The 46578-nt window shown below is 71.2% G+C and carries 44 protein-coding genes and 2 pseudogenes (1 of these 46 running past the window's edge); 17 read left to right on the forward strand and 29 right to left on the reverse strand.

The features are described 5' to 3' along the window. The 3 genes in view from AMY39116_RS0315470 to AMY39116_RS0315480 are tightly spaced (at most 23 nt apart) and all read right to left on the reverse strand, a layout consistent with a single transcriptional unit that may run on beyond the window. On the reverse strand, positions 1–97 hold the start of the coding sequence (locus AMY39116_RS0315470; protein WP_020418542.1) for a hypothetical protein. The gene continues 377 nt to the left of window position 1, outside the view; only the first 97 of its 474 coding nucleotides appear in the window; it begins with the start codon at positions 95–97; the stop codon falls past the left edge of the window. Positions 98–120: 23 nt separating this feature from the next. Then, positions 121–417, reverse strand: coding sequence for a hypothetical protein (locus tag AMY39116_RS0315475; protein ID WP_020418543.1), 297 nt, complete (start codon positions 415–417; stop codon positions 121–123). After that, a complete protein-coding gene (locus AMY39116_RS0315480) occupies positions 417–716 on the reverse strand; it encodes a hypothetical protein (protein ID WP_020418544.1) in 300 nt (99 codons plus the stop codon). Before AMY39116_RS0315480 ends, AMY39116_RS0315475 begins: the two co-directional genes overlap by 1 nt. 407 nt (positions 717–1123) lie before the next feature. Between AMY39116_RS0315480 and AMY39116_RS0315485 the strand changes: the two genes are divergently transcribed. Both AMY39116_RS0315485 and AMY39116_RS47460 read left to right on the forward strand, forming a co-directional pair. Further along, positions 1124–1471, forward strand: a complete 348-nt coding sequence (locus AMY39116_RS0315485; protein WP_020418545.1) for a GntR family transcriptional regulator — start codon at positions 1124–1126, stop codon at positions 1469–1471. A 103-nt stretch (positions 1472–1574) separates the two neighbouring features. Next, on the forward strand, positions 1575–2990 hold the full coding sequence (locus AMY39116_RS47460) for a hypothetical protein (RefSeq protein WP_020418546.1): 1416 nt from the start codon (positions 1575–1577) through the stop codon (positions 2988–2990). Here the strand turns inward: AMY39116_RS47460 and AMY39116_RS0315495 are convergent. From AMY39116_RS0315495 to AMY39116_RS0315500, 4 genes are all read right to left on the reverse strand, one after another. Further along, on the reverse strand, positions 2950–3846 hold the full coding sequence (locus tag AMY39116_RS0315495) for a phosphotransferase family protein (protein WP_020418547.1): 897 nt from the start codon (positions 3844–3846) through the stop codon (positions 2950–2952). The two genes, AMY39116_RS47460 and AMY39116_RS0315495, sit on opposite strands and share 41 nt — an antisense overlap. Before the next feature lie 142 nt (positions 3847–3988). Next, a complete protein-coding gene (locus AMY39116_RS46125) occupies positions 3989–5653 on the reverse strand; it encodes a hypothetical protein (protein ID WP_235716136.1) in 1665 nt (554 codons plus the stop codon). After that, positions 5650–6177: a HEPN domain-containing protein gene (locus AMY39116_RS46130; protein WP_157358561.1), complete on the reverse strand. Its 528-nt coding sequence runs from the start codon at positions 6175–6177 to the stop codon at positions 5650–5652. The genes AMY39116_RS46125 and AMY39116_RS46130 overlap by 4 nt, the downstream gene beginning before the upstream one ends. Before the next feature lie 425 nt (positions 6178–6602). Next, a complete protein-coding gene (locus AMY39116_RS0315500; protein ID WP_020418548.1) occupies positions 6603–7466 on the reverse strand; it encodes a LysR family transcriptional regulator in 864 nt (287 codons plus the stop codon). 142 nt (positions 7467–7608) lie between these two features. On the opposite strand from AMY39116_RS0315500, the gene AMY39116_RS0315505 reads away from it, so the two are divergent. Then, on the forward strand, positions 7609–8466 hold the full coding sequence (locus tag AMY39116_RS0315505; protein ID WP_020418549.1) for an NAD-dependent epimerase/dehydratase family protein: 858 nt from the start codon (positions 7609–7611) through the stop codon (positions 8464–8466). A gap of 210 nt (positions 8467–8676) precedes the next feature. Next, a complete protein-coding gene (locus AMY39116_RS0315510) occupies positions 8677–8883 on the forward strand; it encodes an RNA-binding S4 domain-containing protein (protein ID WP_020418550.1) in 207 nt (68 codons plus the stop codon). A gap of 82 nt (positions 8884–8965) precedes the next feature. On the opposite strand, the gene AMY39116_RS0315515 is transcribed toward AMY39116_RS0315510, so the two are convergent. The 3 genes from AMY39116_RS0315515 to AMY39116_RS0315530 all read right to left on the reverse strand — a co-directional run bounded on the left by AMY39116_RS0315515 (position 8966) and on the right by AMY39116_RS0315530 (position 12060). Then, a complete protein-coding gene (locus tag AMY39116_RS0315515) occupies positions 8966–9910 on the reverse strand; it encodes an NADP-dependent oxidoreductase (RefSeq protein ID WP_027935947.1) in 945 nt (314 codons plus the stop codon). Between the two features lie 318 nt (positions 9911–10228). After that, positions 10229–10864 (reverse strand): response regulator transcription factor, encoded by a 636-nt coding sequence (locus AMY39116_RS0315525; protein WP_027935948.1) that lies wholly within the window; start codon positions 10862–10864, stop codon positions 10229–10231. Beyond that, on the reverse strand, positions 10855–12060 hold the full coding sequence (locus AMY39116_RS0315530; RefSeq protein WP_020418554.1) for a sensor histidine kinase: 1206 nt from the start codon (positions 12058–12060) through the stop codon (positions 10855–10857). The genes AMY39116_RS0315525 and AMY39116_RS0315530 overlap by 10 nt, the downstream gene beginning before the upstream one ends. 151 nt (positions 12061–12211) lie before the next feature. Between AMY39116_RS0315530 and AMY39116_RS0315535 the strand changes: the two genes are divergently transcribed. After that, a complete protein-coding gene (locus AMY39116_RS0315535) occupies positions 12212–12955 on the forward strand; it encodes an ABC transporter ATP-binding protein (RefSeq protein WP_020418555.1) in 744 nt (247 codons plus the stop codon). Further along, the gene (locus tag AMY39116_RS0315540) at positions 12955–15408 is read left to right on the forward strand and encodes an FtsX-like permease family protein (protein WP_020418556.1); all 2454 of its coding nucleotides are present in this window, start codon (positions 12955–12957) and stop codon (positions 15406–15408) included. The genes AMY39116_RS0315535 and AMY39116_RS0315540 overlap by 1 nt, the downstream gene beginning before the upstream one ends. Before the next feature lie 47 nt (positions 15409–15455). Here the strand turns inward: AMY39116_RS0315540 and AMY39116_RS0315545 are convergent. Together AMY39116_RS0315545 and AMY39116_RS0315550 are read right to left on the reverse strand one after the other, a co-directional pair. Further along, positions 15456–15737, reverse strand: a pseudogene (locus AMY39116_RS0315545) (fatty acid--CoA ligase); the annotation flags it as partial. Between the two features lie 123 nt (positions 15738–15860). Then, positions 15861–17438 carry an MFS transporter gene (locus AMY39116_RS0315550; protein WP_020418558.1) on the reverse strand — a complete coding sequence of 526 codons (1578 nt, stop codon included), beginning with the start codon at positions 17436–17438 and terminating at the stop codon, positions 15861–15863. Between the two features lie 80 nt (positions 17439–17518). Between AMY39116_RS0315550 and AMY39116_RS0315555 the strand changes: the two genes are divergently transcribed. Together AMY39116_RS0315555 and AMY39116_RS0315560 are read left to right on the forward strand one after the other, a co-directional pair. Further along, positions 17519–18100: a helix-turn-helix transcriptional regulator gene (locus tag AMY39116_RS0315555; RefSeq protein WP_020418559.1), complete on the forward strand. Its 582-nt coding sequence runs from the start codon at positions 17519–17521 to the stop codon at positions 18098–18100. A gap of 112 nt (positions 18101–18212) precedes the next feature. Next, positions 18213–19082, forward strand: coding sequence for a trans-aconitate 2-methyltransferase (locus tag AMY39116_RS0315560; RefSeq protein ID WP_020418560.1), 870 nt, complete (start codon positions 18213–18215; stop codon positions 19080–19082). A 6-nt stretch (positions 19083–19088) separates the two neighbouring features. On the opposite strand, the gene AMY39116_RS0315565 is transcribed toward AMY39116_RS0315560, so the two are convergent. Together AMY39116_RS0315565 and AMY39116_RS0315570 are read right to left on the reverse strand one after the other, a co-directional pair. After that, entirely contained in the window at positions 19089–20162 is a 1074-nt protein-coding gene (locus tag AMY39116_RS0315565; RefSeq protein ID WP_020418561.1) for an epoxide hydrolase family protein, read from the reverse strand. Positions 20163–20204: 42 nt separating this feature from the next. Further along, complete coding sequence (locus tag AMY39116_RS0315570) at positions 20205–21341, reverse strand: epoxide hydrolase family protein (protein ID WP_020418562.1); 1137 nt, start codon at positions 21339–21341, stop codon at positions 20205–20207. An 89-nt stretch (positions 21342–21430) separates the two neighbouring features. On the opposite strand from AMY39116_RS0315570, the gene AMY39116_RS0315575 reads away from it, so the two are divergent. Next, on the forward strand, positions 21431–21952 hold the full coding sequence (locus AMY39116_RS0315575) for a CGNR zinc finger domain-containing protein (RefSeq protein WP_235716137.1): 522 nt from the start codon (positions 21431–21433) through the stop codon (positions 21950–21952). A gap of 38 nt (positions 21953–21990) precedes the next feature. On the opposite strand, the gene AMY39116_RS0315580 is transcribed toward AMY39116_RS0315575, so the two are convergent. Further along, on the reverse strand, positions 21991–22557 hold the full coding sequence (locus AMY39116_RS0315580; RefSeq protein ID WP_020418564.1) for a TetR/AcrR family transcriptional regulator: 567 nt from the start codon (positions 22555–22557) through the stop codon (positions 21991–21993). Positions 22558–22758: 201 nt separating this feature from the next. Beyond that, positions 22759–23361, reverse strand: a complete 603-nt coding sequence (locus AMY39116_RS0315585) for a TetR family transcriptional regulator (protein WP_020418565.1) — start codon at positions 23359–23361, stop codon at positions 22759–22761. Between the two features lie 105 nt (positions 23362–23466). Here AMY39116_RS0315585 and AMY39116_RS0315590 point away from each other — a divergent pair, with 105 nt between their 5' ends. Continuing rightward, the gene (locus tag AMY39116_RS0315590) at positions 23467–24516 is read left to right on the forward strand and encodes an NAD(P)-dependent alcohol dehydrogenase (RefSeq protein ID WP_027935950.1); all 1050 of its coding nucleotides are present in this window, start codon (positions 23467–23469) and stop codon (positions 24514–24516) included. A 40-nt stretch (positions 24517–24556) separates the two neighbouring features. Here AMY39116_RS0315590 and AMY39116_RS0315595 read toward each other — a convergent pair whose 3' ends face one another. Both AMY39116_RS0315595 and AMY39116_RS0315600 read right to left on the reverse strand, forming a co-directional pair. After that, positions 24557–24787 (reverse strand): hypothetical protein, encoded by a 231-nt coding sequence (locus tag AMY39116_RS0315595; protein ID WP_027935951.1) that lies wholly within the window; start codon positions 24785–24787, stop codon positions 24557–24559. 25 nt (positions 24788–24812) lie between these two features. Further along, positions 24813–25244, reverse strand: coding sequence for a helix-turn-helix domain-containing protein (locus AMY39116_RS0315600; RefSeq protein WP_020418568.1), 432 nt, complete (start codon positions 25242–25244; stop codon positions 24813–24815). 72 nt (positions 25245–25316) lie between these two features. Between AMY39116_RS0315600 and AMY39116_RS42895 the strand changes: the two genes are divergently transcribed. Beyond that, positions 25317–26507, forward strand: coding sequence for an MFS transporter (locus tag AMY39116_RS42895; protein WP_020418569.1), 1191 nt, complete (start codon positions 25317–25319; stop codon positions 26505–26507). A 393-nt stretch (positions 26508–26900) separates the two neighbouring features. Here AMY39116_RS42895 and AMY39116_RS0315610 read toward each other — a convergent pair whose 3' ends face one another. The 8 genes from AMY39116_RS0315610 to AMY39116_RS0315645 all read right to left on the reverse strand — a co-directional run bounded on the left by AMY39116_RS0315610 (position 26901) and on the right by AMY39116_RS0315645 (position 35294). Next, positions 26901–27194, reverse strand: a complete 294-nt coding sequence (locus tag AMY39116_RS0315610) for a hypothetical protein (RefSeq protein WP_235716138.1) — start codon at positions 27192–27194, stop codon at positions 26901–26903. A gap of 71 nt (positions 27195–27265) precedes the next feature. After that, positions 27266–27637 carry a VOC family protein gene (locus AMY39116_RS0315615; protein ID WP_020418571.1) on the reverse strand — a complete coding sequence of 124 codons (372 nt, stop codon included), beginning with the start codon at positions 27635–27637 and terminating at the stop codon, positions 27266–27268. Continuing rightward, positions 27634–28332, reverse strand: coding sequence for an ArsR family transcriptional regulator (locus AMY39116_RS47970; protein ID WP_020418572.1), 699 nt, complete (start codon positions 28330–28332; stop codon positions 27634–27636). The genes AMY39116_RS0315615 and AMY39116_RS47970 overlap by 4 nt, the downstream gene beginning before the upstream one ends. 32 nt (positions 28333–28364) lie before the next feature. Continuing rightward, complete coding sequence (locus AMY39116_RS0315625; RefSeq protein ID WP_020418573.1) at positions 28365–29252, reverse strand: alpha/beta fold hydrolase; 888 nt, start codon at positions 29250–29252, stop codon at positions 28365–28367. Next, positions 29245–30429, reverse strand: a complete 1185-nt coding sequence (locus AMY39116_RS0315630; protein WP_020418574.1) for a hypothetical protein — start codon at positions 30427–30429, stop codon at positions 29245–29247. Before AMY39116_RS0315630 ends, AMY39116_RS0315625 begins: the two co-directional genes overlap by 8 nt. Beyond that, the gene (locus AMY39116_RS0315635; protein WP_039791543.1) at positions 30429–31772 is read right to left on the reverse strand and encodes a Dyp-type peroxidase; all 1344 of its coding nucleotides are present in this window, start codon (positions 31770–31772) and stop codon (positions 30429–30431) included. The genes AMY39116_RS0315630 and AMY39116_RS0315635 overlap by 1 nt, the downstream gene beginning before the upstream one ends. 10 nt (positions 31773–31782) lie before the next feature. Then, positions 31783–33477, reverse strand: a complete 1695-nt coding sequence (locus tag AMY39116_RS0315640) for a hypothetical protein (RefSeq protein ID WP_020418576.1) — start codon at positions 33475–33477, stop codon at positions 31783–31785. Next, positions 33474–35294 carry a peroxidase family protein gene (locus tag AMY39116_RS0315645; RefSeq protein WP_027935953.1) on the reverse strand — a complete coding sequence of 607 codons (1821 nt, stop codon included), beginning with the start codon at positions 35292–35294 and terminating at the stop codon, positions 33474–33476. Before AMY39116_RS0315645 ends, AMY39116_RS0315640 begins: the two co-directional genes overlap by 4 nt. Before the next feature lie 256 nt (positions 35295–35550). Here AMY39116_RS0315645 and AMY39116_RS0315650 point away from each other — a divergent pair, with 256 nt between their 5' ends. Continuing rightward, a complete protein-coding gene (locus AMY39116_RS0315650; protein ID WP_235716139.1) occupies positions 35551–36804 on the forward strand; it encodes a cytochrome P450 in 1254 nt (417 codons plus the stop codon). 122 nt (positions 36805–36926) lie between these two features. On the opposite strand, the gene AMY39116_RS0315655 is transcribed toward AMY39116_RS0315650, so the two are convergent. Then, on the reverse strand, positions 36927–38477 hold the full coding sequence (locus tag AMY39116_RS0315655; protein WP_020418579.1) for a DUF2235 domain-containing protein: 1551 nt from the start codon (positions 38475–38477) through the stop codon (positions 36927–36929). 155 nt (positions 38478–38632) lie between these two features. Between AMY39116_RS0315655 and AMY39116_RS0315660 the strand changes: the two genes are divergently transcribed. Further along, positions 38633–40159: an Nramp family divalent metal transporter gene (locus tag AMY39116_RS0315660; protein ID WP_020418580.1), complete on the forward strand. Its 1527-nt coding sequence runs from the start codon at positions 38633–38635 to the stop codon at positions 40157–40159. Here the strand turns inward: AMY39116_RS0315660 and AMY39116_RS0315665 are convergent. After that, positions 40156–41322 carry a metallophosphoesterase gene (locus AMY39116_RS0315665; protein ID WP_020418581.1) on the reverse strand — a complete coding sequence of 389 codons (1167 nt, stop codon included), beginning with the start codon at positions 41320–41322 and terminating at the stop codon, positions 40156–40158. The genes AMY39116_RS0315660 and AMY39116_RS0315665 overlap by 4 nt on opposite strands. Before the next feature lie 104 nt (positions 41323–41426). On the opposite strand from AMY39116_RS0315665, the gene AMY39116_RS0315670 reads away from it, so the two are divergent. Genes AMY39116_RS0315670 through AMY39116_RS0315685 form a run of 4 tightly spaced genes read left to right on the forward strand, consistent with a single transcriptional unit; the run spans position 41427 to position 45703 of the window. Then, positions 41427–42842 (forward strand): ABC transporter substrate-binding protein, encoded by a 1416-nt coding sequence (locus tag AMY39116_RS0315670; RefSeq protein ID WP_020418582.1) that lies wholly within the window; start codon positions 41427–41429, stop codon positions 42840–42842. A 5-nt stretch (positions 42843–42847) separates the two neighbouring features. Continuing rightward, positions 42848–43885, forward strand: coding sequence for an ABC transporter ATP-binding protein (locus AMY39116_RS0315675; RefSeq protein WP_020418583.1), 1038 nt, complete (start codon positions 42848–42850; stop codon positions 43883–43885). 1 nt (position 43886) lies between these two features. Continuing rightward, positions 43887–44825: a carbohydrate ABC transporter permease gene (locus tag AMY39116_RS0315680; protein ID WP_020418584.1), complete on the forward strand. Its 939-nt coding sequence runs from the start codon at positions 43887–43889 to the stop codon at positions 44823–44825. After that, complete coding sequence (locus AMY39116_RS0315685; protein ID WP_020418585.1) at positions 44822–45703, forward strand: carbohydrate ABC transporter permease; 882 nt, start codon at positions 44822–44824, stop codon at positions 45701–45703. Before AMY39116_RS0315680 ends, AMY39116_RS0315685 begins: the two co-directional genes overlap by 4 nt. Here the strand turns inward: AMY39116_RS0315685 and AMY39116_RS0315690 are convergent. Beyond that, positions 45704–46578, reverse strand: a pseudogene (locus AMY39116_RS0315690) (hypothetical protein); the annotation flags it as partial.

Below are 46578 nucleotides of genomic sequence, written 5' to 3' on the forward strand. Positions count from 1 at the left end.
GACCCTTCTTGGAGGCGTCCTCGCTGGACTGCACGATCTGGTCGCAGTAGGGGTGCACGTCGGAGAACACCGCCTGCAACGCACCGAACAGCGCCAACGCCCGAACCGAACGATGCCGCATCAGGCCGCCTCCCCCGTGATCCCATCGAGCCGGACCGGCAGCGACCGCAGCGCTCGCTGCGCCGCCCGCCGCGTCGTGCGCCGGGCGCGGACCTGGTCGGTCAGCTCCCGCGACAGGCGGAAGGTCTCGACCTGCTCGGCCGCGGCCCAGCCGCGCTCGGCTTCCTCGATCAGGGCGTCAATCTCGGCGATCTCCGCCGCCATCTGGTCCTCCCTCGCCACTGAGGCGATGTCGTCGTCGAACAGCGGGAACAGCGCCTCGCTGGCCCTGCGGTCGGTGATCAGCACGGTCTTCATCAGGCAGCCCGCCCTTCGGTCGCGGTCCATTGCGCGTCGGCTCGCAGCTGCGCCCGCTGCCACCGCTGATAGGCCAGCCCGGCGCGCTCCACGGCCGCACCATGCGCGACCTGCGCCTCCCGCAGCGCGGCCCGGTAGTCCGCGCGCGCCGGCTGCTCCGCGACGAGCTGCCGCATCGACGCGACCCGCGCGGCCAGGCGGACCATCTCCCGACGCGCGGCCAGATACCCCTCAGCCGCCCGCTCCTCCGACAGTCGAAGCGCCACCAAAACGGGACGCTCAATCACAATCGAATCCATATCAACTCTCTTCGTCGAAACGGACATTGGAAAATGGGTAGTGGTGCGACTCAATCGAGTCGCACCACTCGACCCATGTAGCTCTGACCAGCCGCGTTGTCTGATTCAGAGGACGAAAATTCGCATTTTGCCCAGTTGCTTGCATCAGGGCGACGGACTAGGCGGGTCGCTTACGGCTTAGCTACCTGTCCGCCCCTAGCTTTTCTCCGAGCCAGGCCGGGTACATGAAGTTTTCAAACGACAAATGCAGTGGGTTTGCGCGACCACCGCCCCGGGTCGCGGTCCGAGCCCTTCGAACTTCGGGTTCCAGCGACTAAGGTTGACCATAGTCAGCTTTGGTCAGTCTGTCGCTACTCCGTTCGTGTGTAACCTTGGTCAGGACTGGTCAGACAGCTAGACTCGCCGCCATGGGGAACAAAACCGCAGGCCTGGCACCCTTCGAGCGCGTCGCCGCTGCGATTCGCGAGGCAATCTCACGCGAGCAGTTGAAGCCCGGCGATCGCCTGCCGAGCAACCGCGAGCTGGCGCAGCAGCACGACGTCTCGTTGCCGACCCTCCAGCGAGCCGTTGCCCTACTGCAGGACGAAGGTTGGCTGGTTTCCCGCGCCTCGGTAGGCGTGTACGTCGCCGACGAGCCGCCGACCGAGATGCCGATCATCTCCCTCGCTGACGTACGCCACGCGCTGACCGATCTCAGGCGTGCGGTGGCTGCACTGGAAGCGCGTCTCGACCGCCTCGAAGCGGCCGATCAGTGAGTCGGTGTTGTGTGCCATGCCTCTATGAAAGCGGCGATTGACCAGCGGAAACAGGGCACACTAGGGGGCACACTCGCACACTGGGGGAACAGTCGGAGGTGAGATGGGGGGCAACGAGCAGCTTGCTGCTCTGATGCGCGAGGCCGGCTTCTTGAAGGACGACGGATCTGTCGGACTGAAGGTCTTCGCACGTGCGGTGGGAGAACAGGCAGGACGGACCTACACGCACACGTACGTCCGGCGCTGGTTGGACGGCATGGTCCCCCGCGATGAGCAGACACGAAGGGCGATCACTGCGGCTCTCGCCAAACGGCTTGGTCGGCCCATAGAGCCGCATGAAGTGGGCTTCGGCGGGAGTCGGACGGTCTCCCCCGACCTCGGACTGGCATACCCGGACACGGCGTCGGACGGCGTGAGCGTACTGACCGGGCTCTGGCAAGGGGATCTCGATGGTCTGACCGCTCTCCTGACCGCACCGGCGAACGTTGCGGCCTGGAATGACGCATCGCTCTCGTGGCTGGTCTCCACCCGGCGCGACCTGACCAGCGGCACTGGGAAGCGTCGCGTCGGACCCGCCGACATTACCGGCATCCAGAGCACCATCGAGCTGTTCGATCGCCTCGACGGCCAGCATGGCGGTGGGCACGCGCGACGGGCACTCGTGGAGTTCCTGCGCACCGACCTCGCAGCGGTGCTGCAAGGCACGTACACCGACGAGATCGGCCGTGGCCTCTTCCGAGCTGCCGCCCAGGCAACTCTGCTCGGCGCATGGATGTCCTACGACGCCGGCCTGCACGGGCTCGCCCAGCGGTACTTCATCCAGGCACTTCGACTCGCCGAGTCGACCGAAGATCGCCTGCTCGGTGCGAGCATCTTGGATGCGATGAGCCACCAAGCCACGTTCCTCGGGAACTACCGCGAGGCGGCCAACCTGGCGCGAGCAGCACGGATGGGGACCGAAACCGCGGGGTCGGCGCTGGCGCTCGCGCACTTCTACGCGATGGAGGCACGGGCCCTCGCCCGTCTCGGCGATGCGGCCGGCTGCGACCACGCGATGTCCGCCGCCGTCCGGGAATTCGAGCGTAGTAAGCCTGAGGACGACCCGGCCGACTGGTTCTCGTACTTCAACGAATCCGAGCTGGCTGCCGAGCTGGGCCACTGCAACCGCGACCTCAGACGGGCCGTCAACGCGTCCACCTACGCCTCGCAGTCACTCGGACCGACGCCGAGCGGTTACGTGCGTAGCGACTTCTTCGCCACGATGGTCCTTGCCGACGCCTACCTCGACCAGGGCGAAGCCGAGCAGGCTTGCGAGGTGGCTCTCAACGCTCTCCAGCTCGGCGAGCAACTCAAGTCCGCTCGATGCGGGGCCTACGTCAACGAGTTCCGGCAACGCCTCGCCAAGGTCGGAAAGAGCCCGGTGGTCGCCGGCTTCCTGGAGCGGGCAGCGACCACCAGGCTGTGGACTCCGAACGACGCTAGAAAGGTGCCCAGTCGCGACGGTCTCCCCCGGTCCTGATCGCCGCCACGCGCTTACGCACCTCGTCGGCAGCCTTCGGGTCGGAAGCCGCCTTGCGCGCGAGCCACAACGTCATTGCGACCTCTCGATAGTCCGCAAGAACGGGATAACCGGGCCACCTCATGATGTCGAACCCGTAGACCTCGACGAAATCGCGATACTCCTGCTCGGTGTGCCAGCCGAAACGCTCGTAGAACAGCGCCGTCTGCACCAGGTCCCACTCCCGCGGCCCGACGCTGAAGCTGTCGAGATCGATGAGCAGCGGGTTTCCATCGCGATCGAGGATGACGTTGCCGACGTTTGCGTCGCCGTGGATCACACCAGCCGGGAGGACGAAGTCCAAGGCTTCATAGCGGGTGCGGAGGTCTGTCACCCGTTCATGAAGGAAGGCGGCGTCCGAGTAGTCGACCTGCGCCAGCACGGACAGCCGCTGATCCAGTTCGTGGAAGGGGCGCTTTTCAGGCAAGTCGAGTGAACGGGGCGCCTCAAGCTGGTGCAGCATGTGCAGCAACTCGGCAACCTGCACAAGCGGCGCATACTCCTCGCGCTCCGAAGCGGACTCCCAGAAGGTCGCCACCCAGCCTTCGCAGTCGATCGGCTGTTCGATGTTGAGCGCTCTAGTCGCGGGGTACCGCTCAGCCTCCAACCACCGGGCAACCGCCACCTGCCTGTGGGCGCTCTCCATCTCGTCGCGGCCTGGACTGAGCCGCACGATCACCGGCCTGGTCAGCCTGAAAACGGCATTTGAACCGAGGCGGATCAATTCAGCCCCATCTGGGTCTAACCCCGCGCGCTCGCACACCAACAGCAAGGACTGCCGTGCGCTCTCCTCGCTGAAAGCCGATGCCTTCGCCAACTAGCTACCCCTCGGCGTCATTGATCGAGAATCTGGCACTGCTCGGACCACCTCTGCCACCAACTAGTAAAGGTTAGCAACTCCCACAAGATTACCGGTCAATTGCGTATGTTGCCCACAAGATGCAAACCGTCTAGGCCAACTAATCAACCTCTGCGGGAAGAATGCCTAGATCCAACGTGGGAGCATTTCTCAGAATTGAGATCACCTGCAATGGACTGTCGCCAATCTTCCGCTTCTCCGAACTGCGAGTCTTATGCGAAACGATCCTGCCACCCACGAAGTCAAGCACCTGGATCTTTTGCTTTAGGCGCGCACCGGAAAATTGACTCAAATCAAGCATGAACGCTTCGTAGCGTTGACCCGCCGTATGGGAGTCCGACACACTTGCGTCGATCAGATGGATGAGCCTCACATCCAGAAGATCCGTCAAGGTATTGTAACGTCGCGGATCATCCTCCTTGCTTCGATGACTAACAAGGAAGTATGTGTAGCTAGTTTCGTCCAGACAGAATTTCCTTAGCCGACGCAGCGCTTCAAGAGTTCGGGTTGCGATGTCCACATTCGATGCCATATCTTCTTCAAGCTCTTGGATCTTTGCCTGAGTAGCATCGCCAGCGGCTTGATTAACGTCCTGAGCGCCCACCAGCTTGGCGTTTGGGCGGACCTGCGCCTTCTTTATGGCATTGCTCGCAAGCACGAGATAATCCCGAGGCACAGCACCAGATGCCAGCACCAGGCGGTCCAGAGCTTTTGCATGGAAGAGCCGCGCCAAGGAACTCACGCCCACTTTCCGGGAGTACTGATGAAGAATACTCTCAAGAAATTCCTTAGCACGCTTCGGCTCTTGAAGCGTCACGTCTAGATCAATAATATCCGCATCATGGATATTCTGCAGACCCAACGGAGGAGACGCTTGAAACCATCGCGTCAAGTGGCGGATAGATGCAATTTTAAGCCACGTACGAGTGTCCCGCACGCAGCCATGGAGCATATCCAGAAATAGCGGCTGATCCTGCCTGGCTAAGTAGTAGAAGTCGTCAACAAAGACATACACGTCGAGGGCGTTTTGTTCCTGAAACCTCGAAAGTAACTTCTGCACGCGCGGGATCAGCCGGACCACACGCTCATACTCACTTCCCGACTGCGCGATGAGGTCAGTAACCTCTTCATACAGCGATGACGCTTGCAAAGACACTACGGAATCAGCTCGGCGTTGCTGCTGGGCAGAGACCACCACCGCCAGAATCTCATCCAAAACATGCAGGAACGCGCGATGAGCCGATTCGTTCCTCAACGTTTGCATATTTGCCCAGCACGTCAATGCCCCCGCGTCTGACACGACTCGCTTAGTTTCGACCAATAGCGCGCTTTTGCCAGCGCCCCGTCGACCAAAGATGAGGTGGTGTCGCCCCGCTGTCACAGCGGAAAGATTCGCCCTAGCATCTCGCACATACGCCAGACTTGGCTGCGCTTCGGAAACGCGCGATCTCGCACTGATGAGCCGAGTCAATTCAGTAGCACGGTTATCTTGCACGCCATCAGAGAGTGGACGAAGTCTTGCTTCCACCTGCTCCTGACTTGCTCTCCGAACGACAATGAAGGCATTACCAACCGCCGCTGAGATCGCCTGATCGAGAGAATTTCCAATCTCAGCCGCGCTCGCAATCTGCGACTCGTCAACATAGACAATGTAGTTGGTCTCGTCAGGATAGGCTCGTACCTGAACATCAACGACGTCAACATCACGTTCGCCAAACTGGTCCCGGATGTAACGCGGCACGTCGGCAGGTTGCAAAGAAGTCATACTCCCGAGCACCCTTTCTGTCGTAAATACTGCCGGGCAGTTTTGGCAAGTACTGGCGCTTTAGCTGCCAGCGTCTTAGCCGCATCCTTCCATCTCAGATTGTCCAATGGATACGGATCATAGTCGGCATCGTTTCGATAAGCTCTGGCATCTTTTAGATCATTCAGCCATAGGCCGTGGCCGGGGAAGTCGTTGGGCAAATTTGACGGAAGTTTTGAGTGTTCCTGATGATCATCGCCCTTATGCGCGAAATACACGACCGCGCGAACTGAGTGATACATCGCGTAGTAATAGCGACTAATCGCGCTTCGGTACTCCGCAGGTCTAGCCCTCATAAGCTTACTCCCAGTAACAATGAACCTGTCCGCCAGAGACAGCCGGTCGGCGCATACTTGCTCGCGGAGTTCATCGAACGTCTGGGATGTCAAGCCTGTCAGATGGAGGCCTTCCTCGAACAAGCCTAAGGTCTTCTTCCCGGCCTTACTCACGCGCAGTAGCGCTTCTTCGCGTGGCGTGAGCTGCACGCTAGCCCCCGGACGTAGTTCGACTTGGCGACGACCTGTAGATCATAGGGCTACGAGCCTGCACCTCCCGTCACCACTGTCCGTAATGGCCCCCGTACGGCCAACAGCGGACTGCGCCGCCGACAGGCCCAGGTGCGGGACGTCCATCAAACCCGGCCCGCACCTTCTGCAGTCGTCCACCCCCGATGCGCCCCCTCCTCGCGCCACCCACACCTGAAACACCAGGTCAGCGACATTTGTAGGGATCCGTTCAAAACCCGTCCAGTGTGAGTTCGAATCTCACCGGGGGCACTTCGCTTGACATGGGGCGATCGGCCCCTCACCTGGGAGACGCCGTGCGGTGCCGATCGCGTCTTCTCCGGCTTACTCCGGGCCGACCCTGCCCCCTGTTCGCCCCCGGAAGCCGACCGGAGTGCTTGCCGAGACTAGGGCACCAGGCTTGCCGCGGCGGCGAGGAAAGCGTCGATCAGCGGCGACCGGCGCGTCGCGAGCCAAGCCAGGCACACCTGGTTCGGCCCGATGTCCTCGACCGGGATGCCGATGACGTCCGGGCGGGTGTAGAACGTCGCCGTCGACAACGGGATGACGCTGATCCCCGCTCCGGCGGCGACGAGTTCCAGCTTCTCTTCGACACTGTTGATGCGAGGCACTTCGGGGCGGTCCGGCTTGCGCAGTTCGAGGGCGATGTCCCGCCACTCCGGGACGGCGTCGGGGTCCTGCAACAGGTGCTCGTCGGCGAGTTCGGTGACCGACACGGACTCCTTGCCGGCCAGCCGGTGCCCGGCTGGCACCATCACGACGCGGGGTTCGGTGAACAGCGGCCGCACGGTCAGCCCGCGCTGGTCGATCGGCAGTCTGACGATGCTCACGTCCACGCGGCCGTCGTGGACGACCTCCACCTGATCGTGCCAGCTGGTGCGCAGCAGCCGGACGCTAACGTCCGGCCGCCGCCGGGCCAGTACCTGCACCGCCGGGGTGACCACGATGCCCGGCATGAACCCGACGGTGAGCACCGGTTTCGCCTCGGCCGCGGCCGAGACCCTCCGGTGCACGGCTTCGGCCGTCGCCAGCAGGCCCCGGGCATCGGCCAGAAGCTGTTCGCCCGCCGCGGTGAGGACCGTGCTCCGGCGGTCGCGGACGAACAGCGGCGTCTTCAGCTCGTCTTCGAGGGCGCGGATCTGGCGCGACAACGCCGGCTGGGCGATGTGCAGCCGCGCGGCGGCCCGCCCGAAGTGCAGCTCCTCGGCCACCGCGACGAAATATCGCAGCTTCCGCAAGTCGAAGTCCACGCTGAGGCACCTCCCGCTCCCGCCCATCATCGCAGGTCTGTGATGCCGTCACGGCATCACAGCGCGCGGAACAGGTCTTGGACGCACCCCGGGTGCCCGGGTCACCGTGGAGGAGGAACGGAACACGAGTGATGGGACAGTGATGAAGATCTTCCTCACGGGCGGCTCGGGCTACATCGGCCGCGCGACGATCGGCGAGCTGGTTCGGCAAGGGCACACCGTCGAGGCGCTCGCGCGCAGCGAGCGTGCCGAGGCGGCCGTGGTCGCCGCCGGGGCGAGCGCGGTCCGCGGTGGCCTGACCGACCTCGACGTGCTCAACCAGGCAGCGGCGCGGGCGGAAGCGGTGATCCACCTCGCTCAGGCCACCAGCGGCGAGGAGGACCTGGCGGCGGCCACCGCGATGCAGGACGGCGTCGGGGGCGGCACCTACGTGCACACCGGCGGCAGCTGGGTCTACGGCGACACCGACGGGGTCCAGGACGAAACCGCACCGTGGAACCCACCGGCCATCGTGGCCTGGCGGCAGGCCGTCGAGAACGCGGTGCTGGCCCGGGCCGCCGACGGCGGACGGCCGGTCATCGTCCAGCCCGGCCTGCTCTACGGGGGCGACAACCGCCTGATCGACATCTTCTTCGTCCAGCCGGGGAAGGAAAGCGGCGCGATCCCCTACATCGGCGACGGCGGCAACCACTGGGCCCTGATCCACCTCGACGACCTCGCCCGGCTGTACGTGGCGGCGTTGCCGGCTCCGGCGGGCTCGGTGTACCTCGGCGTGGGCGGCGTCAACCCGACGGCCAAAGAGGTCGCCGAGGCCTGCGCTCGCGGCGCCGGGCTCGACGGGAAGACCGTCTCCCTGTCCCTGGACGAGGCCCGCGAGCGGATGGGCCCGATCGCCGACGCGTTCGCCCTCGACCAGCAGCTCACCTCGGCCAAGGCGCAGCGTGAGCTGGGCTGGACGCCCGCGCACACCGATCCGCTGTCCGAGTTCGCCGCGGAATGAGCCGGGAATGGACCGCGAAGCGGTGCTGTAGTCCGAAGTGGAGCGTGCACGCGAGTCACGGCCGCTGCTGGTGATGCTGCACGGCTGGAGCTACGACGAGACGCACCTGTACCGGCGCCTCGATGGTCTCCAGCCACGGCAGCATCGTTGTGAGCGTGAGGATGCACGGTGCACCGAGCTGGGCCGGCGGGCGTGCGGGACAATGGTGGTATGCGCGAGATCGCCACCAGTGATGGGTCCATCCGGCTCGGTCAGTTCCTCAAGCTCGCCAACGTGGTCGAGTCCGGGTCCGACGCCCGTTCGCTCCTGGAGGACGGGCAGGTCCAGGTCAACGGCGAGGTCGAGGAGCGCCGGGGACGGCAGCTGCAGCGTGGCGACGTCGTGACCGTCGGCGGCGACGAACTGCGCGTGGGATAGGCGAGCCCCGGAAGGATCCGGGCTCGGACAAGGCGGCGTAGTGCCGTCGTCCGCTCGCGTGGTGATCGGGACTGGGAGGGCGTCAGGAGGCGGGAGGTAGGACGACGACCTTGCCGCGCACCGCGCCCTCGGCGGCTCGCGCGTGCAGCGCAGGCAGCTCGGCCAGAGGCACCCGCTCCGCGACGTCGACGCGCAGGTCGCCGCGGTCGATCAGCGTCACCAGCGACGCCAGTTGTTCCGCGTCGCTGCGGACGAAGAGGTCGATGCCGCGCACGCCGCGTTCCTCGTCGCCCGGCGCGGGCATCCACACGGTCGTGTTGACCAGGACGCCACCCGGCCGGACCAGGGTGACCAGCGCGGCGAGCGCGGCCGGGTCGACCGGGGCGAGGTTCAGCACGACGTCCACCGGCTCGGTCACCGCGTCGATCACGTTCGTCGTGGTGTGATCGATGACCTCGTCCGCACCGGCAGCCTTGGCCGCCGCGCTGCTGCGCCCGCCGGCGATCGCGACGACATGCGCCCCGGCGCCTTTGGCCAGCTGCACGGCGTAACCGCCGACCGCTCCCCCGGCGCCGTTGATCAGCACGCGCTGCCCGGCCACCAGCTCGCCGTGGTCGAACAGCGCCTGCCGGGCGGTCAGCCCCACCACCGGCAGCGCCGCGGCGTCAGCCAGCGGGACGCTCTTCGGCGCCGGCGTCAGGACCCCGGCCGGGGCGAGCGCGTACTCCGCGGCCGCGCCCGGCTCGTCCATCGGCAGGAAACCGATCACCTGATCGCCGACCGCGAAGCCGTCGACGCCCTCGCCCAGCGCGTCGACCGTGCCCGCGACGTCGAGGCCGGGTGTGTGCGGCAGCCGCACCGGGATGGGCCCCTGCATGAAACCACCGCGGATGTTGCCGTCGACGGAGTTGAACGACGTCGCCGCCACCCGGACCCGGACCTGCCCGGCCGCGGGAACCGGCAGGTCCACGTCCTCGTAACGCAGGACGCCGGGGTCGCCGTACTCGTGGAAACGCACTGCCCTCATCGGGGTTCTCCCTTTCGATCTTCTTGCTTCGACTTCGAAGCAACTGGAAGCGACGGTACCCCCGCTTCGAATTCGAAGCAAGTGACATGGCTCACCGGGAGCCGGCGGTCACGGGATCAGCGGCAGTTTCCCGGTCGCCGCGCGACTCGAGGGCCGCGTGCGCCCGCGCCGCCTCGGCGAGCGGGTCGCGGCTGCCGATCCGCGCGATCAACTCTCCTTTGTGGACCATCGCGAGCCGTCGCGGTGCGACTGGTGAAGCGCTGGCAGGAGTGCGTGCGTGCCGGCTTGCTGTCGTGAGCCGCACGACCGCTGGTGCGCTCAGGCGTTGACGTATGCCAGCACCGCCAGCACCCGGCGGTGTCCGCTGTCGCTCGTGGGCAGGCCCAGCTTGCGGAAGATGTTGCCGATGTGCTTGGTCACCGCGCGCTCGGTGACCACCAGCTCGCCGGCGATCGTCACGTTGTCCAGACCTTGTGCCATGAGGTGCAGCACCTGCCGCTCCCGCGCGGTGAGGCTCTGCAGCGGGTCGCGTTTGTTCATCAGCTGCGACACGACCTCGGGGTCGAGCGCGGTGCCCCCGGCCGCGACGCGTTCGAGCGCGTCCAGGAATTCCTCGACCCGCCCGACGCGGTCCTTCAGCAGGTAGCCGGTGCCGGCCGCGCCCGTCTCCAGCAGCTCCTTCGCGTAGGCCTGCTCGACGTACTGGGACAGCACCAGCACCGGCAGCCCGGGCAGGTGCTCGCGAGCCTCGATCGCCGCGCGCAACCCCTCGTCGCGGAAACCCGGGGGCAGCCGGACGTCGAGCACCGCGATGTCCGGGCGGTGTTCCAGCAGGACCGGCAGGATCTCCGGACCACTGGCCACGACACCGACGATCTCGTGGCCCGCGCTCTTGACCAGCAGCGAGATCCCCTCGCGCAGGAGGGCGTTGTCCTCGGCGAGCACTATCCGCATGGCAGCAGCACCTCGATCGTCGTTCCCGCGTTCGCCGGGCTGTCGATCCGCGCGGTTCCGTCGAGCGCCGCGACCCGGCGCCGGATGCCGGACAGCCCGCTCCCGGCGCCGGCGTCGGCGCCGCCCTGGCCGTCGTCGCGCACCGTCACGCGCAGGCTCCGCCCGTCGCCGTCGAGGACGACCTCGGCGTGCTGGGCCGTGCTGTGCTTGGTGACGTTGGTCAGCGACTCGGCGACGACGAAGTACGCCGCCGCCTCGACCGCCGCCGGTGGCCGCGGCAGGTCGCCGGGGACGCGGACGGTCACCGGGATGCGCTGGCTGCCCGCCAGCGCGTGCACGGCGCCGGCGAGGCCGCGGTCGGCGAGGATCGGCGGGTAGATGCCGCGGATGATGCTGCGCAGGTTGCCCAGTGACTCCTCGATGCCCTGCTGGGCGTCCCGCACCAGCGCGGCCGCGGGGGTGTCCGGCTCGGCCGCCAGTGCGCGCGCGGCGAGCCCGAGCCGCACCGAGACCGCGACCAGCTGCGCCTGGATCCCGTCGTGTAGGTCGCGCTCGATGCGGCGGAGCTCCGCGCCGTGCGATTCCAGCGCTTCGGCCCGCGTCTCGGTGAGCCGCTGGACCTGCCGTGCCAGCAACTCCACCTCGTCCGGCCCGAGCAGCGACCGCGCGAGCAGCAGCTGGCCGCGCGCGATCAGGGGCACCAGCCACACCACCGCGGCGGCGTAGAGCGCGGCCTGCAGCAGCGGCAGGGTGAGCGCCTCCGGCCACGTCCGGATGTCGACGAACAGCCCGGTGAAGGTGTCCGGCGGGAACAGCCACCAGTACAGCGGGATGGTCGCGCTCGTCACGATCGCCGGCCACAGTGCGATGCCGAGCAAACCGAGGAACGTGCCGGCGAACCCGTGCACCACCATCCACAGTAGAGCGCGCCAGGTCGCCGGGTCCCGCACCGCGCGCAACCGGCCGCCGCTCTCGGCATGGACCTCCTCCGGCAGCGGGAACCCGAGGTGCCGCCCGGCGCGCTCGCGCTCCAGCCCGGTCAGGACGCGCACCGGCTTCAGCACCGCCGGCGCGAACGGCAACAGCAGCACCAGCAACGGCAGGACGAGCACGCCGGCCAGCGCGGGCAGCGCCGTTTGCAGCCCGGACGCGAGCACCGCCGTGGCGCCGGCGCTGCGCTTGATCGCTGTCCTCATCGCCGCTCCCCCGGTCCTGCCGCGACTCTACTGAAACCCCCCGGCGGGGTGTACCTGGCTACACCCCCGGTCCGGGTGCTCAGGCCAGTGTGCCGCGCCCGTCCCGCTCCTAGCGTCGGAGGCACCGGACAACAGGGGAAGGACGACAGCGATGACAGTCGCGAACGGCCTGGAGTACGCGGTGCGGATGGAATCGGTGGTCAAGACCTACGGCAAGGGGGCTGCCGCGGTCCACGCGCTCGACGGCGTCACGCTCGGACTGCGGCGCGGGAGCTTCACCGCGATCATGGGCCCGTCCGGCTCGGGCAAGAGCACGTTCCTGCACTGCGCCGCCGGGCTCGACCGGCCGACCTCGGGCCGCATCACGCTCGGCGACGTCGAGCTGACCGGACGCCGCGAGTCCGAGCTGACCGCGTTGCGGCGCGAGCGGATCGGGTTCGTGTTCCAGTCCTACAACCTGCTGGACACGCTGACGGTCGAGCAGAACATCGTGCTCCCGCTGCGCCTGGGCAACCAGCGCTTCGACCCGGCGTTCCTCGCCGAGGTCGTCCGGTCGGTCGAACTCGACGTGCCGCTGGACCGCCGCCCGAGCAAGCTGTCCGGCGGGCAGCAGCAGCGCGTCGCGATCGCCCGCGCGCTGGTCACCCGGCCCGAGGTGGTGCTGCTGGACGAGCCGACGGGCGCACTGGACACCCGGACCGCGCGGCAGGTGCTCGGCACGCTGCGGCAGGCGGTGGACCGCTGGGGCCAGACGGCGCTGATGGTGACGCACGACCCGGTCGCGGCCTCCTACGCGGACACGGTGGTGTTCCTGACCGACGGCCGGATCGCCGGCGAGCTGACCGGCGCGTCGCCGGACCGCATCGCCGAGCGGATGACCCACTTCGGGGAGTGATGAGCGTGTTCTTCCTGGCCCAGCGGACGATCCGGGCCCGCACATCGGCGTTCGCCGCGGCATTCGTCGCGGTGTTCGCCGGGTCCGCCCTGATCACCGCGAGCGGTGTCCTGCTCGAATCCGGGCTGCGGGGCGGGCTTCCGCCACAGCGCTACGCCGCCGCCGCGGTGGTCGTCACCGCGCCGCAGTCGGTGTCCGTGCCCGGCGACGTCGACCAGTGGTTCCCAGAACGCGCCCCGCTGCCCGTCGCGCGGGCCGCCGACATCAGCCGGGTGCCCGGGGTCACCGCGGTCGTGCCCGACGTGAGCGCGACGGCCGTGGTGCGCGGTTCGGGCCCGGTCGTCGTGCACGGGTGGTCCTCGACGAGGCTCGGCGCTGTCGCGCTCACCGAAGGCCGGGAGCCGCGGCGTGCCGACGAAGTGGTGCTCGCCGGGGCGCATCCCGGCGACGTGGTCGACCTGGCGGTGGGCGGGAGCGCTTCCCCCTACCGCGTGGTCGGCGCCGTCGCCCCGGGGCAACAGTCGGCGTACCTCACCGACGAACGCGCCCGCGAGGTCGCCGGCCACCCGGACGCGGTGGACGCCGTCGCCGTCCTGGCCGGACCCGGCGTCGACGCGGCCGGTCTCGCCGAGCGGATCGGCCGGGCCGTTCCCGGGGCCGCGACGGCCACCGGCGCCGACCGGGCCGGTGCCGAGTTCGCCGGCGACGGTGCCGCGCGGTCGTTCCTGACACTGGTCGCGGGCTCGTTCGGCGGCACGATGCTGGTGGTCATCCTGCTGGTCGTGGCCAGCACCGTCGGCCTGGCCAACCAGCAGCGCCGCCGCGAGTTCGCCCTCCTGCGGGCCGTCGCGGCCGGGCCGAAGCACATCTACCGGCTGATCGGCATCGAGACCGGGCTGGTGGCGACGGTGGCGGCGGTGCTCGGCGCGCTCCCCGGCGCCGGCCTGAGCCTGCTGCTGCACGGGGTGTTCGTCCGCCTCGGCTCGATCCCCGCGGGGTTCGGGTTCGTGATCGGCCCGCTGCCCGTGCTCGCCGCGGTCGCGGGCTCCGTGGTGGCCGCGGTGGCGGCCGGCCTGATCACTGCCCGCCGCGCGGCGCGGATCAGCCCGGTGGGCGCGCTCGGCGAGGCCGCTGTGGAACCGCCGCGGCTCGGCCGTGGCCGGCTGCTGACGGGCTGGGTGCTCGCGATCGCGGGGACCGTCGCCGGGATCGGGTTCCCGCTGGCGATGGGCGGCGCCGCGGGCACGGCGGGCGCGGCCGGATCGGCGCTGTTGCTGGTCACCGCCGTGGCGCTGCTCGGGCCGCGGCTGCTCGCCGCGACCGCGTCGGTGCTGGGCAGGCTCGGGCTCAGCCGGACGGCGTCCGGGTTCCTCGCCGAGGCCGGCACCCGGGCCCGGTCCCGCCGGTTCGGCGCGGCGACCACACCGCTGATCATGGGGGTGGCGCTGGCCGCGGTCCAGATCTTCACGCTGACGACGACCGCCGCGGCGGCGCAGCGGCAGGCCGAGACCGGTCTGCTCGCCGACCAGGTGCTCGTGGGCGACGGCGGCATCTCCCCCGCCGTGGCCGACGCGGTCCGGCGGGCGCCGGGCGTGACCGCGGCGGTGTCCGTGGTGCGGACGCGGGTCCTGGTGACCTCCACGATGTTCGGCGAGCCCACGACCGAGGCCTACGCCGCACAGGGCGTCACGCCGGATGGCCTCGACCGGGTCCTGGACCTCGACGTCCGCCGGGGCGACCTGGCCGGCCTCACCGGTGACGCCGTCGCGGTCAGCGAGAACGCGGCCGGGACGTTCGGGGTGGACCTGGGCGGGACGGTCACCATGCGCCTCGGCGACGGCACCCCGCACAGCGCCCGCGTCGTCGCGATCTACGGCAACGGCCTGGGCTTCGGCGACCTGACGCTGCCGCACGCCGCCGTCGCCGGGCACACCACGACCGGGCTGGACGACGAAATCCTGGTCGCGGGGACGGCGGCCGCGGCGCTCCCGGCGTACCCGGAGGTGCGCGTGGCCGACCGGCAGGCGTTCCTGGCGGCGCGGGACGACGCCGCGAGCGCGGAGTCCACGGTGAACCTCGTGCTCAACCTCGTGCTGATCGCGTTCATCGCGATCGCGGTGGTGAACGTCCTCGTCCTGGCCACCGCGGCCCGGGTGCGCGAGTTCGCGTTGCTGCGGCTGGCCGGGGCGAAACCCCGCCAGGTCCGGGCGATGACGCGGGGCGAGGCGGCCGTCGTCGTCGTGGCCGCGATCGTGCTCGGGTCGCTCGCCGCGCTGCCACCGCTGGTCGGCATCAGCCTGAGCCTGACCGGGACGGCGCTGCCGACCGTGCCCCCGCTCGCCTACGGCGGGATCCTCGCCGCCGCTGCCCTCGTCGGCTGGGGCGCCATCGCGGTGCCGACCCGGTTCGCCCTCCGCCCGCCCGCCGTCACGGCCATGCGCGTCGGCGAATGACCATCCCCGCTCCGGAAAGGACAGTCTTGGCGACGCTGGATCGCGGGTCAGCGCAGGGCCCGCAGGCGCTTCTTGTCGACCTTGCCGACAGCGGTCTTCGGCACCTCGTCGAGGAAAACCCAGTGCTCGTCCCACTTCGCGTCGGGCACGCCGATGACGGCGGCCTCGGCGACGGCCGGGTGGGCCATGACGGCGTTCTCCAGGTCGACCGAGGAGATCCATTCCCCACCGGACTTGATGACGTCCTTGGACCGGTCCACGAGCGTGGGAAAGCCGTCGGGAGAGATCGTGCCGATGTCCCCGGTGCGCAGCCAGCCGTCGTGGAACCGGGGCACGCTCGCCCGCCCGGTTCGAACACGACGGCGGCGAGTGGCGGATCGCCGACCGGTAGCGACCGGCGGTCCGAGCCCCCACCGCGACCCGCAGGCAGCGGGCCGCGGTGGAAGCCGCTGTCACAGGGGTGATCCCGCCCGGCTCGACGCGGTGGTGTCCACCGCGGGGCGGCCCCGGTTCTTCGGGCCCCGCACGGCGACATAGAGCGCCAGCACCGCCATGACGGCCGCGCCCGCCCACATCGCGTGCTGCCATCCGGCCACAAAGGACTCCCGGGCGGCGTGGACGATCTGCGCCGCGTGCGAGCCGGCGCTGCGCGAGACCTCGATCGCGTTGGCGACGCCCTCCCTGGCGACGTCCGCCGCCTCCCGTGGCACCCCGGACAGCATGCCGTCGATCGAGCCGCGGTAGCCGGCGGACAGCAGCGCGCCCAGCAGCGCGACCCCCAGCGCGGTGCCGAACTCGCGGGTGATGTCGTTGAGGGCGGAGGCGACACCCTGCTTGTCCCGCGGCAACGAGCCGGTGATGGCCTCGGTGGACGGCGTCATCGCCAGTCCCATGCCGATGCCCATGGCGACCAGCCCCGGCAGGATCGACAGGTAGCCGCCCGCCACCGAGACGAACAGGCCCATGGACACCAGTCCCACGCCGGCCAGCGCGACGCCGGTGGTCATCGTCGCGCGGGAGCCGATGCGCTCGGCCAGCCGGGCCGCGAGCCCGGAAGCCAGCATCATCGACATCGCCATGGGCATCAGCGCCGCCGTCGACACCAGTCCGGACCACCCGAGCACGGCCTGGAAGAACGGGAACAGCACCACGCCGATGCCCGCCTGGACACCGAAGACCACGAGCAACGTGAGCGAACCGCCCATCAGGCCGCGTTCGGCGAACATCCGCACGTCCAGCAGCGAAGCGTCGCGGCGGCGCAGTTCCCAGGCCACGAAGCCGATGCCGGCGACGATGCCGGCCGCGAGGCCGACCACCGTCTCGGGGGCGGTCCAGCCGCGCACGGGTCCTTCTTGCAGCACGAAGATGAAGCCGACGACGGCGACGGCAGACAGCAGCGCGCCGACGGTGTCGAAGGGGTGCGCCGAGCGCTCACGCGAGTTGGGCACCGACTTCACGGTCGTCACGAGCGCCACGGCGATCAGCGCGACCGGGAGCGCGAACAGCCAGCGCCAGTCGGCGACGTCGACCAGCAGCGCGGACAGGAACATGCCGAGGACGCCGCCGCCGCCCGCGACGGCCGTCCACACGCCGATGGCCTTGCCGCGCCGTTCCTCGGGGAAGGTGGAGGTGATGACGGCCAGCGTGATCGGCATGATCATCGCGGCGCCGGCGCCGCTGACCACGCGGGCGGCGATCATGACCTCCGCGGTCGGGGCCAGTGCCGCCACCACGTTCGCGATGCCGAACAACAAGAGCCCGGCGGTCAGCACGGGCTTGCGGCCCACGCGGTCGCCGATCGCGCCGAACGGCAGCAGCAGCGCGGCCAGGGCCAGGGTGTAGATGTTGATGATCCACAGGACCGTGCCCAGCGACGCTCCGAACTCGACGGCCAGGTGGGTCTGCGCGACGCCGAGGCCCGAAACCGAGGCGACGACCGCCATCAACGAGGTGGACACGGAGATGAGGATGGTGCGCAGCCGGCGCGCGTCCGGTGTGGCAGCCCCCGGTGTGGGCTGGTTGGTGCTCATGGGTTCCTCTCGGCAGGCATGGGAGTGCACGACGCCGCGAGGGTAAGCACGATTTGCCGCACTGGCATATCATCTTGCCTATGAAGCAAGAAGAAGATTCGCTGGACAGCCTCGTGCGCAAACGGATCCGGGCACTGCGCGTCGCCCAAGGCCTGTCGCTGGAGGAACTGGCCGCACGAGTCCACCTGGGACAGTCCTCGCTGAGCCGCATCGAGAACGGCCAGCGCCGCCTGGCACTGGACCAGCTTGTCGCACTGGCCCGCGCCTTGGACACCACCCTCGACCAGCTGGTCGAGAACGCCGTGGACGACGTGGTCATCAGCCCGGTCAACCACCACGGCGCGCACGGGCTGAGCTGGCCGATGAAGGGCGACCCCGGCATGACCGTGATGCGCAGGCGGTTCACCGACCCGCCGCCGGACAACCCGGCCAAGATGCGCGCCCACCCCGGCCGGGAATGGTTCGTCGTGCTGTCCGGCACCGCCACGTTGTTGCTGGGAGACCGGACCTTCCGCGTCGACACCAACCGCGCCGCCGAGTTCCCGACCATGACACCGCACGCCATCGGCGCTCACGGCCGTCCGTGCGAGGTCATGTTCATCTACGACCGCGACGCCCGCCGCGGGCATCGCGAAAACGAGGCCGACGACAACGGCTCATGACGGCACGACCGGCATACGCGGCATTTTGCGCCCGGGGCACCGCGGGAGCCCACTTCCTTGCGCAATCGGCAAAGGACCGAGCAGCAGAGCAAAACGCTCTTATCGTGGCAGCATGACACGCGCGCATGCCCAGCACCAGAGCCACGATCACCACGGTCACGATCACCACGACGCGGACAGCGCGCAGGCGGAGATCCTCGAACTGGACGCCGAAGCCCTCGCCGAGCACACCACCGGCATCATCAGGTGGCTGCCCCTGCACGGCAGCCCGCGTCAGATCGTCGACCTCGCCGCGGGCACCGGAGCGGGCACGTTCGCCCTTCTCGACCAGTTCCCCGAAGCGCACGTCACGGCGGTGGACACCTCGCCCGGCCACTTGCGGCGGCTCAGCGAAAAGGCGTGCGCCCGCGGGGTGGACGGGCACGTGCGCACGGTGCTCGCCGACCTCGACGAGGCCACCTGGCCCGACCTCGGCACCCCCGACCTCGTGTGGGCCTCGGGCTCCGTGCACCACCTGGCTGATCCCGGCCGCGCCCTGCGCGCCGTCCACGACCTGCTCGCGCCCGGCGGCCTGTTCGTCGTGGTCGAAATGGCGGGCCTGCCCCGCTTCCTGCCCACGACCGCGCCCGCCGACCGGCCCGGGCTGGAAGACCGCGTCCACGCCGCGGGCGACCGGCTCCACGCCCGGCACCTCCCCCACCGCGGCGCGGACTGGGGGCCGATGCTCGCCGCCGCCGGGTTCGTGGTGGAGGGCGAGCTCCAAGTCGACGTGAACGTCGAGGGCGCGGGCAACCCGGTGGTCGGCCGGTACGCCCTCCATGCGCTGCAACGTGTTCGGGGCGCGGTCGCGGCCGAGCTCGACCGCGAGGACCTCGCCGCACTCGACCGGCTGCTCGACGTCGACGGCCCGCACAGCCTGCTGCGCCGCGACGACCTGGCGGTCCGCACCAAGCGTTCCGTCTGGGCCGCGCGCCGCGCCTGAGGACGCTCAGGCGAGGGACGCGGCGGCGCGGACCCCGGCGACGTACTGCTCCGGGCATTCCCATGCACCGAAGTGCCCGCCGCGGGGCTCCTCGACCCACGACCGGACGTCGAAGAACCGGGCCGCGAACTCCCGTGGCGCGTTGACGAGGTCCTTGGGGAAGATCGTGAACGCCGTGGGCGCGACGATCGGTCCCGGCCTGGGTCCGGCCTCCGCGTACGGGGTGAACGAGGTGCCGATCGAGCCGGTGACCCAGTACGCCGTGATCCAGGTCAGCAGCTCGTCGCGGGTGAACACCGTGGTGACGTCGCCCCCGCAGTCGGTCCACGTGCGCAGTTTCTCCAGCAGCCACGCGGCGAGCCCGGCCGGCGAGTCGCCGAGCCCCACCGCGAGGGTGTGCGGCTTGGTCGCCTGCTCCCGCATGTAGCCGCCCTCCTGGCGTTGCCAGCGGTGCCCGGACCGCACGTAGGCCTGCTCGGCGGGCGAGAGGTCCGCCGGTGGATCGACCAGGAACCGGTACTGCGACACATCGGTCAGGTGGAGCGCGGCGACTCGGTCGGGGTACGCCGAGGCGAGCACCTCGGCGACATCGCAACCGACGTCGCCCGCGGACACGACGTAACGGTCGTAGCCCAGCTCGGCGAGGGCGGCGGCCACCGTTTCGGCCATCGCCGCGGCCGACATGCCCCCGCGTGCCACCGGGGCGGCGAACGGGAAACCCGGCAACGCCGGGACGACCACGTTCAGATCCGCCAGGAGCGGCAGGACCTTCTCGAACCGCAGGACCGAGTCCGGCCAGCCGTGCAGCAGGACGACCGGAACGCCGCGAGTCGCCGCGCGCTGGTGGATCAGCCGGAGCCCGCCTGCCAGTGTCCACGGCAGTGCGCGGATCCGTTCTTCGTGCACCCGCCAGTCGTAGTGATCGGCCCAGTGGGTGACGAGTTCGGCCAGGAAGTCGCCGTCGACGCCACGCTCCCACCCGAATCCCGGGGGCAGCGGCACCCGGCGGTAGGCCCGCAGCCGGGCACGCAGATCCTGCAGCACCGGCCCCGGCACGGCTTCCGGGGCGACCTCAGGCATGGAGTTCTCCGTTCTGCGACGGTCCCGTGTGGACGGATGTGCTCACCGCAGTGAGCCGAAGAAGGCCGTGATGTCGTCGGCCAGCAGATCCGGTTCCTCGTAGGCGGCGAAGTGACCGCCGCGGGGCATCTCGGTGTAGCGGGCGACGCGGTAGACGCGTTCCACCCAGCTGCGAGGCTGCCGTCCGCCGATGTCGGCGGGGAACAACGCCAGCGCGGTCGGCACCTCGACCCGTTCGACGGGCGGGACCAGCTGGTGGTGGCGTTCGTAGTAGGGGCGGAACGAGGTCGAGATCGTGTTGGTGAACCAGTACAGCGAGGCCTGTGTGAGGAGGAAGTCGTCGCTGAACCGGTTGGTCACGACGCCGTCGCAGTCGCTCCAGGCCCGGTACTTCTCCAGGATCCAGGCGAGCAGCCCGGACGGGGAGTCCGACAGCCCCTGGGCGAGGGTCAGCGGCCGGGTCTGCTGCTGGTGCGAGTACCCGCGCTCGGCGACGTCCCACGCGTGCTCGGCCGCCAGGTAGGCCCGTTCCTCCTCGCTCAGCCCGGTCGCGTCGTAGCCCGCGGGGTTCGCGGCGTCCTGCAGGTGGAGTCCGAACAGCGCGTCCGGATGCGCCTGCGCCAGCCGGCTCACGTCCCCGGCGCCGATGTCGGACCCGTGCGCGCCGTAGCGGTCGAAACCCAGCTCCTCGGTCATCAGCCGATGCCACAGGTCGTGCGTGTGCGTGCTCGACTCGAGCGCCGGGCGTTGCGGAGCAAGCCCGAACCCCGGCAGGGACGGGACGACGACGGTGAAAGCGGTCCGCGGGTCGCGCTCGAACCGCGACGGGGCCGACAGCCGCTCCGCCAGGCCGACGAGTTCGAGGAACGAGCTGGGCCAGCCGTTGGCCAGCAGGATCGCCCGTGCTCCGCCGCTCTCGGCGCCGAAGTACAGGTAGTGCACGACCGTGCCGCCGATCTCGGCGAACCGGTGCGGCAGGTCGTTGATCGCGGCTTCGTGCTTGCGCCAGTCGTAGGCCGAGGCCCAGTAGCCGGCCAGGCGGCGGAGCTCATCGCCGTCCGTGCCCGCCGCCCAGGGTTCGGCCGGCCACGGTCGCGCCCACCGGGTGCGGCGCAGCCGTTCTCGCAGGTCCTCCAGGTCGGCGTCGGGAACATCGAGTACCGCGTGCGTGCCGGCCATCGCGCTCTCCTCTCGTCTTCGACACCGGTAAAAGCTAACAGCGGTGTCGCACGCGAGCAACACCACTGTCGTGAGATGATGGTGTCGTGGTGTCGCTGCAGGTGATCGAAGACTTCCTCAACACCGTGGACGAGCGCACATTCAAGCGGCACGGGGAGAGTCATATGCCCGGCGAGCGGCTGACCTCGCCGCAGGCCCTCGCGGACTGGCTGACGGACCGGGGTCTGGACTTCGGCGACAGCCCGCCGCGGGCGGCGGATCTGGAGACCGCCATCGCCCTGCGCACGGCGCTCCGGCAGGTGCTCGTCGCTGATACCGGGGCGGCCGCGGCCCTCGCGGAACACCCGTTGCGGCTCGAACCGGACGCGTCCGGCGGATTGCGCCTCGTCGCGACCTCCGGCCCGGCCTGGCTGAACGCCATCGTCGAGACCGTGGCGGGCAGTGTGGCCAGGGGCGAGTGGTCGCGGATCAAGCTCTGCGCCGCCCCGGACTGCCGGTGGGCGTTCTACGACGTCTCACGTAACGGCCGTGGCCGCTGGTGCACCATGGAGATCTGCGGCAACCGCCACAAGACCCGCACCTACCGGGAGCGTCGGCGCCACGAGGCGTGAAGCCGAGCGGTGCTGGTGTGGCCGCGACGCGAGCGTTGCTACCGCATCCCGGCGAGAAGCAGCTCCGTCAGACGGCGGACGGCCACCGGCGCCCGGTCCGGCGGCAGGCCCCGCAGCGACGCGATCGCCATCAACCCGACCCGCACGTCCTCGGTGGCGAGGTCCGGTCGCACGGCGCCGGCAGCCCTGGCGCGACGCACGAGCGCGTCGAGCGAGCGGGTGTGCTCGCGCCGTTCCTCGGCGAACGCCTCCGCCTCCGGGTGCGAGCCGAGCAGGACGTCGTTGAGGCCGCGGTCCCGCACCTGGCGCTCGCCGAACTGGCGCACGATCGCGCTCAGCGCCCGCCACGGGTCGGGGTCGGCGAGGGCGTTGCGCACGTCCTCGCGGCAGGCGGCGACCTGCTCGGCCAGCACCGCGTCGAGGAGATCGGGGCGCGCCGGGAAGTGCCGGTACAGCGTCGCGGCCCCGACACCGGCCCGGCGGGCGATCTCCCGCATCGGCAGCCCGATGCCCTCGACGGCGAACCCGCGGCGCGCGACCTCCACGATGCGCCTGCGGTTGCGCTCGCTGTCCGCCCTGGCCTTCCGGCTCACCTCGGCCCGCACCTCCGCACGATCCGGAACACCCGTTCCCCTTCGGCGTCCACGGTACGCCTGAGGCGGGCGACTTCGTTGTGGCGCGCGATATCGGCGGCGGGGGAACACCTCGCTCGCGGGGCTCTCCGTGCTCGTCGGCGCGACTCGCTCCCCCGTAACGGGCGGACTGGCGAGTTCTCACGGATGGTTGCGGCGTCTACTGTGGACTGATCAGCCGTCACCGGTCGTCGCGCGGTGGCCCTCGATCATGGCGCGCGCCGCGGCGACCGACTTCGCGACCACCAGTTCGGGCGAGTAGCCGTGCTTGACGAAGACGCCGTCGAGCCAGAACATGCCGTAGCCGTGCGCCTGGGTGAACAGCTGCTCCATCAGCTCCAGCGCCTCCTGCGGGCTGTCGCACAGGCGCAGGCACAGCAGGAGGAACTGGTCGGTCAGGGTGCGCGTGTTCTCGTGCAGCTCGGTGTAGCCGGGGCCGTGCAGCCCCTCGGCGTAGATGAGGTGCATGCCGGCCCGCCGCCGGATCAGATACGCGGTGTAGGCGCCCGCCGCCGCGGCGAGCGCGGCGGCCGGGTCGTCCTCGCGCTCGACCGCGGCCCGCACCTCGTCGGCCAGCTGGCAGGCCACGGTGGCGGCGACGGCGGCGAGCAGGCTCTCCCGCTCCGGGAAGTGCCGGTAGGGCGCGCCGGGGCTGACCTTGGCGCGCCGCGCGACCTCGGCGACCGAGAACCCGGCCACGCCGCGCTCGGCGATCAGATCGAGGGACACCCGGACGAGCTCGTCGCGCAGGTTGCCGTGGTGGTACTTCCCGCCCATGACCCAGCTCACATCCCCCGGCCGAAATATGTAAGAGCCCTCTTACGTAGGTGATGTATGAGGGCTCTTACAGTATGCCCCGCGACGTCGTATCCGGGAGGATCCATGACCACGACCACGCACGCTATCGCTGTGCCGTCGCCCGGCGCGCCCCTGGCGCCCACCACGATCCAGCGGCGGGACCTGCGGCCGGACGACGTGCTGATCGACATCAAGTTCGCCGGCATCTGCCACAGCGACATCCACCAGGCGAGGGAGGACTGGGGCCAGGCCATCTTCCCGATGGTGCCCGGCCACGAGATCGCCGGTGTCGTCGCCGCCGTCGGCCCCGAGGTGACCAAGTACCGGGTCGGCGACCGCGTCGGCGTCGGCTGCATGGTCGACTCGTGCGGCGAGTGCGAGTACTGCCGCGCCGGCACCGAGCAGTTCTGCGTCAAGGGCAACGTCCAGACCTACAACGGGGTCGGCTTCGACGGCGAGAACACCTACGGCGGCTACAGCCGGCAGATCGTCGTCAAGGAAGGCTTCGTGTGCCGCATCCCCGACGGCATCGGCCTCGACGTCGCCGCGCCGCTGCTGTGCGCCGGGATCACGACCTACTCGCCGCTGCGGCGGTGGGGCGCCGGTCCGGGCAAGAAGGTCGCCGTGGTCGGCCTCGGCGGGCTCGGCCACATGGCGGTCAAGCTGGCCGCCGCGATGGGCGCGGAGGTCACCGTGCTCAGCCAGAGCCTCAAGAAGCAGGAGGACGGCCTGCGGCTCGGCGCGAAGGACTACTACGCGACCAGCGACGAGGGCACGTTCGAGGCGCTGCGCGGCCGGTTCGACCTGATCCTGAACACCGTGTCGGCCAAGCTGCCGGTGGACGCCTACCTCGGCCTGCTGCGCGTCGGCGGCGCGATGGTCAACGTCGGCGCACCCGGCGAGCCGCTGTCCTACAACGCGTTCTCCCTCCTCGGCGGCAACAAGGTGCTGGCCGGATCGATGATCGGCGGGATCGCCGAGACCCAGGAGATGCTCGAGTTCTGCGCCGAGCACGGAATCGGCGCCGAGATCGAGACGATCTCCGCCGAGCAGGTCAACGAGGCCTACGAGCGCGTCGACAACAGCGACGTGCGGTATCGCTTCGTGATCGACACCGCCACGATCGGCGCGTGATTCCGGTGGGGCTGTCCGTGGACGCGGGCAGCCCCGCCGGCTAGTCCGAAGGACCGCGCAGCGTCAGCACCACCCGGATCACGTGCTCGACGGCCGCGGCGAACATCGCGGCCCGCAGTTCGCCCCGTTCGGCCAAGTTGCGTGACGCGAACTCCAGCACGGCGTCCGGCCCCGCCTTGCGCACCACCAGCTCGGCGATCTCCTCCAGGTCGAGGTCCGGGTGGTCCAGCCGCGTCAGGGCGACCTCCACCAGCAGTTCCTCGTCCGTCACGCCCACCCGCCGCACGCTTCGCACACTACTTGCGCACCGACGTGGTGTCACTCGTCAGCGGCCGCCCGCCCGCGTCGGCGGGGACGAGCGGCGGCACGACCTCGCCGCGGTCGTCGACCAGCACCGAATGCCGTTCGCCGGTCTCGTAGGCGTGGCGCTCGCCCCACTGCCGGAGCGTGACGATCACCGGGAACAGGTCCTTGCCCGCCGGGGTTAGCGCGTACACCTTCCGCTTGCCGGACGGCGCCTCCACCTGGGTGATCAGGCCGTGCGCGGTGAGCTTGCGGAGCCTGTCGGTGAGGATGTTGCGCGCGATGCCGGTGCGCTGCTGGAAATCGGTGAACGAGCGGGCGCCGTCCATCGCGTCCCGGATGATCAGCAGGCTCCACCGGTCCCCGACCACGTCCGCCGCCCGCGCGACCGGGCACTCCGGGTCCGTCCACACGCCGTCCTCCATTGAGTTGCGTATTGAAACCATTCTGCCATACCCTCCAAAGAGTTGCAATTTGAAACCAAACTGGAGGCACGGGTGGGGCGCGGAACGAGACTGCTGCTGGCGGCGGTGTGCGGGGTGGCGGTCGCCGGGGTGTACGCAGGGCAACCGGTGCTGGGGCCGATGGGGCGGGACCTCGGCGTCGCCCGCGATTCGGTCGGCTGGCTCGTGGCCGCCGCGCAGCTGGGGTACCTCGCCGGACTGGTGCTGCTGGTGCCGCTGGGCGACATGCTCGACCGCAGGCGGCTGATCGCCACGCACCTGGGGCTGGTGGCCGCCGGACTGGCGGTCACCGCGACCGCGCCCGCCGCGTGGCTGGCGTTCGCCGGTCTCGTGCTGGCCGGCGCGTTCGCGGTGGTCGTGCAGACCGCGGTCGCGTTCGCCGCGTCGATCTCCCCGCCCGGCGAGCGCGGCCGGAACCTCGGCGTCGTCACCTCAGGCGTGGTGGTCGGCATCCTCGGCGCGCGGGTGGTCACCGGGAGCCTGGCCGAGCTGTGGGGCTGGCGGAGCAGCTACCTCGCCCTCGCGGTCCTCGCGGCGGCCCTGTGCGTGCTCAGCCTCGTCGCGCTGCCCGCGGACGTCCGGACCGGCGCGGAACCGTACGGGCGGGTGCTCCGGTCGCTGGGCGGGCTGTTCACGCGACCGGTGTTCCTCGGGCGCGGGCTGATCGCGTTCTTCCTCTTCGCCTCGTTCGGCACGTTGTGGAGCGGGCTGGCGCTGCCGCTGGCCGGCGAGCCGTGGCGGTTGAGCGAGGCGCAGATCGGGCTGTTCGGGATCGCCGGGCTGGCCGGTGCCCTGGGCGCCGCGCGATCCGGACGCTGGGCCGACGCCGGGCACGGCGCGCGGGTCAGCGGCGTCGCGCTCGCCCTCCTGCTCGGCTCGTGGGCCGCGATCGGGCAGCTCGGCTGGTCGCTGGTGCTGCTGATCGCGGGGGTGGTCGTGCTCGACTTCGCCGTCCAGGCCGTGCACGTCGGCAACCAGCACGTCCTCACGAGCGCCTTCCCCGACCGGACCAGCAGCGCCATCGGCGGCTACATGGTCTTCTACTCGCTCGGCTCCGCGCTCGGCGCCACCGCGACGACCGCCCTGTTCGACGCCGCGGGCTGGACGGGCTGCGCCCTGCTGGGCGCGGCGTTCGCCCTGGGCGCACTCGGCGCCTGGGCGGTCAGCGAACGCGGCCGTGCGCGCGTGCGTGCTGCCGTGGTCGTGCGCACTGTCCGCCGGTGACGATTCACCGGCCGCCGGTTCAAGCCGGGCCGGGCAGGCTGAGGAACGCGCGTCCTGACTCGCCGGGCGAGAAGTGGCAGGTGACGACGGTCGACATCTCCGCAGAGGCACTGGCTCGCACCCGGGTCCCCGGAGGTGCGGTGGGTGGAGGCGGACTTGTGCATGTGGGAGCCCGGCGCGCGGTTCGACGTGGTGACGACGCAGGTCCACCCGGCGATGCCGCAACTGGGCTGGCCACGGCGGCGGCGATCAGCGAGCGGTTGCGGGGCTGGGAGATCGCGACGGCCAAGGAGGTCCGGCGGCAGATGGGGCATGACGGTGTGTCTGGAGGACGTGGTGGAGCGCCACCCGCCGGTGACGCCGGCTCGGCGCGGTGAAGGACCGGCCGCCGGTTCAAGCCGGGCCGGGCAGGTCCTCGACGTGGACGACGTGCAGTTCCGTGGCGTCGCGGTGGCGTTTGGACCGTCCGTAGAGTCCGATCGTGACGTCGGACTCCGCGGGCGGCTCGCCGGGCGCCACGTGCGTCAGGACGTCCGGGCGGTACGACGTGACCAGCCAGCCGCCACCCTCGTCGAGGGTGATCACCCCGAAGTCCCCGGCCGCGCCACCGGCGCGGACCGGGCCGAACGTCCGCAGGAGCTCCGTCGCCTGGTGGGCGAGGTCGCCCTCGGGCTCGGTCAGGACCACGCACGTTCCGTGTTCGAACAGGACCCACGGGCGCGCGCCGGTCAGAACCGTGCGCCAGAGGCCGGCTCCGCTCATCGGGCCGCGGACTGGAACAGCTCGACCAGGTTGCCCGCCGGGTCGGTGAGCAGGATCTGCCGTCCGCCCGGGCCGGCAACCGGCTCGCCGACGAACGACACCCCCTCGGCGCGCAGGCGCTCGATCTCCGCGTCCAGTTCCGGGACCACCAGGTGGATGCGGTTCCCGCCACCGTCCATTCCGGACGGCGTGGCCCGCGCGCCGGAGCTCGCCGGGCCGGACAGCAGCAGCCGCAGGGGTCCGCGCACCACGTCGGCGAACGCGGGGGCCGCGCTGGTGTTCACCTCGAACCCCAGGTGCCCGGTGTAGAAGTCGACCGCGGCCTGGACGTCGTCGACCAGGTAGCGGACCGAGGCGTGTTCGGTCATCGCGCTGCTCCTCCGGTCAGGGCCGGCACCAGGTGCCGGACACGGACATCGATCTCCGCGGCCGTCGCGCGGAAACCCTCGTACCCCTCGGGCTCGGGAATGCTCCAGTGCGCCCGCCGCGCCCCCAGGTCCGGGCAGACCTCCCGCGCCTTGTCGCACAACGTGATCACGTGGTCGAACCGGCGCCGCGTCATCGTGCGGACGTCGCGGGGCCGCCCTGACACCGCCACGCCCAGCTCGCGCAACACCCGCACCGCCGACGGGTGCAAGCGCTCCGCCGGCCGCACCCCGGCGCTCGCCGCCCGCACGCGCCCCTCGGTGTGGTGCCGCAGCAGCGCCTCGGCCATCGGCGAGCGCACGCTGTTCCCGGTGCACACGAACAACACGGCGATCCCCCGCCGCACCGGCACCGCGCCCGGACCCAGCGACGGGTGCAGCGCGGCCCCCGCCTCCGCCAGCCCGTCGCCGCAACGGCGCAGGTCGAGGTGGTAGTAGCTGTCCCGGCCGTCGAACGTGCTGCGCGCCGCGGTCACCAGACCGCCCTCGCGCAGCAGCCGCAGGTGGTAGGACACCAGGTTCTGCGGCTCACCGGTCAGCGCGACCAGTTCGCGGACACGCAGGTCCCCGTCCGCGAGCAGGCCGAGCAGCTGCCACCGCAGCGGGTGAGCGGCGAGCCGGAGGAAATCCGGGACCATCTCCAGATGATGCATCAAACCGCCTTGATACATCAAGCCCGTTTGACGAGTACCGCCCGTTCGATCTCTGCCGCCAGCAACGACGGCGCCTCCAGGTCCACGAAGTGCCCGATGCCCTCCAGCGGCCGCCACTCCACGTCGCAGCCCGCGTCGCGGAAGCTGTCCCGCGCCACGGCCGACGGCAGCGCCTCGTCCTCCAGCCCCCACACCAGCGTCACCGGCACCGGGATCGGGCGGTCGTAGGTGGCGTACAGCCGCGCCCGGGACAGCGGGAACACCAGCGTCGCGAAGATCGCCCGGTAGTAGTCGATCGGCGGGCCCAGATCGGCCGCCGACCGGAACCGGCCGACCAGCTCGTCCACCAGCTCCCGGTCCATCCGGCCCCGCGAGCCCTCCCGCAGCGTGAACGACAGCCGCAGCCCGGCGCGGCCCAGCCGGGTCGTCAGCAGGAACTCCGGCGCGAACGGCACCTGGAACGGCAGCACCCACGGGATCCGCAGCGGCTGCAGCTCCCGGAACGTCAGCGCGGCCCGAACCAGCGTGCGCGGATGGGTGCAGTTCACCACGACCAGCTTGCTGATCACCGGGCCGAACCGGTGCGCGAAGATCCACCCCAGCGCGCCGCCCCAGTCGTGCGCCACCAGCGCGGGCCGGTCCAGCCCGAGCGCCTCGATGAGCAGCCGGACGTCGTCGGTGAGCGTGAACACGTCGTAGCCCCGCCGCGGCCGGTCGCTGCACGGGTAGCCGCGCAGGTCCGGCGCGTACACCCGCACGCCCTCCAGCGCGGCCATCGTCGGCCGCCACCCGGCCGCGCCCTCCGGGAACCCGTGCAGCAGCAGGACCGGCGGGGCGTCGCGCGGGCCGTCGGCCAGCACGTGGAAGTCCAGCCCGTTCGCGGCGACCCGCAGGTGCTCAACCACGGTCGTCCTCCGGGAAGAACCGCTGCCCGCCCGGTTCCACGTGCTTGACCGCGTTCATGTCCTGCCGCAGCCGGGACAGCTGCTGGTAGACCTCCCGCCGCGCCCGGTTCTGGCTGCCCAGCGGCCGGTGCTCGGCGATGGTGTGCCACGGGTTGATCGACAGGCTGTCCGCCCGCGCGCGCTGCTCCCCCGGGTCGAGTTCCTGCCGGTCCAGCACCAGCGTCGCGACCCGCACCGGCGGCGACAACCGCTCCGGCCACACGATCGAGGCGTCCTCGACCGGCATCCGCCGCGGCTCGGTCTGCACCTGCAGGCACAGGTCGAACCCGGCCTGGCGCTGCGCGAGCGTGGCCCGCAGCGCCTCGGACAGGTAGTCGTCGGACGGGTTCCACGGCGCCCGCCCGCGCGCGCCCCGCGGCACGAACCGGTACTGCATCGCCCGTCCCCGGCCGAGCAGGTACGCCGCGCAGCTCCAGTACGGCGTGTCCAGCGGGCTGCTGTGCGTGCGGGCGTAGAGCCCCTGCATCACCAGGTCGGCGAGGTGGCTGTCCCGCGGGTTCACGAAGTACCACAGCGGCGAGTCGTTCCCGATCTGCCGCTGCAGCTTCGCGTTCTCCACCACGTCCGGTGTGGTGAACGTGGGCGCGCTGATACCGGTGAGGTCCAGCGTGTGCCGCTCGTCGTCGAGCAGCTTCGGCCCCGGCACCCCGACGAGCTTGACACCGATGCTGAGCACCCCGTTGTCCTTCAGGTCGGGCGGGGCGAACGGCCCGGGACCGGCGAAGCGCACCCAGGCCGGGTAGGTCGCCGGGCGCGCGAACAGCCCGTGCCGCACCGGGAACGGCAGGCCGTCGTGGATCCGCAGCGAGCCGTGCACCACGCCGTAGGTCTTCGTGTTGCCTGCCCGCAGCGCATGCCCGTGCGCGTAGTGCCGGTGCAGGAACCGGCTCATCAGGTCGACGATCTCGTCGGTGGCGGCGGCCTCCCCGGGCAGCGGTGTCTCCTCGGCGGGCACCGACGAGCCGGGCACCCGGCCGCGGGCCAGCGCGGCCTGCACGAGCGCCTGCACCGGCGGCCGGACCACGGCGTCGAAGGCCGGCCGCACCCACGGGTCGACCCGCCGCTCCGCCGCGACCAGCCCGAGCACCGCGTCGTTGAGCAGTTTCAGCCAGTTCATCACGCCGCCAGGTACCGCAGTGCCGCCACGCCCGGCAGGAAGAAGTAGGCGCCGCCGCGGACCTGCACGAAGGACGGCAGCCCGCTGTGCCGCCGCCGCACCGGCGTGGCCTGCTCGGTGAACCGCGCGCCCCGCCCGTTCTTCGGCGCGACCAGCGGGTCGGCGTCGTCGTGCAGGCCGTTGAAGACCGGGCTGTTGATCCAGGTGTGCTGCACGAACTCGTACTGCCGGGCAAGGTTGGCGCTCAGGCACAGGAAGTGCAGCCCGCGTTCGTCCGGGCCGGAGCCGTCCGCGCCGGCGATGGTGTAGCTGCGGCCGCGGCGCAGCAGCCGGTGCCGGTTGTTGACCGCCACCGACCTCGGCGAGCCCGGGCCGGGGTCGAGCGAGTCGCGCGGGTTCGCGCGGCGCACGTGCGCGCCCAGCGGGCAGGACAGGCCGTGCGGATCCTCGGCGTGGTAGGCGAAGTCCTCTTCGGCGAGCGCGGGTTCGTCCCGCTCCGGGGCGAGGACGAGCGGCGCGCCGCTGGGCCACCGCCCCACCATCTTCGCCGCGAGCCGCCGGGCAGGCTGCTCGCCACCCGCCCGCTCGCGCAGGTGCGCCCAGAACCCGTCGACGTCCTGGCGCAACTGGCGGAACACCAGGTAGCTGCCGTCGCGGCCGAGGTCGGCGGCGCCGTCGGCGGTGCGCGGCAGCAGGCCGCGCGGGTCGGCGTCGGCGGGCAGCAGCGGCCGTTCGGTGAGCCGCCCGTAGGCGTTGCGGTAGCCCAGGACGAACTCGCCGAGCTCGACGTCGCCGGGCGCGGCCTCCTCCCCCAGGCCGGACAGCTTCGGCTGGGACAGGCCGTCGCGGAAGCCGAACGGCTCGGTCGGGGTGAGCGGGTCGGTGGGCAGCGCGACGGTCAGGGACAGTCCCTCGCTCTCCCGCTTGATCTGGGCCACCCGCCGCCGCAGCGCGGTCGCGGTCGCCGCGTACACCAGGACCAGCAGGTGCACCGGCGCGGTGGACGGCCCGCCCCACGCCCACCGCCGCGGGTCGGCGTCGCCGGAGTCGCCGAGCAGGCGGCTGCGGTGCTCGGTGGTCATGCCCTCGCCGAAGGGCGCCGAGAACGAGTCGACGACCTCCGCGGGGACGCCGAGCGCGCGCATCCCGGCGGCGGTGAGGGCCACGTTGACCGCGGCCTCGGCCGGCTTGGCCGCCGCCGTGGACACCTGGGCGGCCAGGTTCCGCAGCGTCGCGCGGGCCGCCCGCTCGCCGGTGACCGCGAACAGCAGGAACGTGGCGTGCCGCAGCCCGCCGTAGCCGCGGACGAGCAGGCCCTGGGTGTCGCTGAAGTCGAGGGTCATCGCCGCCACCTCACAGCAGGGCCAGCCAGGACCGCGCCGCTTCCGCGTCGAGGTCGCGGGTGAGGCCGTCCCGGAGTGCGGAGTTGTCGTCGATGTTGCGTGCCGACAGGTCGCCGTAGGCGGAGTACCAGACGGCGGGCAGCTGGTGGGCGCGCAGGTAGGCCTTGAAGGCCTGCTCGTCCCGCGCCCCGCCCCACAGCAGCCAGCGCGTGCGCGGGTAGCCGGCGCCGTTGCTGAACACCGCGTTGAGCCCGGCGGACAGCTTGTCGATGAAGTCGTCCATGTAGCTTTCCAGGCTGCCGTCGTAGTTGCTGGCGAAGACGAGCCTGCGGCCGCCGTCGAGGTAGACCCACCGGGCGAAGTGGATGGTCCGCACCCCGGCCAGGTTGTCGGTGGCGTAGACATGCCGGTTGAACCAGTCCAGTCCATAGAGGACGGTGCGCAGGGTGAAGTGCCGCACCGGCCCCGGTTTGACGTACCCGGTGGCGGTGAACGGGTTCTGCACCCGGGTGTCCTCCTGCTGCGTCAGCTCCGCGAGCCGTTCCCGGGACACGGTCGCGCGTTCGGGCTCGTCGCGCAGCTCCTTGAGGCGGATCAGCACGGCCAGCGCCGGGACGGCCGGCAGCAGCAGCGGCGCGACCGCGGGGACCGCGACCAGGTGCGCGGCCTCGCGCAGGCGGTGCCCCACCGCGGTGGGGGCCGCGGGCCGCAGCGCCCACGACAGGTCCGGCTGCTGCGCGACGAAGTCCCGGATCGCGCGGTGGACCGCCACTTCGCCGGTGCCGGTCCACTCCGGTTTCTCGTCGAGGAACTGCTCGATGCGTTCCCGCAGCCTGGCCTCGTCGCGGATCCGCGCCAGGCTCCGCCCGGTGCGGTGCACGTAGGTGGCGGCGGGCGGGATCTCGTGGTCGCGCAGCCACCGCACCCGGCCGCCCGCGGTGCGGGTTTCCGGGTACTCCTCGCACAGCCCGAGCAACGCGGACAGCGCGTCGCCGCGGGCGGCGGCGAGGTCGTGCAGGTGGGCCAGCACGGGCGTGTCCAGCTCGGCCATGTAGACCAGCGACTCGCGGCCGTCGCCGTCGGGCGGGAGGACGAACACCCGCGCGAAGTGCACCCCGGCCATGTCGCGGAACGGGCCGCCGTCGGAGTCGACGCCCTTGCGCAGCTCGTCGAGCAGCCCGGGCACGTCGCCCTCGTGGCCCTGCCGCAGCGGCGCGCGGATGGTGAGCGGAACCTGGTGCGGCGACGGGCGGGCCGCGCCCGCGGTGCCGGGCCTGCGCAGCAGGAACCACCCGACCCGGCGCCGCCACAACCACACCACGCCGAGGTAGAGGTCCTTGGCCACCAGCCGGATCTCGTCCCGCACCCCGCGGGCCACCAGCGAGGTCTTGGAGTAGTCGATGACGACGCACTCCCGGCCGTCCACCCAGCTGTGCCCGGGCGCGACGGCCGCCTTGATCGCCGACACGCCGGCCGGGCCGATCCGGTTCGCCAGGGTGCGGCCCGCCGGGTCGAACACTTTGCCGCGCCAGGCCACCGATCGGGCGAGGGCGGCGACCAGGCCGTTCACCGGCGTGCCCGGCGCGAGCACCGCGGTGCCGTCCATCGGGCCGTGCGGCACCTCGCCGGGCGGGCTGGCCCGGAACAGCCGGTCCAGCTCGTCGTGGGTCGCGCGCAGGAGCGCGGCCTCGTCCACGACGGTCATGTCCGCACCTCCCACGCGGCGAACGCGTTGTCCACCGTCGCGAGCACCGGCCGCAGACCCGGGTAGTGCCGGGTGAGGACGGTGGCCATCGAGTTGTCCCGGATCCACGCGAGTCCAGCGTCGGAGTAGACCTGCGGCGTGTAGTACTCGGTGAAGAACCGGTCGCTGTTGAGCCGCCGCGAGGCCATCAGGACGAAGATGCGGAACGCCGTGTCGCTGAACGCGAAGCCCTCCGGGCGGCGCTCGGCGAACATGCCGACCGTGAGGTCGACCTGCTCGATGTCGTCGTCGTAGGCGCGGCGGATCTCCTCGGCCCACTCCGGGTCGGCGGTCAGGTCGCGGAAGTCGCGCGCCGGCGGCAGGTGCAGCAGGCGGCGGAACTCGTTGTACCGCGGCACGCCGAGCTCCCGCGAGCGCAGGATGTCGGTGGCCGCCAGGTCCTGCAGGTGCCCGTCCGGGCGCTGGAACTGCTGCAGGTGCTTGGGGAAGTTGTGCAGCGTGACCAGGCCCGGCGGCAGGGTGCCGAAGGAGTACAGCAGGTCGGTCATGCCGATGCTGTTGAGCACCTTGAGCGCGTTGGCGCCGGAGATGTCGGGGAACTCGCAGTCCAGGATCGTGGCGTCGTCCCCGGCCGAGCGCAGGCTCCAGGTGTCGCGCACCAGCGGGTGCATCCGGTACACCGCGACGAACTCCTCGGTCAGCGCGAACGGCACCCCGTAGTGGTCGGTCGCGCCGCCCGGGATCCCGCTGACCACCTCGCTGCCGCTGATGCGGCCGAACAGCCGGTGCACCCGCTCCCCCGCCAGGCCGAACCAGTTGGCCCGCAACGCGGCCTTCGTGGTCGGGTGGCTGATCACCGCGGGCGTCCACTCCACGGTGTGGATCTTCGCCAGCAGCGCCGAGGTGACCAGGCGGGCGCGCTGGAACAGCTCCTCGTCCGGCCACGACGGGTACTCGGCGTGCAGCCGGTCGCAGATCGCGTTGTGCTCCAACGTGAACAGCGTGCGCAGCATCTCGGTGCCGAGCCAGAAGCCGGGGACCAGCGCGGGGTCGCGGGACGGGTCGTCGGGAATCGGCAGCAGGCCGTTGTCGAGCACCCGCAGCTTGCCCTGCTCGCCGCTGCGCAGCCAGCCCTGCTCCTCGCCGGTGACGCCGTAGATCTGCGAGCCGTCCCACCAGTGGGTGAGCACGTTGACGCGGGTCTGGGGCATCGAGGCGCCCGGCGGGCGGGTCGGGTCGTCGGGCGTGCGCATGATGCGCATGGGCTTGTCCGGCCAGGTGTCGTCGTCGGCCAGCGGCACCACCCACGGGTTCTCCTTCGGGCTGGTGCCGTGGCTGAACCAGTCGCGGATCATGAACTGCAGCCACGCGGCCACCAGCGAGTTCACCGACGTGGCAGGCACGAACGTGGTGCGGGTCAGCAGTTTCCGGCTGATCTCGCGCGGGCTCGGCTTCAGCACCGCGTCCTCGGTGGCCGGGGTGATCTCGTCGAGCGGGATGTTGCGGCCGAACCGCGCGCCGGCCATGCCCATCGCGGGCTCGGTCAGGTCGTTGTGGCTGCCGTCGACGGACCGGCTCACCAGGTGATCGGGTGTGAGCGGCGGCACCGGCGGCGTGCCCATCGCCGGCAGGCGGCTCGTGTCGTGCAGGTTCTCCTGGCGCAGCCTGGTGCGCAGGCCGATCAGGTCGAGCAGGCCGAGCGGGACCGGCAGCCGGTCCCAGCCCACCACCCGGTCGACCATTCCGGTGATCATGGTGAAGGCCCGCCAGGGCAGGCTGGTGCGATATGTCCGGGTGGTGTTTTCTTGATCGGCCATCGCGGGTTCCCCCGTATTCGTCGGTTGCGCGAATGGACGTGCGAAGATCGGCGCCTTGCCTGCCAGCGTGCGTCGCGAAACGCCCAGCGTGGCACCGGATCACGCGCTCTGTCCAGTACCCGGATGGCCCAAGTGCGCGGGGCCGCTGCGAGAATTTCACCAACACCGGCGGCCGGGCGATCGCACATTTCCCGGGTAGCCTGAAAAAGGCCGGAATCGAATCTCCGCGGAATTGTCGTCGCCGGAGGTGGAAATGATGTCCACGACCACCGTCCCCGCCCGCGCCGCAGTTCCCCGCGCGGCCCTGCCCGACGCGCTGGTGGTCGGCGCGCTGGTGCTGGCGCCGAACCTGGCGCAGGGGCTGTTCGCGCGCAGGCCCGCCGTGGTCCGGGCGGCGGCGGCCGCCGGGGTGGACGGCGCGGCGGTGCGGCAGCTGTCGGCGATGGCCAGCCGGAGCACGCGGCCGGTGCGCGTCGGCGGGACCGTGCTACTGCTCGACCCGCGCGACGCCGACCGGGTGCTCGAGGGGCCGGTCGACGTCTACGCGGGCGATCCGGATCCGAAACGCCTTGGCATGGCGCACTTCCAGCCCGGCGCGGTGACGATTTCGCGCGGCGAGGCGTGGCGGGAGCGGCGCCGGTTCACCGACGCGGTGCTCGCGTCGGCGCCCGCCCTCGCGCCGCGCGTGGCGGAGTGCGTGGCGGAGGAGATCGCCCGGCTGCCCGCGCGGACCGGGTGGCGGCCGTGGAACCGGGCGTTCCAGCGGATCGCGCGCCGGATCGTGCTGGGCGACGAGGCCGCCGGCGACGACGCGCTGTCGGTGACGCTGGAGCGGATGATGGCCGAGGCGAACCGGTTGCCGCGCCGGCCGTCCCGGCGCCTGCCGGCCTTCCGCGCGAGCGTCGAGGGCCACCTGGAACGGGCCGAGCCGGGCAGTCTGGCCGCGGCGATCGCCGACACGCCAGCCGGTCCGGACACCGAGCCGTGCGCGCAGGTGACGCACTGGCTGTTCGCGCTCGGCGACACCCTGGCAGCCAACGCGCTGCGGGCGCTCGCGGTGCTCGGCCAGCGCCCGGCGGACGCCGAACGAGCCCTGGCGGAGGCGGACCACGCGGCGGCGTGCCTGCAGGAGACGATGCGGCTGTGGCCGACCACGCCGATGCTGTCCAGGGAGACGCGCGCGGAGGTGGTGTGGGACGACGGGACGGTCCTGCCTGCCGGGACGCGGATCCTGGTGGTGAACACGTTCTTCCACCGCGCCCCGGCGCACGTGCCGGACGCGGACGCCTTCGTGCCGGAGCGGTGGCTGGAGGGCACGCCGGCGGGGGTGAACCACTTCAGCCGCGGCCCCCAACGCTGCGCCGGAGCAGACCTGGCCGTGCTCACCGGCCGCGAAGCGCTCCGGGCGGCGTTGATGCGGACCCTGACCATCCGCACCCCGCGGCTACCCGCCGAGCCGCCGATGCCGTACGCGCTCGACCACTTCCGCATCGAAGCCGTCCTCGCCTAGCGCCGGGTCACCGTCAGCCGGCCCGGGGGCGGTGGTTCGACAGCCCGCCCCCGGGGTGAACCAGTTCAGCCGCGGCCCCCAGCGCCGCCCGCCGCGACCGGCTCGCCGCTCGGACCGAGAAACTACAGCCGCGTCACCGTCAGGCGCACCGCGCCGGAGTTGCGGCCGTAGAAGCCCCACGCGTCGTTGGCGAAGGCGTAGAAGTACCCGGGCTCGGTGACCTCGTGGGCGGTGCCCGCGCCGATCGCGATCCGTTCGTGCTCCGGGTCCGCTCCGCTGCGGTCGCTGTCGTTGGCGACGTAGCCGACGAGGAACAGCCACGGCAGGTCCACCTCGCGCGGCGCCAGCGGGGCGTGCGCGCCGCTGGCGCCGCGCACGAGCCGGTACAGCCCGACCGCCTCGCCGACCGCGGTGCCCGCGAGCCGACGCAGGCTCAGCCCCCGCAGCAGCGGGGTCCCGCGCGGCCCGCACCAGTCCACCCCGTCCGACCACTGCCCCGCCGCGGCGAAGGTGTACCGGCCGGGCTCCAGGTAGAGCCCGGTGTCGGTCCACAGCTCCTCCGCCGCGACCTCGACCGTCGCCTGCTGGCCGCTGCCCAGGATGCGCGTCCGCCGGTACGGGCCGCCGGTGATCGGCTGCGCCTGCTGCCGTTCGAGCGCCGACGGGTCCAGCGCCCCGCCCGGGCCGCCGGGCACGACGGGGGGCACCGCCCGCGGCCGGTGGTGCAGGCCGACCTCCAGCAGCGGCTGCAGCAGCGGGTCCACCAGCGGCGGCGCGACCCCGAACACGCCGCGGTCGTCGTCGTGCAGCACGCCGCCCGGGTCCGGCGCGAGGCGAGCCAGCGCGGGCGGGTGGAAGGCGATGCCCGCGCACTTGGCCGCCTCGTCGGTCATCCACTGCAGCGAGATGTCGCTCAGCCCGGTCTCCCGGTGCCCGCCGCCGACGTCCATGTGGCTGCCGGGGAACCAGCGTTCCGCCATGTCGGTGCTGCCGTTGGGCGTCCACCGCGTCGGTGTGAAGGGCCGTCGCCACTCGTCCAGCGCCAGCGCGTGCCGCGCGTACGGGATGTGCGGGTTCAGCTCGACGTCGTGGAACCGGTAGCGCGAGCCCGGGGTCAGTTCGCTGAGCCCGGCGAAGTAGCCGGGCACGCCGAGCGCGCCCACGGTGTCCCACACGCCGATGAAGTCGATCGGGATGTCCGCGGCCCGCTCCGGGTCGAAGTGGAACCGCAGGCCGGCGCGCCAGGTGTCGCCGGGCGAGCGGGTGCGGTAGTGCCGGTAGGCGCGGGCGGCCAGCAGCCCGCTGGTGCGCGAGTCGACCTCGCCCAGGTCGAGCAGGCCCGACTCCTTCACCAGCCCGGCCAGGCTGCGGGCGGTGAAGGCGCCGCGGCTGAACCCGAACAACGCGATCTGGTCGCCGGGGCGGTAGGTGGTGCACAGCCACAGGTAGGCGGACACGATGTCCTTCGGCAGACCGGCGCCGATCGCGCCCGCGGCGAGCCTGCTCAGCAGCCCGCCCCGCGTGCCGACCCCGCGCCGGTAGCTCGACAACTGCTCGCGGCCGCTGCTGTCGGCGGCGGCGAGCGCGTTGTGCAGGCGGCGCACGTTGGTGACCGCGTCCAGTTCGGGGTCGCACCAGGTGCCGTCGCAGCACACGATCAGCCTTCGGGACATGACCGTCCTCCCCGTCGAGGGCCTCCGCAGCGGTATAGCCAACCGCGGCCTCGGCCGCCTAGAGCAGAAGGTCACGATCTGCGCGCGGACCCTTGACCAGGCGCGCGCCGAGGTGCTTACTGCCCGGAAAGTCCGTATCGGGCTCGGAGGTGGTCATGGTCGGCGCATCCGGAAGGCCGGTACCCCCGGCCGCGGTCGGTGAGCACCAGATCGGCGTCAGCAGGCCCCCGCTCGCGGTGGACGACCTGCCGGAGCCGGAGGAGGTGTTCCGGGTCCGCCGGCTGGGGCCGGCGCAGGTCGTCCAGTTCGTGATCGGGCCGAGCCTGATCGCGCTGGGCATTTCCGTCGGCAGCGGCGAGTGGCTGCTGGGGCCGCAGGCGGTGGGCACGTTCGGGTTCGTCGGGGTCGGCTGGGTCATCACGGTCTCCGCGCTGCTGCAGACCTTCTACAACGTCGAGGTCTCCCGCTACGTGGTGGCCACCGGCGAGGTGCCGATCGTCGGGTTCGGGCGGGTGCCGCCGGGCGCGAAGCTGTGGATCCCGTTCTCCTTGCTGGTGCTGTACTTCGCGTTCATCTTCGGCGGCTGGGCGGCCGGCGCGGGCCAGGGGCTGTTCGCGCTCATCGCGGGCCGCCCGCACCGCTCCGGCGAACTGGAGTACGTCCGCCTGCTCGGCATCGGGCTGCTGCTGGTGGTCTTCCTGATCACGGTGCTGGCGCGCAAGATCTCCCGCAGCCTGGAGCTCGCGAACTGGCTGATGGTCGGCGCGATCATCGTCATCCTGCTGGTCGTGACGCTGGCGATCGTGCCGGGATCGGTGTGGTGGGACGGGATCCGCGGCCTCGTCACGCCCGCCGCGCCGCCGGAGGGCATCACCGCGACCCAGCTGGGCGGGCTGGCCGGGTTCACCGCGCTGGCGTCCGGGCTGAACTGGTACGTGATGAACCACTACCGCGACAAGGGTTACGGCATGGGCTACCGCGTCGGGTTCATCGCGGGCCTGCGCGGGGAACGCAGCCAGCTCCGGCACGTCGGCGTCACCTTCCCCGACGACGCGGCGAACACGAGCCGCTGGCGGCGGTGGTACCGGCTGCTGCTGGTGGACCAGTGGGCGGTGTTCTTCGTCGGCGCGATGATCGGCATGCTGCTGCCGACGGTGCTGATGTCGCACATCGTGGCGACCAGCGGGCAGCGGCCGACGACGGCGAACGTCCCGACGTTCACCGCGACGCAGCTCGGCGCCGAGTACGGGACGTGGATGTTCTACCTGATGCTCGTCGTCGGCGTGCTGATCCTGTTCTCCACGCAGCTGGGCATCTTCGAAGCGCTGGTGCGCAACTTCACCGACGCCACGCACGCGTCGAGCCCGCGCATCCGCCGCCTGATCGAGGGCGACCCGCGCCGCTTCTACTTCCCGTTCATGCTGCTCGTGCTGGCGGTGATCGCCGGCGCGATGCACCTGGCGCTGCCGACGGACCTGGTCCAGACCTCGGCGAACATGTCGAACCTGGGCGCGCTGATCTTCCCGTTCGCGTTGATGTACCTCAACTCGCGGCTGCCGAAGGCGGCGCGGCCCCGGCCGTGGCACTACGTGATCCTGGTGCTGAACTTCCTGTTCTTCGGGTTCTTCTTCGTCAACTTCGTGTACGAGCTGTTCACCGGAGGCGCCCTGGTCAAGTTCTAGCGCGACGCCAGGCGGACCACCGTGATGTCGGGCGGGGCGCCGACCCGCACCGGTGGTCCCCACGCCCCGGCGCCGCGGGTGACGTAGAGCTGCGTGCCGCCGTGGCGGGTCAGCCCGGCCAGGGTGTGCTGGATGCCGGACACCACCAGGTGCCCCGGCCAGAACTGACCGCCGTGCGTGTGGCCGGACAGCTGGAGGTCCACCCCGTGCGCCACCGCCTCGCCGATCAGGATCGGCTGGTGCGCCAGCAACAGCGTGGTCCGCGCGGGATCCCGGCCGCCGAGCGCCTTCGCGAAATCCGGGCCCTCGCCCTCGTCTGCGCTCACGTCGTTGACGCCGGCCAGGTCGAACCCGGGCAGCTCGACGCGCTCGTTGGCCAGCAGCCGCATGCCGAGGTTCCGCACGTGGTCCACCCACTGCCCGGCGCCGGAGATGTATTCGTGGTTGCCGGTCACGAAGAAGGTGCCGTGCCGCGAGCGCAGCCCGGCCAGCGGCGCCACCGCGGGCGCGAGGTCCTCCACGTCGCCGTCGACCAGGTCGCCCACGACGGCCACCAGGTCCGGCGCGGTCGCGTTGATCGTGTCCACCACGTGCTGCGCGAACCCACGGCCCAGCAGCGGGCCGACGTGGATGTCGCTGACCACCGCGATGCGGAACCCGTCCGCGCCCGGCGGCAGTTTCGCCAGCGGCACGGTCACGTCCAGCACGCGGGGCCCGCTGAACAGGCTGTGCACGCCGTAGCCGACGGTGCCCGCCACCGCGGCGACGGTCGCGCCGCCCACGACGCGTGACACGAACACCCGCCGCGTCACCGCCGTCTCCTCCGGCACCGGCCCGGTGTCGCGGCGGGCGAGCCGGCGGCGCAGCAGCGGGCGTACCACCTCGCCGGCCAGCAGGGCCAGCAGCAGGTAGACGCACACCGCCATCCAGAGGAACCCGGGCCACGACACCACCTGGACCAGCCAGTACGGCGCGTCGGCGAACTCGCTCAGCGGCGCGGCCACCGTGAGCACCGGCCCGGCCACGAGCGTCCCGGTCGCGACCCGCCGCCACCCCGAGCCACGCGGCAGGGCGTCGCGGACCAGGCGGCGCCAGGCCCACCAGTGGAACGCGGCCACCGCCGCCAGCGCGACGACGAGCACCACGGCGATGATCACGACCACGCGGCTCGCATCCCAGATCGGTCACGGAGTGTGTTCCGGATCACATTACCGCTACACTATCTGGCTACGCTTCCCGAGCCACCCCCACGGGGAGGAGTCGACAAATGAACGACTTCTTCGGTTCACGGCACACCAGGCGGGACGTGCTGCGCGCGGCGGCAGCCCTCACGCTGGGGTCGGCGGCGCTCGGCGCCTGCGCCTCGGAGGAGGACACCGGCGGTGTGGGCACCGCGCCGGGGCAGGCGCCGCAGGAGGTCTTCACCGAACCCACGGCGAGGCTCTCCGGCGATCTGCGGATCCTGCTGTGGAGCCACTTCGTGCCCAGCCACGACGAGTGGTTCGACCGGTTCGCGCGCGACTGGGGCTCCCGCGTCGGCGTCAACGTCACGGTCGACCACATCGACCAGGCCCAGGTCCCGACCCGCATCGCGGCCGAGATCCAGGCCCGCCAGGGGCACGACCTGATCCAGTACATCGCGACGCTGTCCCAGTTCGAGCCGAGCGTGCTGGACATGAGGGACCTGGTCGCCGAGGCGAACCGGCGCTGGGGCCAGCAGCTGCCGCTGTGCGAGAAGTCCAGCCGCAACCCGGCGACCGGGAAGTTCTACGCCTACTCCCCCGGCTGGGTGCCCGACCCCGGCAACTACCGCCGCTCGCTGTGGGAGCCGGTCGGGATGCCCAACGGTCCGTCCACCTGGGACGAGCTGCTCACCGGGGCCGCGGAGATCAAGCGCAGCAAGGGCGTCCCGCTCGGCCTGGGCATGTCGCAGGAGATCGACTCCAACATGGTGCTGCGGGCCCTGATGTGGTCCTACGGCGCCTCGGTGCAGGACGAGAACGAGCGCGTGGTGATCAACTCGCCGGAGACGATCGCGGCCATCGAGTACATGACGCGGCTCTACCAGCAGGCGATGACGCCCGAGGTGTTCTCCTGGAACGCGGCCAGCAACAACCAGGGCCTGGTCGCGGGCAAGCTGTCCTACATCGTCAACTCGATCTCGGCGTGGCGCACCGCGGCGACCTCCAACCCGGACGTCGCCGACGACACCTTCTTCGTCCCGGCGCTGCGCGGGCCGCAGGCGGCGCTGGCCGCGCAGCACGTGCTCTACAACTGGATCGTCCCGCAGCACGCGACCGGCGCCGACGCGGCGAAGGAGTTCCTGCTGCACTACACCGCCAACTTCAAGGCGGCTACCTACGCGTCCAAGCTGTACGACTTCTGCGCGTGGTCCGGCCTCACGCCGGAGCTGCCCGGCTGGCTCGCCGCCGACCCGTTCGGCTCGAAACCGCCGGACAAGCTGAAGCTGCTGGCCGACGCGATCCCGTGGAGCGCCAACATCGGGCACCCCGGCCCGGCGAGCACCGCGATCGGCGAGGTGTTCAGCACGTTCGTGGTGCCCAACATGTTCGCCAGGGCGGCACGCGGCGAGATGACGCCGCAGCAGTCGGTGGCCGAGGCCGAGAACCAGGTCAACGCCATCTTCGCGAAGTGGCGCGCGGCCGGGCTCGTCGGCGGCTGAGTGCCATGGCGGTCGTCGAGGTCCGGGAACTGGTCAAGGAGTTCGACGGCGGGCGGGTGCACGCCATCGACGGGGTGAGCCTGGCCGCCGCGGCCGGCGAGTACCTGGTGCTGCTCGGCCCCTCCGGCTGCGGCAAGACGACGCTGCTGCGCACCATCGCCGGCCTGGAGCAGCCGACCAGCGGGGACGTGCTGATCGGCGGTCACGTGGTGACCGGGCTGCCGCCGCGGGCGCGGCAGATCGCGATGGTGTTCCAGAGCTACGCGCTCTACCCGCACAAGACGGTGCTGGCCAACATCGTCTTCCCGCTGCGCGCGGCCGGCATGGAGCGCGACGAGCGGGAACGCAAGGCGCGCTGGGCGGCCGGCCTGCTGGGCATCGAGCAGCTGCTGGACCGCAAGCCGCGGCAGCTGTCCGGCGGCGAGCGGCAGCGGGTCGCGCTGGCCCGCGCGATGGTGCGCGACCCACAGGTGTTCCTGCTCGACGAGCCGCTGTCCAACCTGGACGCCAAGCTGCGGGCCAGCGCCCGGGACGAGCTGAAGCGCTTCCAGCAGGACCTGGGCACCACCACGATCTACGTGACCCACGACCAGGCCGAGGCGATGGGCCTCGGCGACCGGATCGCGGTGCTCAACGCGGGCCGGGTGTGCCAGGCGGGCCCGCCGGTGGAGGTCTACGACGACCCGGCCGACACGTTCGTCGCGACGTTCATCGGCTCGCCGCCGATGAACCTCATCCCGCACGACGGCAGGCTCGTCGGGTTCCGCCCGGAGCACCTGCTGCCCGCGGAGGTGGTCAGCGGCGAGCGGGTCACGGTGCCGCTGGAGGTCGACCGGATGGAGTACCTCTCCGGCGACCGGCACGTGTACGGCACGGTGTCCCGGATCGGCGAGCGCACCCGCGTCGTCGCCCGGCTGCCGGCCACTGTGGACACCCCCATCACGCCCGGGGAGACGCACTCCTTCGCCGTGCCCGCGCGGCGGTTGCGGTTCTTCGACTCCGCGACGGGGCAGCGGGCGGCCCCGGTGCGGCTGGACGGCTGACATGGCGACCACCGCGGACACCGCCACCCGGCCGGGGGTGACCACCGCGCGCCGCCGGATGGCCGACCGGGACGGCGTGCTGGCGTGGGCGTTCCTGGTGCCCAGCATCCTCTACATCGTCGCGCTGATCGGCGTGCCGTTCGTGCTCGCCATCGCGTTCGCGTTCTCCGACGTGAGCGCGGGCGACCCGTCGTTCGACTGGGTCGGGCTGCGCAACTTCGAGGCCGTGCTGGACGACCCGGTGTTCTGGCGGTCGCTGCGCAACACGTTCCTGTTCACGGCCGTGTCGATGGTGCTGATCGTGCTGCTGGGCAAGGTGCTGGCCAACATCCTGGTCGCCGACTTCCGCGGCAAGTGGGTGGTGCGGTTCCTCGTCCTGCTGCCGTGGACCACGCCGGTCGCGCTGTCGTCGATCTCGTGGCTGTGGCTGCTGGACTCGATCTACTCGCCGATCGACTGGGTGCTGCGGCAGTTCGGCGCGCTCGGCCCGGCGGAGAACGCGTACTGGCTCGGCCGGCCGGGCCTGGCGATGGGGTCGCTGATCGCGGTGCACGTGTGGCGGCTGGTGCCGCTGGCCGCGGTGATCATGATGGCCGGGCTGATGTCGATCCCGAAGGACATCGACGAGGCGGCCCGCGTCGACGGGGCCGGGTACTGGCGGCGGATGTTCGAGATCACGGTGCCGCTGGTGCTGCCGGTGGCCGCGATCGCCGCGTTGTTCGGCGCGATCTTCACGTTCACCGACATGGCCGTGGTCCGGGTGCTCACCCGCGGCGGGCCGAACGACGCCACGCAGGTGCTCGCGAGCTGGGCGTTCTACCGCGGCATCGACGGCGGCGACGTGGCCCAGGGCGCGGTCATCGCGTTGTTCCTGTTCCCGCTGCTGCTCGCCGCCGCCGTGCTCATCCTGCGCGCGGTGCGCCGGATCGAGGTGCGATGACCACCATCGAGGAGGCTTCCCGGCAGCGGCGCCGCTACGCGCGGCGGCACACCTCGGCGCGGATCGGGCTGTACGTCGCGGCGATCCTGGCGGCCCTGATCTGCGCGGCGCCGTTCCTGTGGAGCCTGATCACCGCGTTCAAGCAGAACCGGGACCTGTACAACCCGGTGAACAACCCGTTCCTGTTCAACCGGCCGCCGACGCCCGACCACGTCACCTACCTGTTCACCGACACCGCGTTCGGCACGTTCGTGGTCAACACCCTGCTGGTCGGGGTGCTGGTCGTGCTGATCACGCTCGCGTTCGGGCTGCCAGCCGCGTACGCGCTGGCGCGGCTGGACCGCCCGTGGTCCGGGCCGATGGCGATCGGGATCTTCCTCGTCTACCTGGTGCCGCCGAGCCTGTTGTTCCTGGCGCTGTCGCGGATGGTGGTGGCGGTCGGGCTGCAGGACTCGACGTGGTCGCTGGTGCTGGTCTACCCGACCATCACGATCCCGGTGTCGACCTGGTTGCTCATGGGGTTCCTCAAGACGATCCCGAAGGACATCGAGGAACAGGCGATGGTCGACGGGTACAGCCGGGTGGGCGCGTTCCTGCGCGCGGTGGTGCCGCTGGCGTTCCCCGGGATCGTCGCGGTCGTGGTGTTCGCGTTCACCCTGACCGCGAGCGAGTTCATCTACGCGCTGGCGTTCGTCGCGCCGACGGGCCAGATGCCGGTCAGCACCGGAGTGCCGACCCAGCTCATCCGGGGCGACGTGTTCTTCTGGCAGTCGCTGCAGGCCGCGACGGTGCTCGTGGCGGTGCCCATCGCGTTCGTCTTCAACTGGTTCCTGGACCGCTTCGTCGCCGGGTTCACCATGGGCGCGGTCAAGGAGTGATCAGCTCATCGTGCCGAGGATCTGCTCGTTCCACCAGTAGTAGAGGTGCTCCAGCTGCTCCGGGGTGACGGCGTCCGGCGAGGACAGGTTGCCGACGATCAGCGTGCGCGTGTCGACCCACCAGAGCTGACCGGCGCCCTGGGTGGTGAAGCAGGTGAGGAACTCACCGTCGAGTGGGCCGCCGGTGTCGCGGTAGTAGAGGCCGTAGATGTTGGAGCGGCTCAACGGGTCGCAGCCGCCGTGCCCGTCGTCGCGGCGCAGCTGGAACGTGGTGACGAGCTGCTGGAAGAAGGCGTCCTGCGCGGCGCGGTCGGCGAAGGAGTGGAAGTAGGCCTCCGCGGGCGGGCCCCAGCGCGGGTTCCAGGTGTTGGACTCGGTGCACATCACCGTGGCGAGCGCGCCCTCCTGGCGGTATTCCGCGCCGGTGCGGCAGCTGGCGTTGCCGCGGTAGGCGGTGGGGATCGCGGCGAGCAGGGCGGTCTCCGGGTCGGCGGCGGTGCTGGTCGCGGTCGTGGGTTCGCTGCTCGATGTGGTGGGCTCGGTGGTGGGTTGGCTGGTTGTGGGCTGGGTCATGGTGGTGCCCGCGCCTGCCTGGCCGCCACCGCCGCGGTTGAGCAGCACGACGGTGACCACGGCCGCGATCACCAGGACCGCCGCGACCGCGGTGATCCACACCGCGCGGTGCGGGGGTCCGGTGTGGACGGATGCGCCCGCTCGTGGTGACGGGTGCGCGCCGGGCGTGCTCCACGCGGCCTGCGTCGTACCGGCGGGCGGTGTTCCCAGCGGCGGCCGGCCGGCGGGCGGTGTCCTGGCAGGCAGTGCGCCGACGGGCGCTGTCCCGGCAGGCGGTGTCCCGGCGGGCAGCGCTCCGGCGG

This window comes from Amycolatopsis sp. ATCC 39116 (assembly GCF_000231075.2).
In the GTDB taxonomy this organism is placed as follows: domain Bacteria; phylum Actinomycetota; class Actinomycetes; order Mycobacteriales; family Pseudonocardiaceae; genus Amycolatopsis_E; species Amycolatopsis_E tucumanensis.

Bases quoted from the DNA above. Each gene is read 5' to 3' on its own strand.
- AMY39116_RS0315475 (WP_020418543.1), bottom strand. From the start codon at position 417: ATGAAGACCGTGCTGATCACCGACCGCAGGGCCAGCGAGGCGCTGTTC.
- AMY39116_RS0315480 (WP_020418544.1), bottom strand. From the start codon at position 716: ATGGATTCGATTGTGATTGAGCGTCCCGTTTTGGTGGCGCTTCGACTG.
- AMY39116_RS0315485 (WP_020418545.1), top strand. From the start codon at position 1,124: ATGGGGAACAAAACCGCAGGCCTGGCACCCTTCGAGCGCGTCGCCGCT.
- AMY39116_RS47460 (WP_020418546.1), top strand. From the start codon at position 1,575: ATGGGGGGCAACGAGCAGCTTGCTGCTCTGATGCGCGAGGCCGGCTTC.
- AMY39116_RS46125 (WP_235716136.1), bottom strand. From the start codon at position 5,653: ATGACTTCTTTGCAACCTGCCGACGTGCCGCGTTACATCCGGGACCAG.
- AMY39116_RS0315505 (WP_020418549.1), top strand. From the start codon at position 7,609: ATGAAGATCTTCCTCACGGGCGGCTCGGGCTACATCGGCCGCGCGACG.
- AMY39116_RS0315510 (WP_020418550.1), top strand. From the start codon at position 8,677: ATGCGCGAGATCGCCACCAGTGATGGGTCCATCCGGCTCGGTCAGTTC.
- AMY39116_RS0315515 (WP_027935947.1), bottom strand. From the start codon at position 9,910: ATGAGGGCAGTGCGTTTCCACGAGTACGGCGACCCCGGCGTCCTGCGT.
- AMY39116_RS0315525 (WP_027935948.1), bottom strand. From the start codon at position 10,864: ATGCGGATAGTGCTCGCCGAGGACAACGCCCTCCTGCGCGAGGGGATC.
- AMY39116_RS0315530 (WP_020418554.1), bottom strand. From the start codon at position 12,060: ATGAGGACAGCGATCAAGCGCAGCGCCGGCGCCACGGCGGTGCTCGCG.
- AMY39116_RS0315535 (WP_020418555.1), top strand. From the start codon at position 12,212: ATGACAGTCGCGAACGGCCTGGAGTACGCGGTGCGGATGGAATCGGTG.
- AMY39116_RS0315540 (WP_020418556.1), top strand. From the start codon at position 12,955: ATGAGCGTGTTCTTCCTGGCCCAGCGGACGATCCGGGCCCGCACATCG.
- AMY39116_RS0315550 (WP_020418558.1), bottom strand. From the start codon at position 17,438: ATGAGCACCAACCAGCCCACACCGGGGGCTGCCACACCGGACGCGCGC.
- AMY39116_RS0315555 (WP_020418559.1), top strand. From the start codon at position 17,519: ATGAAGCAAGAAGAAGATTCGCTGGACAGCCTCGTGCGCAAACGGATC.
- AMY39116_RS0315560 (WP_020418560.1), top strand. From the start codon at position 18,213: ATGACACGCGCGCATGCCCAGCACCAGAGCCACGATCACCACGGTCAC.
- AMY39116_RS0315565 (WP_020418561.1), bottom strand. From the start codon at position 20,162: ATGCCTGAGGTCGCCCCGGAAGCCGTGCCGGGGCCGGTGCTGCAGGAT.
- AMY39116_RS0315570 (WP_020418562.1), bottom strand. From the start codon at position 21,341: ATGGCCGGCACGCACGCGGTACTCGATGTTCCCGACGCCGACCTGGAG.
- AMY39116_RS0315585 (WP_020418565.1), bottom strand. From the start codon at position 23,361: ATGGGCGGGAAGTACCACCACGGCAACCTGCGCGACGAGCTCGTCCGG.
- AMY39116_RS0315590 (WP_027935950.1), top strand. From the start codon at position 23,467: ATGACCACGACCACGCACGCTATCGCTGTGCCGTCGCCCGGCGCGCCC.
- AMY39116_RS0315600 (WP_020418568.1), bottom strand. From the start codon at position 25,244: ATGGAGGACGGCGTGTGGACGGACCCGGAGTGCCCGGTCGCGCGGGCG.
- AMY39116_RS0315615 (WP_020418571.1), bottom strand. From the start codon at position 27,637: ATGACCGAACACGCCTCGGTCCGCTACCTGGTCGACGACGTCCAGGCC.
- AMY39116_RS47970 (WP_020418572.1), bottom strand. From the start codon at position 28,332: ATGGTCCCGGATTTCCTCCGGCTCGCCGCTCACCCGCTGCGGTGGCAG.
- AMY39116_RS0315630 (WP_020418574.1), bottom strand. From the start codon at position 30,429: ATGAACTGGCTGAAACTGCTCAACGACGCGGTGCTCGGGCTGGTCGCG.
- AMY39116_RS0315635 (WP_039791543.1), bottom strand. From the start codon at position 31,772: ATGACCCTCGACTTCAGCGACACCCAGGGCCTGCTCGTCCGCGGCTAC.
- AMY39116_RS0315640 (WP_020418576.1), bottom strand. From the start codon at position 33,477: ATGACCGTCGTGGACGAGGCCGCGCTCCTGCGCGCGACCCACGACGAG.
- AMY39116_RS0315645 (WP_027935953.1), bottom strand. From the start codon at position 35,294: ATGGCCGATCAAGAAAACACCACCCGGACATATCGCACCAGCCTGCCC.
- AMY39116_RS0315650 (WP_235716139.1), top strand. From the start codon at position 35,551: ATGTCCACGACCACCGTCCCCGCCCGCGCCGCAGTTCCCCGCGCGGCC.
- AMY39116_RS0315655 (WP_020418579.1), bottom strand. From the start codon at position 38,477: ATGTCCCGAAGGCTGATCGTGTGCTGCGACGGCACCTGGTGCGACCCC.
- AMY39116_RS0315660 (WP_020418580.1), top strand. From the start codon at position 38,633: ATGGTCGGCGCATCCGGAAGGCCGGTACCCCCGGCCGCGGTCGGTGAG.
- AMY39116_RS0315670 (WP_020418582.1), top strand. From the start codon at position 41,427: ATGAACGACTTCTTCGGTTCACGGCACACCAGGCGGGACGTGCTGCGC.
- AMY39116_RS0315675 (WP_020418583.1), top strand. From the start codon at position 42,848: ATGGCGGTCGTCGAGGTCCGGGAACTGGTCAAGGAGTTCGACGGCGGG.
- AMY39116_RS0315680 (WP_020418584.1), top strand. From the start codon at position 43,887: ATGGCGACCACCGCGGACACCGCCACCCGGCCGGGGGTGACCACCGCG.
- AMY39116_RS0315685 (WP_020418585.1), top strand. From the start codon at position 44,822: ATGACCACCATCGAGGAGGCTTCCCGGCAGCGGCGCCGCTACGCGCGG.